General features: G+C 71.1%; 53 protein-coding genes and 1 tRNA gene (2 of these 54 only partly in view). 40 read left to right on the plus strand and 14 right to left on the minus strand.

The features are described 5' to 3' along the window. The 12 genes from ACZ61C_RS26520 to ACZ61C_RS26575 all read left to right on the plus strand — a co-directional run. A protein-coding gene (locus ACZ61C_RS26520) for a carbohydrate ABC transporter permease (RefSeq protein WP_465310520.1) crosses the window boundary here: on the plus strand, nt 1-256 show its 3' portion. It extends 701 nt beyond the left edge of the window; only the last 256 of its 957 coding nucleotides appear in the window; its start codon lies beyond the left edge, outside the window; the stop codon is at nt 254-256. Beyond that, on the plus strand, nt 256-1095 hold the full coding sequence (locus ACZ61C_RS26525; RefSeq protein ID WP_465310521.1) for a carbohydrate ABC transporter permease: 840 nt from the start codon (nt 256-258) through the stop codon (nt 1093-1095). The genes ACZ61C_RS26520 and ACZ61C_RS26525 overlap by 1 nt, the downstream gene beginning before the upstream one ends. A gap of 30 nt (nt 1096-1125) precedes the next feature. Then, on the plus strand, nt 1126-2442 hold the full coding sequence (locus ACZ61C_RS26530) for a glycoside hydrolase family 27 protein (protein ID WP_465310522.1): 1317 nt from the start codon (nt 1126-1128) through the stop codon (nt 2440-2442). A 166-nt stretch (nt 2443-2608) separates the two neighbouring features. Next, nucleotides 2609-3418, plus strand: a complete 810-nt coding sequence (locus tag ACZ61C_RS26535) for a CoA transferase subunit A (protein ID WP_465310523.1) — start codon at nt 2609-2611, stop codon at nt 3416-3418. 502 nt (nt 3419-3920) lie between these two features. Next, on the plus strand, nt 3921-4673 hold the full coding sequence (locus ACZ61C_RS26540) for a CoA-transferase subunit beta (RefSeq protein WP_465310524.1): 753 nt from the start codon (nt 3921-3923) through the stop codon (nt 4671-4673). Next, a complete protein-coding gene (locus ACZ61C_RS26545; RefSeq protein ID WP_465310525.1) occupies nt 4670-5851 on the plus strand; it encodes a thiolase family protein in 1182 nt (393 codons plus the stop codon). Before ACZ61C_RS26540 ends, ACZ61C_RS26545 begins: the two co-directional genes overlap by 4 nt. Nucleotides 5852-5861: 10 nt before the next feature. Beyond that, complete coding sequence (pcaH, locus tag ACZ61C_RS26550; RefSeq protein WP_465310526.1) at nt 5862-6599, plus strand: protocatechuate 3,4-dioxygenase subunit beta; 738 nt, start codon at nt 5862-5864, stop codon at nt 6597-6599. After that, nucleotides 6599-7153: a protocatechuate 3,4-dioxygenase subunit alpha gene (pcaG, locus tag ACZ61C_RS26555; RefSeq protein ID WP_465310527.1), complete on the plus strand. Its 555-nt coding sequence runs from the start codon at nt 6599-6601 to the stop codon at nt 7151-7153. The genes pcaH and pcaG overlap by 1 nt, the downstream gene beginning before the upstream one ends. Before the next feature lie 23 nt (nt 7154-7176). Continuing rightward, nucleotides 7177-7953 (plus strand): 3-oxoadipate enol-lactonase, encoded by a 777-nt coding sequence (gene pcaD, locus ACZ61C_RS26560; protein ID WP_465310528.1) that lies wholly within the window; start codon nt 7177-7179, stop codon nt 7951-7953. Then, nucleotides 7950-8354: a 4-carboxymuconolactone decarboxylase gene (pcaC, locus tag ACZ61C_RS26565; protein WP_465310529.1), complete on the plus strand. Its 405-nt coding sequence runs from the start codon at nt 7950-7952 to the stop codon at nt 8352-8354. Before pcaD ends, pcaC begins: the two co-directional genes overlap by 4 nt. Before the next feature lie 10 nt (nt 8355-8364). Then, nucleotides 8365-9195 (plus strand): IclR family transcriptional regulator domain-containing protein, encoded by an 831-nt coding sequence (locus ACZ61C_RS26570; protein ID WP_465310530.1) that lies wholly within the window; start codon nt 8365-8367, stop codon nt 9193-9195. 87 nt (nt 9196-9282) lie between these two features. Then, nucleotides 9283-9900: a nucleotidyltransferase family protein gene (locus ACZ61C_RS26575; RefSeq protein ID WP_465310531.1), complete on the plus strand. Its 618-nt coding sequence runs from the start codon at nt 9283-9285 to the stop codon at nt 9898-9900. A 67-nt stretch (nt 9901-9967) separates the two neighbouring features. On the opposite strand, the gene ACZ61C_RS26580 is transcribed toward ACZ61C_RS26575, so the two are convergent. Further along, nucleotides 9968-10192, minus strand: coding sequence for a hypothetical protein (locus ACZ61C_RS26580; RefSeq protein ID WP_465310532.1), 225 nt, complete (start codon nt 10190-10192; stop codon nt 9968-9970). Between the two features lie 62 nt (nt 10193-10254). On the opposite strand from ACZ61C_RS26580, the gene ACZ61C_RS26585 reads away from it, so the two are divergent. The 14 genes from ACZ61C_RS26585 to ACZ61C_RS26650 all read left to right on the plus strand — a co-directional run bounded on the left by ACZ61C_RS26585 (nt 10255) and on the right by ACZ61C_RS26650 (nt 27902). After that, the gene (locus tag ACZ61C_RS26585; protein WP_465310533.1) at nt 10255-11124 is read left to right on the plus strand and encodes an AAA family ATPase; all 870 of its coding nucleotides are present in this window, start codon (nt 10255-10257) and stop codon (nt 11122-11124) included. 66 nt (nt 11125-11190) lie between these two features. Further along, entirely contained in the window at nt 11191-12954 is a 1764-nt protein-coding gene (locus ACZ61C_RS26590; RefSeq protein ID WP_465310534.1) for a hypothetical protein, read from the plus strand. A 291-nt stretch (nt 12955-13245) separates the two neighbouring features. Further along, nucleotides 13246-13319, plus strand: a tRNA-Arg gene (locus tag ACZ61C_RS26595). A gap of 23 nt (nt 13320-13342) precedes the next feature. Beyond that, nucleotides 13343-14455 (plus strand): vWA domain-containing protein, encoded by a 1113-nt coding sequence (locus ACZ61C_RS26600; RefSeq protein WP_465310535.1) that lies wholly within the window; start codon nt 13343-13345, stop codon nt 14453-14455. Next, nucleotides 14448-15560 carry an XdhC family protein gene (locus ACZ61C_RS26605; RefSeq protein WP_465310536.1) on the plus strand — a complete coding sequence of 371 codons (1113 nt, stop codon included), beginning with the start codon at nt 14448-14450 and terminating at the stop codon, nt 15558-15560. Before ACZ61C_RS26600 ends, ACZ61C_RS26605 begins: the two co-directional genes overlap by 8 nt. Before the next feature lie 187 nt (nt 15561-15747). After that, nucleotides 15748-16272: a (2Fe-2S)-binding protein gene (locus ACZ61C_RS26610; protein WP_465310537.1), complete on the plus strand. Its 525-nt coding sequence runs from the start codon at nt 15748-15750 to the stop codon at nt 16270-16272. After that, on the plus strand, nt 16272-18713 hold the full coding sequence (locus ACZ61C_RS26615) for a xanthine dehydrogenase family protein molybdopterin-binding subunit (protein WP_465310538.1): 2442 nt from the start codon (nt 16272-16274) through the stop codon (nt 18711-18713). Before ACZ61C_RS26610 ends, ACZ61C_RS26615 begins: the two co-directional genes overlap by 1 nt. After that, nucleotides 18710-19564 carry an FAD binding domain-containing protein gene (locus ACZ61C_RS26620; protein WP_465310539.1) on the plus strand — a complete coding sequence of 285 codons (855 nt, stop codon included), beginning with the start codon at nt 18710-18712 and terminating at the stop codon, nt 19562-19564. The genes ACZ61C_RS26615 and ACZ61C_RS26620 overlap by 4 nt, the downstream gene beginning before the upstream one ends. An 84-nt stretch (nt 19565-19648) precedes the next feature. Then, complete coding sequence (locus tag ACZ61C_RS26625) at nt 19649-20464, plus strand: SRPBCC family protein (RefSeq protein ID WP_465310540.1); 816 nt, start codon at nt 19649-19651, stop codon at nt 20462-20464. 529 nt (nt 20465-20993) lie between these two features. Then, nucleotides 20994-22214, plus strand: coding sequence for a GGDEF domain-containing protein (locus ACZ61C_RS26630; RefSeq protein WP_465310736.1), 1221 nt, complete (start codon nt 20994-20996; stop codon nt 22212-22214). A 422-nt stretch (nt 22215-22636) separates the two neighbouring features. Beyond that, entirely contained in the window at nt 22637-23704 is a 1068-nt protein-coding gene (locus tag ACZ61C_RS26635) for an NAD(P)-binding domain-containing protein (protein WP_465310737.1), read from the plus strand. Between the two features lie 472 nt (nt 23705-24176). Further along, nucleotides 24177-25733: a discoidin domain-containing protein gene (locus ACZ61C_RS26640; RefSeq protein WP_465310738.1), complete on the plus strand. Its 1557-nt coding sequence runs from the start codon at nt 24177-24179 to the stop codon at nt 25731-25733. A gap of 10 nt (nt 25734-25743) precedes the next feature. Further along, nucleotides 25744-26973, plus strand: coding sequence for an MFS transporter (locus ACZ61C_RS26645; protein WP_465310541.1), 1230 nt, complete (start codon nt 25744-25746; stop codon nt 26971-26973). Then, nucleotides 26970-27902 (plus strand): TolB family protein, encoded by a 933-nt coding sequence (locus tag ACZ61C_RS26650; protein ID WP_465310542.1) that lies wholly within the window; start codon nt 26970-26972, stop codon nt 27900-27902. Before ACZ61C_RS26645 ends, ACZ61C_RS26650 begins: the two co-directional genes overlap by 4 nt. Here the strand turns inward: ACZ61C_RS26650 and ACZ61C_RS26655 are convergent. Then, entirely contained in the window at nt 27892-28464 is a 573-nt protein-coding gene (locus ACZ61C_RS26655) for a TetR/AcrR family transcriptional regulator (RefSeq protein ID WP_465310543.1), read from the minus strand. The genes ACZ61C_RS26650 and ACZ61C_RS26655 overlap by 11 nt on opposite strands. A gap of 78 nt (nt 28465-28542) precedes the next feature. Here ACZ61C_RS26655 and ACZ61C_RS26660 point away from each other — a divergent pair, with 78 nt between their 5' ends. Further along, complete coding sequence (locus tag ACZ61C_RS26660) at nt 28543-29937, plus strand: cytochrome P450 (protein WP_465310544.1); 1395 nt, start codon at nt 28543-28545, stop codon at nt 29935-29937. A 33-nt stretch (nt 29938-29970) separates the two neighbouring features. Here the strand turns inward: ACZ61C_RS26660 and iolD are convergent, their stop codons facing one another. Genes iolD through ACZ61C_RS26700 form a run of 8 tightly spaced genes read right to left on the minus strand, consistent with a single transcriptional unit; the run spans nt 29971 to nt 38207 of the window. After that, on the minus strand, nt 29971-31806 hold the full coding sequence (iolD, locus tag ACZ61C_RS26665) for a 3D-(3,5/4)-trihydroxycyclohexane-1,2-dione acylhydrolase (decyclizing) (protein WP_465310545.1): 1836 nt from the start codon (nt 31804-31806) through the stop codon (nt 29971-29973). Then, nucleotides 31803-32693, minus strand: a complete 891-nt coding sequence (gene iolB / locus ACZ61C_RS26670; protein ID WP_465310546.1) for a 5-deoxy-glucuronate isomerase — start codon at nt 32691-32693, stop codon at nt 31803-31805. Before iolB ends, iolD begins: the two co-directional genes overlap by 4 nt. After that, the gene (locus tag ACZ61C_RS26675; RefSeq protein WP_465310547.1) at nt 32690-33580 is read right to left on the minus strand and encodes a Cgl0159 family (beta/alpha)8-fold protein; all 891 of its coding nucleotides are present in this window, start codon (nt 33578-33580) and stop codon (nt 32690-32692) included. The genes iolB and ACZ61C_RS26675 overlap by 4 nt, the downstream gene beginning before the upstream one ends. Then, nucleotides 33577-34506, minus strand: a complete 930-nt coding sequence (gene iolC, locus ACZ61C_RS26680) for a 5-dehydro-2-deoxygluconokinase (protein ID WP_465310548.1) — start codon at nt 34504-34506, stop codon at nt 33577-33579. Before iolC ends, ACZ61C_RS26675 begins: the two co-directional genes overlap by 4 nt. Further along, nucleotides 34503-35273 carry an ATP-binding cassette domain-containing protein gene (locus tag ACZ61C_RS26685; protein ID WP_465310549.1) on the minus strand — a complete coding sequence of 257 codons (771 nt, stop codon included), beginning with the start codon at nt 35271-35273 and terminating at the stop codon, nt 34503-34505. The genes iolC and ACZ61C_RS26685 overlap by 4 nt, the downstream gene beginning before the upstream one ends. After that, a complete protein-coding gene (locus ACZ61C_RS26690) occupies nt 35270-36313 on the minus strand; it encodes an ABC transporter permease (protein WP_465310550.1) in 1044 nt (347 codons plus the stop codon). The genes ACZ61C_RS26685 and ACZ61C_RS26690 overlap by 4 nt, the downstream gene beginning before the upstream one ends. Further along, on the minus strand, nt 36313-37308 hold the full coding sequence (locus tag ACZ61C_RS26695) for a sugar ABC transporter substrate-binding protein (RefSeq protein ID WP_465310551.1): 996 nt from the start codon (nt 37306-37308) through the stop codon (nt 36313-36315). The genes ACZ61C_RS26690 and ACZ61C_RS26695 overlap by 1 nt, the downstream gene beginning before the upstream one ends. Nucleotides 37309-37328: 20 nt before the next feature. Beyond that, on the minus strand, nt 37329-38207 hold the full coding sequence (locus tag ACZ61C_RS26700) for a TIM barrel protein (RefSeq protein ID WP_465310552.1): 879 nt from the start codon (nt 38205-38207) through the stop codon (nt 37329-37331). A gap of 123 nt (nt 38208-38330) precedes the next feature. Between ACZ61C_RS26700 and ACZ61C_RS26705 the strand changes: the two genes are divergently transcribed. Continuing rightward, a complete protein-coding gene (locus ACZ61C_RS26705; RefSeq protein WP_465310553.1) occupies nt 38331-39347 on the plus strand; it encodes a LacI family DNA-binding transcriptional regulator in 1017 nt (338 codons plus the stop codon). Beyond that, nucleotides 39344-40342 (plus strand): Gfo/Idh/MocA family protein, encoded by a 999-nt coding sequence (locus ACZ61C_RS26710; RefSeq protein WP_465310554.1) that lies wholly within the window; start codon nt 39344-39346, stop codon nt 40340-40342. The genes ACZ61C_RS26705 and ACZ61C_RS26710 overlap by 4 nt, the downstream gene beginning before the upstream one ends. Nucleotides 40343-40435: 93 nt before the next feature. On the opposite strand, the gene ACZ61C_RS26715 is transcribed toward ACZ61C_RS26710, so the two are convergent. Beyond that, on the minus strand, nt 40436-41038 hold the full coding sequence (locus tag ACZ61C_RS26715) for a TetR/AcrR family transcriptional regulator (RefSeq protein WP_465310555.1): 603 nt from the start codon (nt 41036-41038) through the stop codon (nt 40436-40438). Between the two features lie 61 nt (nt 41039-41099). Between ACZ61C_RS26715 and ACZ61C_RS26720 the strand changes: the two genes are divergently transcribed. Both ACZ61C_RS26720 and ACZ61C_RS26725 read left to right on the plus strand, forming a co-directional pair. Then, a complete protein-coding gene (locus ACZ61C_RS26720; RefSeq protein WP_465310556.1) occupies nt 41100-41603 on the plus strand; it encodes an SRPBCC family protein in 504 nt (167 codons plus the stop codon). Beyond that, nucleotides 41600-42073 carry a GNAT family N-acetyltransferase gene (locus ACZ61C_RS26725; RefSeq protein WP_465310557.1) on the plus strand — a complete coding sequence of 158 codons (474 nt, stop codon included), beginning with the start codon at nt 41600-41602 and terminating at the stop codon, nt 42071-42073. The genes ACZ61C_RS26720 and ACZ61C_RS26725 overlap by 4 nt, the downstream gene beginning before the upstream one ends. 53 nt (nt 42074-42126) lie before the next feature. Here ACZ61C_RS26725 and ACZ61C_RS26730 read toward each other — a convergent pair whose 3' ends face one another. Together ACZ61C_RS26730 and asnB are read right to left on the minus strand one after the other, a co-directional pair. Continuing rightward, entirely contained in the window at nt 42127-42465 is a 339-nt protein-coding gene (locus ACZ61C_RS26730) for a hypothetical protein (protein WP_465310558.1), read from the minus strand. A 33-nt stretch (nt 42466-42498) separates the two neighbouring features. Further along, nucleotides 42499-44340, minus strand: coding sequence for an asparagine synthase (glutamine-hydrolyzing) (gene asnB, locus ACZ61C_RS26735; RefSeq protein ID WP_465310559.1), 1842 nt, complete (start codon nt 44338-44340; stop codon nt 42499-42501). A 403-nt stretch (nt 44341-44743) separates the two neighbouring features. Here asnB and kdpF point away from each other — a divergent pair, with 403 nt between their 5' ends. Genes kdpF through ACZ61C_RS26770 form a run of 7 tightly spaced genes read left to right on the plus strand, consistent with a single transcriptional unit; the run spans nt 44744 to nt 52625 of the window. Continuing rightward, nucleotides 44744-44845: a K(+)-transporting ATPase subunit F gene (gene kdpF, locus ACZ61C_RS26740; protein WP_364515690.1), complete on the plus strand. Its 102-nt coding sequence runs from the start codon at nt 44744-44746 to the stop codon at nt 44843-44845. After that, a complete protein-coding gene (gene kdpA, locus ACZ61C_RS26745; RefSeq protein ID WP_465310560.1) occupies nt 44845-46506 on the plus strand; it encodes a potassium-transporting ATPase subunit KdpA in 1662 nt (553 codons plus the stop codon). The genes kdpF and kdpA overlap by 1 nt, the downstream gene beginning before the upstream one ends. Further along, on the plus strand, nt 46503-48548 hold the full coding sequence (gene kdpB / locus ACZ61C_RS26750) for a potassium-transporting ATPase subunit KdpB (RefSeq protein WP_465310561.1): 2046 nt from the start codon (nt 46503-46505) through the stop codon (nt 48546-48548). Before kdpA ends, kdpB begins: the two co-directional genes overlap by 4 nt. Before the next feature lie 5 nt (nt 48549-48553). Further along, complete coding sequence (locus ACZ61C_RS26755; protein WP_465310562.1) at nt 48554-49144, plus strand: potassium-transporting ATPase subunit C; 591 nt, start codon at nt 48554-48556, stop codon at nt 49142-49144. Nucleotides 49145-49148: 4 nt separating this feature from the next. After that, on the plus strand, nt 49149-51677 hold the full coding sequence (locus ACZ61C_RS26760) for a sensor histidine kinase (protein WP_465310563.1): 2529 nt from the start codon (nt 49149-49151) through the stop codon (nt 51675-51677). Further along, nucleotides 51674-52372 carry a response regulator gene (locus ACZ61C_RS26765; protein WP_465310564.1) on the plus strand — a complete coding sequence of 233 codons (699 nt, stop codon included), beginning with the start codon at nt 51674-51676 and terminating at the stop codon, nt 52370-52372. Before ACZ61C_RS26760 ends, ACZ61C_RS26765 begins: the two co-directional genes overlap by 4 nt. A 22-nt stretch (nt 52373-52394) precedes the next feature. Next, nucleotides 52395-52625, plus strand: a complete 231-nt coding sequence (locus ACZ61C_RS26770; protein ID WP_465310565.1) for a hypothetical protein — start codon at nt 52395-52397, stop codon at nt 52623-52625. A gap of 117 nt (nt 52626-52742) precedes the next feature. Here the strand turns inward: ACZ61C_RS26770 and ACZ61C_RS26775 are convergent, their stop codons facing one another. Continuing rightward, complete coding sequence (locus ACZ61C_RS26775) at nt 52743-53345, minus strand: hypothetical protein (protein ID WP_465310566.1); 603 nt, start codon at nt 53343-53345, stop codon at nt 52743-52745. A gap of 186 nt (nt 53346-53531) precedes the next feature. On the opposite strand from ACZ61C_RS26775, the gene ACZ61C_RS26780 reads away from it, so the two are divergent. Together ACZ61C_RS26780 and smc are read left to right on the plus strand one after the other, a co-directional pair. Beyond that, entirely contained in the window at nt 53532-53819 is a 288-nt protein-coding gene (locus ACZ61C_RS26780) for an acylphosphatase (RefSeq protein ID WP_465310739.1), read from the plus strand. 169 nt (nt 53820-53988) lie between these two features. Further along, nucleotides 53989-57193, plus strand: the 5' portion of a protein-coding gene (smc, locus tag ACZ61C_RS26785; RefSeq protein WP_465310567.1) for a chromosome segregation protein SMC. It continues 398 nt past the right edge of the window; 3205 of the gene's 3603 nt are visible here — the first part of the coding sequence; its start codon is at nt 53989-53991; its stop codon lies off the right edge, out of view.

Raw genomic sequence — 57193 nt, forward strand, 5'->3', positions numbered from 1 at the left:
CACGTCGGTCGCGGTGCTGCTGCTGATCCTCATCGCCGCGTTCCAGGCGTTCGACGAGTTCTACAACCTGTTCGGCACCGGGCTTTCCGGCACCGCGACCGCGCCGGTGAAGCCGCCGCTCGTCTACCTGTACGACTCCGCGCTCGGCGACCAGAACTACGGCGTCGGCTCGGCGGGGGCGTTCCTGCTGACCGTGCTCATCGTGGTGATCACCCTGCTGCAGGGCCGGTTCGTCGGCTTCGGGAAGAAGGACTGATGGCCGTCCTCGCCGCCCCCCGCGTCCGGAAGGCGCCGAAGTACGTCCTGGCCACGGTGCTGTCGGTGATCTTCCTGCTGCCGTTCTACATCATGCTGCGCAACGCGCTCATGACACGCCAGCAGGTCAGCTCGCCGGACTGGTCGTGGCTGCCGGACCCGCTGTCGTGGGTGAACTTCGGCGAGCTGTTCGCCGACGCGTCGGTGCCGATGGCCCACTCGCTCTGGAACTCGTTCCTGGTCGCGGTCGTGACCGCGCCGGTCGGCACGCTGTTCGGGTCGATGGCGGGGTACGCGCTGGCCCGGATCACCGTCCCGGGACGCCGCGCGGTGTTCACGTACGTGCTGGTCACGCTGATGATCCCGCAGTCGGTGACGTTCGTGCCGACGTTCGTCGTCGTCGGCTCGATGGGCGGGGTCAACACGGAGTGGGGGATCATCGCGCCGAACCTCTTCAGCGCGTTCACCGTGATCCTCTTCCGCAACTTCTACCTGCGGTTCCCCGCCGAGATCGAGGAGGCCGGGCGGCTCGACGGCCTCGGCTACCTCGGCGTCTACCGGCGGCTGGTGCTGCCCAACTCGGGGAGCATGCTCGCGTCGCTCGGCGCGCTGATGTTCATCGAAAGCTGGAACGCGTTCCTGTGGCCGCTGGTGATCGGGCAGGACCCGTCGTCGTGGACCGCGCAGATCGCGCTTTCGACGTTCCTGACCGCGCAGTCGGTCAACCTGCCGGCGCTGTTCGCCGGTGCTCTGGTCACCATCGCGCCGCTGGTCGCGATGTTCCTGGTCGCCCAGCGGTTCATCGTCAGCGGGATCGCCGCGAGCGGGCTCAAGGAGTAGGTCCCCCTTCCCCCACCGAGGAGTGTCCCGATGAAGCGCGTCCTTTCCGTGTTTCTCGCTGTGCTCGGTTTTCTGTCCTTCCTGGTGCCCGCCGCCGACGCGCGGACGCCGTTCGTCAAGCCGTTCATGGGCTGGAGCAGCTGGAGCCTCGAGTCGTCGACCCGCGCGGGTTACGGCACTTCGTGGCTGAACGAGTCGCACGTCCGCGACGCGGCCGACGCGCTGGCGTCGAAGCTCAAGTCCGCTGGGTACGCCTACGTCAACATCGATTCGGGCTGGAACGCGGACCTGTCGTGGGTGTTCCACACCGACGTCAACGGCATCCCGGCGCCGGACCCGGGGCGGTTCCCGTCCGGGATTCCCGCGTTGGCTTCTTACGTGCATTCGCTCGGGCTGAAGCTGGGCCTGTATTCGGTGACGGGCCTCGAGAAGGAGGTCTACGACAAGAACGCGCCGATCCTCGGGACGTCGTGCCACGCGCAGGACATCGTGTACCGGCCGCTGACGCCGTCCAACGGCTGGGGCGGCAACTGGAAGGTCGACTTCTCGAAGCCGTGCGCGCAGAAGTACTACGACTCGATCGTGGCGCGGTTCGCGTCCTGGGGCGTCGACTTCGTCAAGGTCGACGGCACAACCGCGGACAACGTCGCCGACATCGCCGCCTGGTCGAAGGCCATCGACCACTCACGACGGCCGATGTGGCTGACGGCGAGCGCGTGGCCGGTGCCGCGGGCCGCCGGGCCCGCTCTCGCGCCCTACGCGAACGGCGTCCGCGTGAACACCGACGTCGAGTGTTACTGCGACACGGTGTCCACCTGGGACAGCTCGGTGAAGGCGCGGTGGGCGGACCTGCCCGGGTGGCAGGGGGTGTTCGGGCCGCGGTTCCGGCCGGACCTCGACTCGATGCCGATCAGCAACAACACCGGCAGCGGCATCCAGGACGGCATCTCCGACGTCGAGCGGCAGAGCGTGATGACGTTCTGGTCGATGGCCTCGTCGCCGCTGTACGTCGGGGGCGACATCTACTTCCTGGACGCGTCCGCGGTGTCGATCCTGACGAACCCCGAGGTCATCCGGGTCGACCAGGCCGGGTCGTACGCGAGCCAGGTGACCGGCGGGAACCTCCAGGTGTGGAAGAAGCGCGCCCCGGACGGCCGCTGGTACGCGGCGGTCTACAACCTGGGTCCGGCGCCCGCGGACATCACGGTGGACTTCTCGGCGTTGGGTGTCCGGGGCGCGCAGCCGGTGCGTGACCTGGTCGCACGGGCGGACCTCGGCCGGTCCCGGGGCTCCTGGACCGCTTCCGCCGTGCCCGCGCACGGCTCGCGGCTGGTCCGCATCGGCTGATCTTCCGGTCTCGAAGGGGACTTTCTTCGCGCGAACGGCGAAGAAAGTCCCCTTCGTCGTGCGTGCGTCATCCATTGGGCGGAAGACACCTGGTCCCCGCCCCGGCGACCGTGCTATGTTCGCTGGCAGAACGAGTGTGCGTGATGCGAACAGTGGGGAGCGTGTGATGGCGGAGCTGCTGTCGCTGGAGGAGGCCGTGGCCCGGCTGGTGCGTGACGGGGACACCGTCGCGCTCGAGGGCTTCACGCACCTCATCCCGGTCGCGGCGGGGCAGGAGATCATCCGGCAGCGGCGCCGGGATCTCACCTTGGTGCGGATGACGCCGGACATCGTGTACGACCAGCTGATCGGCGCGGGCTGCGCCCGCAAGCTGATCTTCTCGTGGGGCGGCAACCCCGGCGTCGGCTCGTTGCACCGGTTCCGCGACGCGGTCCAGCACGACTGGCCGGTGCCGCTGGAGATCGAGGAACACAGCCACGCGGGCATGGCGAACCGCTACGTGGCGGGCGCGTCCGGCCTGCCGTTCGCGGTGCTGCGCGGCTACACGGGCACGGACCTGCCGGCCCAGACGGAGACGATCAAGCCGATCACGTGCCCCTTCACCGGCGAGCGCCTGACGGCGGTCCCGGCCCTGAACCCGGACGTCACGATCGTCCACGCCCAACGCGCCGACCGCGAGGGCAACGTCCAGATGTGGGGCATCACGGGAGTCCAGAAGGAAGCGGTCCTGGCGGCCAAGCGTTCGATCATCACGGTCGAGGAGATCGTCGACGAGCTGGAGCCCCGCCCAGGCGCGGTGATCCTCCCGTCGTGGGTGGTATCAGCGGTGGCCGAGGTCCCGGGCGGCGCAAAGCCGTCGTACGCAGCGGGTTACTACGAGCGCGACAACGCGGCGTACCAGGCCTGGGACGAGATCGGCCGCGACCGCGAGGAGTTCACGAAGTGGCTGAGCGACCTGACGGGCGTGACGGCATGACCCAAGCCACCCAAGAACCCGGCTCCCCCCAAGGGCCGGTGGCCGCTGCCTCCTTCCCCGAGCCAGCGACCACCGGCCGGAGCACCCCCACCCCGGCCCGCATGGTTGCGGCCTCCGACCGTCGTGAGGCCTCGTCCGGCTTCACTTTGCGTCGGGCACGCCTGGTCCCCACCCGCGCTTCCGGGCGACCGGCCATCGCGCCCTCCCCCGAGGTGGCGCCCGCGCGCCCGACCCGCGCTGTCGCGGTCTCCAACCTCCGCGAGGCCACGCCCGGCTCCGCCTCACGCCTGGCAGCCCTCACCCCCGCCCGACCGGCCACCGCCTCTCGCCCCGAGGCGGTGCCCGCCGACTCGATCCGAATCGCTGCGGCCGGCAACAGCCGCAAAGCCTCGCCCGGCCCCGCCTCACCCCCGGCAGCCCCAGCCCTCACCCGGCCGGCGGCCCCCATCACCCCAAACCCCCACAGCACCGGCAAACCCCGCCACACCGCGGAGGCGAAGGCATGACCACCGACTACACGGCCGACGAGATGATGAGCGTCGCAGCGGCCCGCGCCCTCGGCGACGGCATGTCCTGCTTCGTCGGCATCGGCCTCCCGAGCAAGGCGGCCAACCTCGCCCGCCGCGCGCACGCCCCCAACCTCACGCTGATCTACGAGTCCGGCTGCCTGGGCGCGAAGCCGTCCCGCCTCCCGCTGTCCATCGGCGACGGCGAGCTGGCCGACACCGCCGACGCCGTGGTCAGCGTCCCCGAGGTGTTCAACTACTGGCTCCAGCCCGGCCGCATCGACGTCGGCTTCCTCGGCGCCGCCCAGCTGGACAAGTTCGGCAACATCAACACAACCGTGATCGGCTCGGACTACCACGACCCGAAGGTCCGCCTCCCCGGCGCGGGCGGCGCCCCCGAGATCGCGGCCTCCTGTGGTGAGGTCTTCATCGTCCTGCGCCAGAGCCCCCGCGCGTTCGTCGAAAAGGTCGACTTCGTGACGTCCTTCGGCCACGGAACGGGCAAGGGCGACCGCGAGAAGCTCGGCCTCCCCGGCCAAGGCCCGACGCTGGTCGTCACCGACCTCGGCCTGATGCGCCCCGACCCGGAGACCGCCGAGCTGACGCTGACCGAGCTCCACCCCGGCGTGGAGCTCGACCAGGCGATCAAGGCGACGGGGTGGAAACTGAAGGTGGCGGACGACCTCAAGACCACCCCGGCCCCCACCGACCAGGAGCTGACCCTGCTCCGAGACCTGGAGAAGGCATGACCGACGTTTACGTCCTCGACGCGATCCGCACCCCCTTCGGCCGCTACGGCGGCGCCCTCGCCGGCGTCCGCCCGGACGACCTGGCCGCGGGTGTCCTCAAAGCCCTCCAGCGGCGGCACGACCTCGATCCGTCCACAGTGGACGAGGTCACCCTCGGTGACGCGAACGGCGCCGGTGAGGACAACCGCAACGTCGCCCGCATGGCCGCCCTCCTCGCCGGCTGGCCCACCAGCGTCCCGGGCAACACCGTCAACCGCCTCTGCGGCTCCGGCCTCGACGCGGTGATGCAGGCCAGCCGCGCCATCCAGGTCGGCGACGCCTCGCTCGTCGTCGCCGGCGGGGTCGAGTCGATGACCCGCTCACCGCTGGTCATGCCGAAGCCGGAGAAGGCCTTCCCGGCCGGCAACCAGACCCTGTACAACACCGCGCTCGGCTGGCGCATGGTCAACCCGGCGATGCCGTCGCAGTGGACCGTCTCCCTCGGCGAGTCCACCGAGCAGCTCGCCGAGCGCTACGGCATCGGCCGTGACGAGCAGGACGCCTTCGCCGCGCGCAGCCACGTCAACGCGGCCAAGGCCTGGGACGAAGGCTTCTACGACGACATGGTCGTCCCCGTCGAGGGAGTCGAGCTGGCCCGCGACGAAGGCATCCGGCCCGACTCCAGTCCCGAAAAGCTGGCCAAGCTGAAGCCCGCCTTCCGCAAGGAGAACGGCACCGTCACCGCGGGCAACGCCTCCCCGCTGAACGACGGCGCCTCGGCCCTGCTCCTCGGCGACGAGGCCACCGCCGGCCGGCTCAACGCCACCCCGCTCGCCCGGATCGCCGGGCGCGGCGCCGCGGGTGTCGACCCGGACGTCTTCGGCATCGGACCGGTGCGCGCCGCGGAGATCGCGCTGGAGCGCGCAGGCATCGGCTGGGACGACCTGGCCGCCGTCGAGCTCAACGAAGCCTTCGCCGCCCAGTCACTGGCGTGCCTGCGCGACTGGAAGGACCTCGACACGGAGATCGTCAACACCCACGGCGGCGCGATCGCGATCGGCCACCCGCTCGGCGCGTCCGGCGGCCGGATCCTCGGCACGCTGGCGCACGACCTGCACCGCCGCGGCGGGGGCTGGGGACTCGCCGCCATCTGCATCGGCGTCGGCCAGGGCCTGGCCGTCGTCCTCGAAGGCCGCTGAGGGAGGCGCCGTGGCTACCCCGACCGAACTGAGGCTGCCCCGCTACGGGGAAGACCCCGAAGGCACCCACCCGCCCCTGGACTTCAGCGGCTACCGCTCCACGGCGTTGCGGCACCCGACGCAGGAGCTGGTGCTCCTCCCGCAGATGCTCACCGAGGTCACCGGCCCGCTGCTCGGCCCCGGCCGTCTCGGCGAGCTCGACAACGACCTCACCCGGCAGCACGCGGGGGAGCCGCAGGGCCAGCGGATCATCGTCACCGGCCGGCTGCTCGACGGCGACGGCCGCCCGGTGCGCGACTCGCTCGTCGAGATCTGGCAGGCGAACGCGGGCGGCCGCTACCGGCACACCGGCGACCGCTGGCCGTCCCCGCTCGACCCGAACTTCGACGGCCTCGGGCGCACGCTGACCGACAGCTACGGCCGCTACACCTTCACCACCATCAAGCCCGGCGCGTACCCGTGGAAGAACCACGACAACGCCTGGCGCCCCGCGCACATCCACTTCTCGGTGTTCGGCTCGGCGTTCACCCAGCGGCTGGTCACCCAGATGTACTTCCCGGACGACCCGCTGTTCTCCCAGGACCCGATCTTCAACTCCATCCCGGACGAGAAGGCCCGGCAGCGGATGGTCTCGCGTTACGACCACGGGATCACGCAGTCCGAATGGGCGCTGGGGTTCGAGTTCGACATCGTCCTGCGCGGGCGCGAGGCGTCGGTGTTCGAAGAGGAAGAGGAGGACGACGACTGATGCCCAAGCTGCTGCCCACCCCTTCGCAGACCGTCGGCCCGTACCTGTCGATCGGCCTGCCCTGGCCCGACGGCCCGTACGTCGTGCCCGAGGGCACCCCCGGCGCGTTCTGGATCCGCGGCATCGTGCGCGACGGCAACGGCGACCCGATCCCGGACGCCATGATCGAGACCTGGCAGGCCGACCCGGACGGCGGCTTCCGCCACCCGGACGACCCGCGCGGCGAGGCGTCCGGCGAGTTCCGCGGCTTCGGCCGCTGCCCGACGACCACCGACGGCACGTACGGGATCCTCACGCTGCTGCCGGGCGCGCTGCCCGGCGGGGGCGGCACCAGGCAGGCCCGGCACATCGACGTGTCGGTGTTCGCGCGCGGCCTGCTCAACCGGGTCGTCACGCGGATCTACTTCGAAGACCAGGACAACTCCGAAGACCCGGTGCTGGCGACCGTCCCGGCGGAGCGCCGAGCCACGCTGATCGCGGCGAAGACCGACGACGGTTACCGCTTCGACGTGCGGCTCCAGGGTGACGGTGAAACCGTGTTCTTCCGGGTATGACAAGCGCGAACGGAGGCGAGGGCGTGGCTGCCGTGCAGGTGCACCGGGTTGTCGAAGGGCCCGAAGACGGGCCGGTGGTGGTCCTGGGCGGGTCGCTCGGCAGCGACGTCCGGATGTGGGAGCCGCAGGTGGTCCCGCTGCTGGAGCGGGGTTTCCGGGTGGTGCGGTACGACACCCGCGGGCACGGCGCCTCGCCGGTGCCGCCGGCGCCCTACGACCTCGAAGACCTGGGCGCCGACGTCCTGGCGATGCTCGACGAGCTCGAGGTCACGCAGGCACACCTCGTGGGCCTGTCGCTCGGCGCGATGACGGGGATGTGGCTCGGCGTCCACGCGCCGGACCGGGTCGCGAGCTTGGTGCTCTGCTGCACATCGGCGAAGCTCGGTCCGCCGCAGATGTGGGTCGACCGGGCCCGCACGGTCCGCGAGAACGGCACCGGCGCGGTGGCCGCGGCCGGCGTCGGCCGCTGGCTGACCCCGGGCTACGCCGAGCGGCACCCGGACCGCGCCGCGTACCTGCGCTCGATGATCACCGCCGTCCCGCCCGAGGGCTACGCGGCCTGCTGCGGCGCGATCGAGCGGATGGACCTGCTCGACGTGCTGCCGAAGATCACCGCGCCCACCCTGGTCATCGCGGGGGCCGACGACCCGGTCACCCCGCCGGAGGGCCACGCCGACCTGATCGCGGCGGGCATCCCGGGCGCGCGGCTGGAGGTCGTCCCGGACGCCGCGCACCTGGGCAACTACGAGCGGCCCGAAGAGTTCACCAGGCTAATCCTCGGGCATCTGGAGACGCTGTGAGCGAAGACCGGCACGAACAGGGCATGAAGGTCCGGCGCGAGGTGCTCGGCGACGAGCACGTCGACCGCGCTGTCGCGGGCACCACGGACTTCAGCCGCCCGTTCCAGGACTACATCACCGAAGGCGCGTGGGGTTCGGTGTGGTCCCGCGACGGCCTGGACCGGCGCACGCGCAGCTGCGTCACACTGGCGGCGCTGACCGCGCTGCAGGCGCACAACGAGCTGGCGATGCACGTCCGCGCGGCGGTCCGCAACGGCCTCACGGCGGCGGAGATCGGCGAGGTCCTCCTGCACACGGCGGTCTACGCGGGCGCGCCGGCGGCGAACGCGGCGTTCGCCATCGCGCAGCGCACCCTGGCCGAGCTCGGCGAGCCGACCGCCCTGCCGGCCGACGCCGGATAGGGTGCCGGGAATGGACACGGGGAGGCGCATCGAAGCCGAGCTGAACAGCGAGCCGGCGCACCGAGGCGCCCACCACGTGCAGTCGCTGGAGCGCGGTCTGGCCGTGATCAAGGCGTTCCACGCGGGCGCGGCAGAGCTGACCCTGAGCGACGTAGCCCGCGCAACGGGCCTCACCCGAGCGGCGGCGCGCCGCTTCCTGCTGACGCTGGCGGATCTGGGGTACGTCCGCACGGACGGCAAGTACTTCTCGCTCACGGCAAGGGTGCTGGAGCTGGGGTACGCGTACTTGTCGAGCATGACGCTGCCCGAGGTGGCGCAGCCGCACCTGGAGCACCTGTCCGCGGACGTCCACGAGTCGAGCTCGGTCTCGGTCCTGGAGGGAACGGACATCGTCTACGTGGCGCGCGTGGCGGTCTCCCGAATCATGACGGTGAGCATCAACGTGGGCACCCGCTTCCCGGCGTACGCGACATCGATGGGTCACGTGCTGCTGGCCGGGCTGAGCAAGGCAGAGCTGGAGGCGTACCTGGTGGTGGCAAGGCTCGACCGCCTGACCGACCGCACGGTCACGTCCCCGGACGGCCTCCGAACGGAACTGGCAACAGTGACCGGCCAGGGCTGGGCCATGGTCGACCAGGAGCTGGAGGAAGGTCTCCGTTCGGTGGCAGCCCCGATCCACGACCGCAAGGGCCGGGTAGTGGCGGCGGTGAACTTGTCCACGCACGCCAGCCGCACAACGGCGGACTCGGTAAGGGAGGACCTGGTCCCACCCCTGCTGGAGACGGCCCGTGCGATCGAGGCAGACCTGGCCGTAGGCGCCCCGAGCCGAGCCCATGGCTGAGCCGGCGAGGGGCGAAGCCCCGCACCCCGCCTCAGTGCGATTCCGGCGAGCGGAGCCCGCACTCTCCCCGGCGGCGCAGGTGCGCCCATGACTCGGCCCACTCGTCGCCCAGTCGCCGGTCTCCTCCTGGCCGCCGGAGCCGGCCGTCGCTTCGGTGGTCCCAAGGCGCTCGCCGAACTCGACGGTGAACCGCTCGTGCTCCGAGCCCTCCGAACCCTCACCGCCGCAGGCTGCGACCCGATCCGGGTCGTCCTCGGCGCGGCCGCCGACGAAGTCCGGGCACTCCTGCCCGACCCCGCCCAAGCAGTGGAAGCCGAGGACTGGGCGAGCGGCATGGGCGCCTCCCTCAAAACAGGCCTGGCCGCCCTCACCGAAACCGACGGCCCGGAAGCGGCCCTGGTCCACTTGGTCGACCTGCCCTGGGTCGGCCCGGAGATCCTGACCCGGGTCGCCGCCGACGCGACCACCAAAACCGTCGCCCGAGCGGCCTACGAGGGCGTACCCGGCCACCCGGTGCTGCTCGGCCGCCACTGGTGGCAGGAGATCGCCGAATCCGCCCAAGGCGACCGCGGCGCCCGCGACTGGCTGGCCGCCCGCACCGACCTCACCCTCATCGAGTGCGCCGACCTGGGCAGCGGCCGCGACGTCGACCGCCGCGCCGACCTCCCGGCCTCAACACCACCCACCCCGCCACCGACCACCTGACTACCGGCTCCGTCGCCGCCCACCTCGGCCGCTCACCACCGGCCGCTCCATCACCGGCCGCCGCGCCTCAGCCACCAGGCTCAGCCAACTGGCCACGGACAGTTCGCCGCCGAGCGCCGTCGCGCAGGGTGCTCACCGCCGCCGGCCGTCGCGCCTCAGCCACTGCGCCGTCGGCCAGCTGGCCGACGGTCAGCCCGGCGCCGGCCGCCCGCGTGCCGAGCGGGGCCCGGCCACCGCGCCGCCCGCCACCGGGCCGCCAGCCGCCCACCTCACCACCTCCCACCTTCACCACCCGCCCCAACTCCCTCAACCACACCCCGGCAACGACCGCACCCTCCGCCTACGATCGACTCCGTGACCGACTCGCCTGAAGAACTCGCCGCTGCCCTCGACGCGACCGGCTATCTCGCCGATGACGGGCTTGCGACCGCCGGGTTCCTCGCTCTGCGGATGGGGCGTCCGCTCTTCTGCGAAGGCGAACCCGGCACCGGCAAGACCTCGCTCGCCCTGGCGCTCGCCACCGCTCTCGACCGGCCGCTCATCCGGCTCCAGTGCCACGAGGGCATCGACGCCGCCCAAGCGCTCTACGAATGGGACTTCCCTCGGCAGCTGCTGCACCTGCGGGCCCTCGAGGCAGCCAACGACGGTGTCGTCGACGTCGAGGCCGCCGAACGGTCGCTCTACACCGAGCGGTTCCTGCTGGCCCGGCCGCTGCTGCAGGCCCTCATCACCACGCCGTGCGTGCTGCTCGTCGACGAGATCGACCGGGCCGACGACGAGTTCGAGGCCTTCCTGCTGCAGCTGCTCGACGAGCACGCCGTCACCATCCCCGAGTACGGCGAGGTCCGCGCCGAAGTGCCGCCGCTGGTGGTGTTGACCTCCAACCGGACCCGCGAGGTGCACGACGCGCTCAAGCGCCGCTGTCTCTACCACTGGCTGGAACACCCGGACCTGGTTCGGGAGGTCACGATCCTGCGCCGTAGGATCCCGCGAATAGGTGAACTCCTTGCTCGGCAGGTGGCTGAAGCGGTGCAACGGCTCCGCCAAATGGACCTGCTGAAGCCACCGGGAGTAGCGGAGTCACTCGATTGGGCGAAGGCCCTGATGGCTCTACAGCGAGACGAGCTGGACGCGGCATCGGCGGCGCGGACGCTCGGCGCGGTGCTGAAGTACAGCGAAGACCTCGACCGGGTCCGGGCGAAACTCGACGCCTTGTTCGCGTGAGCGTGACGTGAGCGCGCGTGACCGGCCGGTCCGGGGAACCACCGAAGGCGGGGGAGGACCTGCGGAATGAGCGTGGCGGAAACGACCGAGGCCAGGCCACTGGCCGAGCCGGCCCCGGATGAGGGCCGACCGGCTCCGGTGGCGACCCGGCCGGGGTGGCGCGGCAAGCTCGCCGCCGTGGCCGCGGTCCTCGGGGGCACCGCGCTGATCGCCGTACACGCCTCGCTCTACGGCAACTGGCTGATCGACGACGCGGCCATCACCTTCGCCTACTCGCGCAACGTCGCCGACGGCTTCGGCCCGGTGCTGCAGCCCGGCGCCTCGCCGGTCGAGGGGTACTCCAACCCCACCTGGATGATCCTGCTGGCGCTGGGCAAGCTGGTCGGCCTGTTCGACCACGGCACGCTGTTCGGCATCTCCGACCAGATCCTCTTCCCGAAAGCGCTTGCCCTCGCCTGCTGCCTCGGCGTGCTCGTCTTCTTCTACTTCGGCGCGAAGACGCTCAGCCGCCGCCCGGCGCTGATCACCTTCCTCGCCGGCGCCACGCTCGCCGCGATCCCGTCGTTCGTGATCTGGTGCTTCTCCGGGCTGGAGAACTCGTTCTACGCGCTGACCGTCGCCGCGCTCGCCGTCGTGACCCTGCGGGCGGTGCAGAGCGGCCGGCTGCTGAGCTACCAGGTCGCCGCCGGCACCGGCCTGATCGCCATGCTGGCCGCGCTGACCCGGCCGGACGGGATCATCTACGCCGGCGCGTACCCGATCACCGTCCTGCTGTTCCTCAAGCGGGACGTGCTCGGCCGCAGCGTCCGCGCCGTGCTCACCTCCGTCGCCGGGTTCGCCGTGCCGTACGGCGCTTACGTCGTCTTCCGCTGGTTCGAGTTCGGCCGGCTGGTGCCCAACACCGCCGTCGCGAAGGGGCAGGAGCCGCCGACTCTCGACGACCTCGCCGCGCCCGGGCAGATCGTCGACTACGTGGGCTGGCTGGTCGTCGCGGTCGCCGTCGCGTGCCTGGTGCTGCTGCTGGTCCGCCCGTCGGGGCTGCGCACGGGGCTGATCGCGCTGCTCGTGCCGTTCGGGCTCACCGTCGTCGCGTTCGTCGTGCTCGAGTACGACTGGATGGGGCAGCTGCGGTTCGCCACCCCGGTGTGGACGCTCGGCGCGTTCGGCGGCGCGGTGGTCGTCGTCGAGGCGCTCGCCGCGACCCGGCTCCGCGGCCGGATCGTGCTGGCCTGCCTGCTCGTGGTCGGGCTGGTCAGCTCGCTGAACGGGCTCTACCAGCAGGGCACGCAGTACCGCGCCAACGTCAAGACCGCGATGTGCATCGTCGCCGAGCGGGACGCGCGGACCATCAACGGTTTCGCGGACATCCTGAAGCTGCCCGACACCGCGCAGGTCGGGCTCATCGACCTCGGCGGCACGTCGCTGGGCAGCCGCATCCGCGTGCTCGACCTGGCCGGGCTCGGGGACAAGCCGATCGCCGACTACCTGCACGAAGCCGACATGGCCGGCCTGCGCGACTACGTGTTCACCCAGGCCAAGCCGGAGCTGATCACGTTCATCGGCTCGTGGATCACGACGCTGCAGTTCGACCAGGACCCGCGCTTCACCAGCGACTACGAAACGATCTTCGTGAACCAGCCGACCGGCGACCAGACCGTCGACTCGCGCAACTGGGTCAGTTTCCACGTCCGCCGCGACCACGCCGACGCCGCGAAACTCGCGGAACTGCAGGCTTACGCGCAGAAAACGCTGCCGCCGGTGCTGGAGCTCAACAAAACGGCGGGCCTGCGCGGCTGCGCGCCGATCACCCCCGGCATCAAGGCCTCCTGAACCACGACCGCACACCGCCCCGGTAGTCCACAAAGGACTGTCGGGGCGGCGTGCGTTAAATGCGTTGCCGCGCCGCGCCCGGTCCGGCATTCTTCTTTCACCACCGAACAGCCGGACCGAAAGGAGGAGATCGTGACCGAACGCCGGAAGTGCCGTGGCACGATCTCCCGTGCCCTTCGCTGAATTCTTTCCGAAGGCTCTTCGCGCCCACCCCTCGCTACCTCGGGTCGGTCGCCGCGAAGAGCGCGGTCTGCGCCTGCCCGGGGAGGGGCGTGTGCGCAGACCGCCCCCGTCCCGGTAGCTCAGCTGGACAGAGCGCGGCACTACGAATGCCGAGGTCCGAGGTTCGACTCCTCGCCGGGACACCGAGAAGGCGCACAATGGGAAGATGACCACCGCCGCCGATCCCGTCGCCGGGTACGCCGGGTTCGCCGCCGCCTTGCGCGAAGCCGGTGTCGCCTGCGACGCGCACCGCGTGCAGGCCTACCTGACGGCCGTCGGCGAAATCGACGTCTCCGAGCCCACGCAGCTCTACTGGGCCGGACGGCTGACCCTGTGTTCGAGCCCTGACGACCTCCCGTGTTACGAAGAGGCGTTCAGCCGGTGGTTTTCGATCGAAACGTCCACGCCGCAGCGGGCCAAGGCCGCCGCGCCGAAGCAGGCGCGGATCGCGCCGCTCGTCGACGCCGACGGGGGTGACGCCGAGGGTGGCGAAGGTCGTGACCAGCTGAAAGTCGCCGCGAGCGCCCAGGAGGTGCTGCGCCACCGCGACCTCGCCGAGCTGACCACCGCCGAACGCGAACACCTCCGCGAGCTGCTCGCGACCCTGCGCCCGGCACCCCCGAGACGCCCGGCTTCGCGCAAGACCCCGTCAAGGCGCGGCCGCCTGGACCCCTCCCGGACCTTGCGCGCGATGCTCGCCAGCGGCGGCGAACCCCTGAAGCTCGCGTACGTCCGCCGGGGCCGCCGGCCGCGGCGAGTGGTGCTGCTCATCGACGTCTCCGGTTCGATGAGCCCGTACGCCGACGCCCTGCTGCGGTTCGCCCACGTCCTGACGCGGTCCGCGCCCCAGTCCGTCGAGGTGTTCACGCTGGGCACGCGGCTGACGCGGGTGTCGCGCCAGCTGCGTCAGCGCGACCCCGAACACGCGATGCTCGCGGCGGGTTCGGCGGTGCCGGACTTCGCCGGCGGCACCCGGCTCGGCGAGACGCTGCAAGCCTTCCTGAACCGCTGGGGACGGCGCGGGGTGGCCCGCGGCGCGGTCGTCACGGTGTTCTCCGACGGCTGGGAACGCGGCGACACCAGCCTGCTCGGCGAGCAGCTCGCCCACCTGCGCCGGCTCGCGCACGCCGTATTCTGGGTGAATCCGCACGCCGGGCGTGCGGGGTACGCTCCGGTCCAGTCGGGCATCGTGGCCGCACTGCCCCACATCGACCGGCTGCTGGCCGGGCACACCCTGGCCACCTTGGAACGACTGCTCCGGGAGATTTCCGATGCGTGACGTACTGGACGACGTGTTCCGCCGCTGGTCGGCGGGCGAAACCGTCGGGCTCGGCACTGTGGTCGCCACCTTCTCGTCGGCGCCGCGCGCGCCCGGCGCGGCCATGGTCGTCGCCGCCGACGGCACCGTCGCCGGCAGCGTGTCCGGTGGCTGCGTCGAAGGCGCGGTCTACGAGCTCGCGCAGGAGGTCGTCGCCGAGCGCAAGCCGGTGCTGCAGCGGTACGGCGTCACCGACGACGACGCGTTCGCGGTGGGCCTGACCTGCGGCGGGATCATCGACATCTACGTCGAGCACGTCGACAGGGAGTCGATGCCGGAGCTCGGCGACGTGGTCGCGTCCGTGCGCGGCGGTGAGCCGGTCGCGGTCGTCACGGTCATCGAACACGAGCACGAGGGCCTGGTCGGCGAGCACATGATCGTCTGGCCGGACCGCACCGAAGGCTCGCTGGGCTCCTCGCGGATGGACGACGCGGTGGCCGACGACGCGCGTGGCCTGCTGGCCAGCGGCCGCACCGGCACCCTGCACTACGGCCCGGACGGGCAGCGCCGTGGCGAGGGGATGGCGGTGTTCGTCAACTCCTTCGAGCCGCCGCCCCGCCTGCTGGTGTTCGGCGCGATCGACTTCGCCGCCGCGATGGCGCGCATGGGCGCCTACCTCGGTTACCAGGTCACGGTGTGCGACGCGCGGCCGGTGTTCGCCACCAGCAGCCGCTTCCCGGACGCGCACGAGGTCGTCGTCGACTGGCCGCACCGCTACCTGACCGCCGAGGCCGACGCGGGCCGGATCGACCAGCGCACGGCGATCGCGGTGCTGACCCACGACCCCAAGTTCGACGTCCCGCTGCTGGAGGTCGCGCTGCGCCTGGAGGTCGGTTACGTCGGCGCGATGGGCTCCCGCAAGACGCACGACGACCGGTTCTCCCGCCTGCGCGAGGCCGGGATCACCGAGGGGGAGCTGGAGCGGCTGTCGTCGCCGATCGGCCTCGACCTCGGCGCCCGCACGCCCGAGGAGACGGCGGTGTCGATCGCGGCCGAGATCATCGCGCTGCGGTGGGGCGGCGGCGGCCAGCGGCTCGCGGAACTCACCGGGCGCATCCACGGCTGAAAAGTTCACCCGGACGGCGCTTCCGCGGATGCGGATATTCCACTGTGGATTCACCCGCACCTGCGGAAGCGGCACCCGAACCTGTGACACCAGGACTTGTCCGCGCCAAGAACGCGTAGCACGCTCGGGTCTGTGAGCCCGATCACGGTCGGGTCTGGCCGTTCCCGAACCGGTTCTTGGAGGCCTGATGCGCATCACCGTCACTGTCGACGGGACGAAGTACACCGACGAGGTCGAGCCCCGCACCTTGCTGGTCCACCACCTGCGCGAAAAGCTCGGCAAAGTCGGCACCGTCGTGGGCTGCGACACCAGCAACTGCGGCGCCTGCACCGTCCACCTGGACGGGCACAGCGTGAAATCCTGCTCCGTCCTGGCCGTGCAGGCCGACGGCTGCGAGGTCACCACGATCGAGGGCCTCGCCCGCGACGGGCAGTTGCACCCGGTGCAGAAAGCGTTCCACGACAACCACGCCCTGCAGTGCGGGTTCTGCACACCTGGGATGATCATGCAGTCGATCGACCTGCTGGCCGACAACCCGGACCCGGACGAACAGGCCGTCCGCGAAGGACTCGAAGGCAACCTGTGCCGCTGCACCGGTTACCAGAACATCGTCCGCGCGGTCCGCGACGCCGCGCAGCACATGAGCCCCGGCGCCGGCCCCGAAGCCGAGCGGATCACCGAGACCAAGCACGTCGGCGTGGGTGGTGACTGATGACCGCCACGATCGAACCGGAGGTCGGAAAGTCCCGGCGCCGCAAGGAAGACGAGCGGCTGATCACCGGCCGCACCCGCTGGACCGACAACATCACGCTGCCGGGCATGCTGCACATGGCGATCCTGCGCAGCCCGTTCGCGCACGCCAAGATCGTCTCGATCGACACGTCGGCGGCGAAGGGCGCATCCGGCGTCGTCGCCGTCTACACCGCGAAGGACCTCGACCCGGACAGCTCGATCGGCATGCCCTGCGCGTGGCCGATCACACCGGACATGAAGGCGCCACGCCGTCCGGTGCTCGCGTCCGACCAGGTCAACTTCGCCGGTGAAGGGGTCGCGGTCGTCGTCGCGCGGTCGTCCGCCGAAGCGCACGACGCGCTCGAGGAGATCGACGTCGAGTACGACGAGCTGCCGGTCGTCCTCGACATGGAAGCCGCGATCGCCGAGGGTGCTCCGCTGGTCCACGAAGACCAGGGCAGCAACACGAGCGCCGTCTGGAAGTTCGACTCCGGCGAGGCCGGCACCGGTGGCAACGTCGAGGACGCGATCGGCTCCGCGGAGGTGGTCGTCAAGCGCCGCTTCCGCCAGCAGCGCCTCGTCCCGGGCTTCATGGAGCCGCGGGCCTGCGTCGTCGACCCGACCGGCACGCAGATCACCATGTGGTCGGCCACGCAGGTCCCGCACATCCTGCGGGTGATGTCGGCGCTGACGCTCGGCATCCCCGAGCACAAGCTGCGCGTGATCGCCCCGGACGTCGGCGGCGGCTTCGGCGGCAAGATCGGCGTCCTGCCGGAAGAGATGATGTCCCTGCTCGTCGCGCAGAAGCTCGGCAAACCGGTCAAGTGGAACGAGTCGCGCTCGGAGACGATGCTCGCCGCGCACCACGGCCGCGACCAGATCCAGGACATCACCATCTCGTCGACGCGCGACGGCCAGGTCACCGGCCTGAAGGTCGAGCTGCTCGCCAACCTCGGCGCGTACAACGGGCTCGTCGGAACCGGCGTGCCCATCCTCGGCGCGTTCATGTTCAACGCGATCTACAAGATCCCGGCGTACCACTTCGCGTGCACCAACGTGTACACGACCACCACGCTGACCGACGCCTACCGCGGCGCCGGCCGGCCGGAGGCGACGTTCGCGATCGAACGGATCATGGACGAGCTCGCCGTCGAGCTCGGCATGGACCCCATGGCGCTGCGTGAGAAGAACTGGATCAAGCACGAGGAGTTCCCGTTCACCACGGTGGCCGGGCTGACCTACGACTCCGGCAACTACGAGGCCGCGACGGCCAAGGCCAAGGAGCTCTTCGACTACGACGGCCTGCGCGCCGAGCAGGACAAGCGCCGCGCGTCCGGCGACAAGGTCCAGCTCGGCATCGGCATCTCGACGTTCACCGAGATGTGCGGGCTCGCGCCGTCGCGGGTGCTCGGCTCGCTGGACTACGGCGCCGGTGGCTGGGAGCACGCGGCGATCCGGATGCTGCCCACCGGCAAGGTCGAGGTCATCACCGGCGCGTCGGCGCACGGCCAGGGGCACGAGACGGCGTGGAGCCAGATCGTCGCCGACCAGCTGGGTGTCGCGTTCGAGGACGTCGAGGTCATCCACGGCGACACGCAGTCGTCGCACAAGGGCATGGACACCTACGGCTCGCGGTCGCTGGTCGTCGGCGGGATCGCGATCGTCAAGGCCGCGGAGAAGGTCGTCGCGAAGGCCAAGCCGATCGCGGCGCACCTGCTCGAATGCGCCGAGGACGACCTCGAGTTCGCGAACGGCAAGTTCACCGTGAAGGGCACGGAGACGTCCACCAGCATGGGCGACGTCGCGCTCGCGGTGTTCGCGGCGCACAACCTGCCCGACGGGGTCGAGCCGTCCCTCGACTCGGACGCGACGTTCGACCCGGACAACTTCTCCTACCCGCACGGCACACACCTGTGCGCGGCCGAGGTGGACACCGAGACGGGCCGGATCAAGCTGCGCTCGTACGTCTGCGTCGACGACGTCGGGGTCGCGGTGAACCCGCTGATCGTCGAGGGCCAGGTGCACGGCGGGCTCGCGCAGGGCATCGCGCAGGCGCTGTTCGAAGGCACCGAACACGACGAAAGCGGCACGCTCACCACCGGCACGTTCGCCGACTACCTGCTGCCGTCGGCGGCCGACCTGCCCTCGTTCACCACCGAGCGCACGGAAACCCCGTCGACGACGAACCCGCTCGGCGCCAAGGGTGTCGGGGAGGCGGGGACGATCGCGTCCACGCCGGCGGTGGTCAACGCGGTGATCGACGCGGTGCGCCACTTCGGGGTGAACGACATCGAGATGCCGTTGACGCCGATGCGGGTGTGGCACGCGATGCGCCACGGCACGACCGACGCCGGCGGCCCCGGCCGCGACGAGGCCGGCGGCGGCCTCGGTTCGATCGACGCCACCGGAGGTGCGCAGTGATCCCGGCTTCCTTCGACTACGTCCGCCCGTCCACAGTGGACGAAGCGGTGCAGGCGCTGGCGTCGGCGGGTGAGGACGCCAAGGTGCTGGCCGGCGGGCAGAGCCTGCTGCCGGTGCTGCGGATGCGGCTGGCCACACCGACGACGTTGATCGACCTCGGGCGCGTAGCGGAGCTGCGCGGCGTGCGCGAGGACGGCGACACGCTGGTGATCGGCGCGATGACCACGCACTACGACGTCCAGCGCGACTCGCTGATCGCCTCGCACGCGGCTCTGTTGAAAGAGGCGACGGACACGGTCGCCGACCCGCAGATCCGCCACCGCGGGACTTTGGGCGGCGCGATTTCGCACGCCGACCCGGCCGGGGACCTCCTCGCGCCGGTGCTGGCGCTCGACGCGTCGCTGGTCGTGGCCGGGCCTTCGGGACGCCGGACGGTGCCGGCGGCGGAGTTCTTCCAGGACCTGTTCACCACGGCGCTGGCGCCGGACGAGCTGCTGGTCGAGGTCCGCGTGCCCAAGCACACCGGGTGGCGGGCGCACTACGAGAAGTTCAACCGGGTCGCCCAGGCGTGGTCGATGGTCGCGGTCGCGGTCACCGTCCGCACCGAGGCGGGTGTCATCGAGGAAGCCCGGGTCGCGCTGACGAACATGGGTTCGACTCCGGTGCGGGCGTCTGGTGTCGAAGCGGCGCTGGTCGGCGTCCAGGCCTCGGCGGATTCCATCGCCGCGGCGGCTTCACATGCGGCGGAAGGCACAAATCCGCCGGTCGACAGCAACGCCGACGTCGAATACCGCCGTCACCTGGCCCAGGTCTTGACGGGCCGGGCCATCACGGCGGCGGCCGGAGCCTGACGCACCCCTTCACAGCCCTGGCCGCCGCTCCGGCGGCGGCTAGGGTGGGGTGCGCAAGCTCGTCTCGAGGAAGGAGGTCGGCCCGTGCGGCTCGACCACGAATTCACCGTCCCGGCTCCGATCGGCGAGGTCTGGCAGGCGGTCGTCGACCCCGAGCGGGTGGCCCCCTGCATGCCGGGCGCCACGCTGACCAAGGTCGAAGGGGACAAGTTCAGCGGGACGGTGAAGGTCAAGCTCGGGCCGATTTCCCTGCTGTATAAGGGGAACGGCGAGTTCCTGGAGAAGGACGAGGCGGAGCACAAGGTCACGATCAAGGCATCGGGCAAGGATTCACGAGGCGCAGGCACAGCGGCGGCGACGGTGACATTGACGCTGACGGAGGCCGAGGGCGGCACGCACGGAACGGTCGCGACGGACCTGGCGATCACGGGCAAGCCGGCCCAGTTCGGCCGCGGCCTGATCAGCGAGGTCGGGGGGAAGATCCTCGACACGTTCGCGGGGTGCCTGTCGGGGAAGTTGGCTCCGGTGGAGTCGGCGGAGCCGGTTGCGGAGCCGGCCCCGAAGCCGGTTGCGGCGGCCCCGGCGCCGGCCTCGGCGCCGGCCTCGGCCTCAGCCTCGGCCTCGGCTGACCCGGTGGCGACTCCCGAGCCGGTGGCCAAGCCGGAACCGGCGGTGAAGCCGGCCCCGACCACGGCGGAGATCAACACGGAGCCTCGCGCGGCGGCTTCGGCGCCCGCTGGCCGGCCGCCGCTTCGCAGCGTTCCGGCGGCCCCGGAGACGGAAGCGATCGACTTGCTCGACTACGCGGGCCAGTCGGTGCTGAAGAGGTTGGCGCCGGTGTTGCTCGGGATCGCGGCGGTGGTCGGCCTGGTGGCGATCGTCCGCGCGTTGCGCAAGTAGCCGGGAGAGTCGCATTTGCGCAGGTGCCGACAGGTGAGGCTGTCGGCCGGCTGAACCTTGCTCGGTGGCCTTGGCTTTGGTTGCGGTCGGTCGGCTGATCTTCGCGCGGTGACCGTGGCTCTGCTTGCGCTCGGCTGGCGGAACTTTGCATAGTGACGGGCTAGGCGTGCTGCCGACTGGCGGAACTCGGCCCGGTTAGTCGCGATCGGCGGGCCGGGCGCTCGCTCGCATCCACCTCCTCCTGGCGACCCCTGGCTCTGTCGACTCCGGGATCGCGGCGGTGGGATTCCCACTTCCGCGTTCCCGCCCCGCCGTTCCCGGCGCGACAGGCGCGTTGCCCACAATTCCCCCGGACCGGCGACGCGCGTCGCCGGAACGGCTACGCTGGGCGACCTGGTCGGCCGAACTTCGCGCAAGGGGTACGTCAGATGCCGGTCCGTCAGTCCGCTGGCTTCGGTTCTTGAGAGCCCAGGCCGACGTGCGCCGGGAAGCCCTTTCCGCCTGGCCGGGCTGGCCCACGCGCTGGGAAATGTGGGCCGGGGCGAAGGTCCGTTGGATCGCCTACGCGCTCTGTTGTGAGCTGGTCGCCGTCGCGGCGACCGTAGCGGCGCTGGTCACCGGGTTCGGTGGGCCGGTGCGGCCGGTCTGGTTCGCGGTGCTGGTCGCGCTCGGCGTCGCGCAGGCCGAGATGTCCCGGCGCATCGAGCGGCTGCGGCGGTGGATGAGCGGGCAGACGCACATCAACGTCACGTCGGTCTGGTACCTCGCCGGTGTGGTCCTGCTCCCGCCGGCGTGGGTGGCGCTGCTGGCCCTCGTGCTCTACACGCACCTGTGGGTGCGCGTGTGGCGCCAGGTTCGGACGCGGCCCGCGCACCGCTTCGTCGCGAGCACGGCGTGGGCGATGCTCTCGTGCTTCGCGGCTTCGTCCGTTCTCGCGGTGTCCGGGCTGCACGGGACGCCGTTGCAGACGCCGCGCGGGCTCTTCGCGCTGTGCCTGGCCGCGGTGGTGTTCGAGCTGGTGAACATGGGCCTGGTCGCGGCGGGCATCTACCTGTACACGAGCCAGCGCTCGGCGGCGGACCTGATCGGCACGTGGGAGGACAACGCGTTCGAGGTGGCGACGCTCTGCCTGGGCGGGCTGGCGGCGCTGGCGCTGGTCGAGCAGCCGGTGCTGGTGGTGTTCGTCGTCGCGCCGTTGTTGTTGCTGCACAGGTACCTGCTGCTGAAACAGCAACTGCAGGTGGCCGCGGTCACGGACGAGAAGACGGGCCTGCTGAACACGGCCGGCTGGCACGATTCGGCGGTCCGCGAGCACGCCCGCGCGCTGCGGCGCGGCACGATCGGCTTCGCGGTGCTGATGATCGACCTCGACCACTTCAAACGGATCAACGACACATACGGCCACCTGACCGGCGACGACGTGCTGGCCGCGGTGGCGGTGGCGATCTCCGGATCGGTCCGCCAGGGCGACACGGTCGGTCGTTTCGGTGGCGAGGAGTTCGTGGTGCTGCTGCCGGGCATCGGCCGCGCCGACGTGCTCGGCATCGCCGAACGGGTGCGGGTGGCGGTGGGGGAGCTGAACGTGGTGATCTCCACGGGTGGCGGGACGGTCCGGGTCAGTGGTCTGTCGGTGTCGATCGGAGTGGCTCGCCATCCCGACGCGGGCCCGACGCTCGACGACGTGCTCCGCTCGGCTGATGCCGCGCTGTATCGGGCGAAGGAGGCCGGTCGCAACCAGGTCGCGGTGTGACCGCGGTGCGGGTGGGTTCTGCCGGGGTGCTTGGAACCGTTCGGGTGGCGCGCCGCAGTTGCCGGCGGAGTGGCTCAGCTTGTGCCGTGAGGTTGCTGCCGGATGTGAGCCGGGCGGTTCGGTTGGTGCCGCGGGGGTTGTTGCCGGAGTGGCTCGGTTGGCGCGGTGAGGCTGTTGCCGGGTGGGAGCCGGGCCGATCCGGCTGGCGCCGCGGGGTTGCTGTGGTGCGAGCCGGGATGGTTCGGCCGCAGTGTGGACGCGAGCGAAGTGAGCCGGGACCGCGGCTTGGCAGTGGTCGGCCTGACCCCGCGTGAGGTGCGCAGTCAGCGCACCGAGGCGTCGGTAGGAGCGCGGCTAGGGCCACCGGCACTGATGTGACCTACGGCGCGAAATACCTCGACCCGGGCGTCGTTGAAAACCACATGAGCGGCGCTGATCACGAGACGGACGTGGTGGTGGTCGGGGCCGGGCAGGCGGGGCTTTCCGCGGCCTATCACCTGCGCCGGGCCGGGTTTGCCAATGGCTCTGGCTTTGTTGTGCTCGACCACGGGAAGCGGGCTGGGGGTGCGTGGCAGTACCGGTGGCCGTCGCTGGTTCTGGGGAAGGTTCATGGCATCTATGACCTTCCGGGCATGGCTTTCGGGAATCCCGACGTGAGCCGTCCGGCTTCTGAGGTGGTTTCGGAGTACTTTGCGCGCTTTGAGAGCGTGTATGACCTTCCTGTCTTCAGGCCCGTTGACGTCCAGTCCGTGACGCGGGCGGGGGAGCGGCTCGTGGTGACGAGCCCGGCCGAGTCGTGGGCCGCTCGGGCCGTGATCAGTGCGACCGGCACCTGGGACCGGCCCTTCTGGCCGCACTACCCCGGCCAAGAGACCTTCGCCGGCAGGCAGGTGCACACCGCCGACTACACCGGGCCGGAAGAGTTCCGTGGCCGGCGGGTCGTGGTGGTCGGGGGTGGGGCTTCGGCCGTTCAGCTGCTCATGGAGTTCGCCCCGCTGACCCGGGCGACGGCTTGGGTGACGCGGCGTCCGCCCGTCTGGCGTGACGAACCCTTCAGCGAGGACTGGGGACGCAACGCCGTTGCGAAGGTCGACGAACGAGTCCGCGCCGGGTTGGCGCCCGAGAGCGTTGTGAGCGTCACCGATCTTGCCGTGACGCCCGAAGTGCGGGCCGCGCGCGCGGCCGGGATCCTCAAGCGGCGGCCGATGTTCGACCGGATCACGCCGGACGGTGTCGTGTGGGCGGACGGCTCTCGCTTCGACGCCGACGTCATCCTCTGGGCGACCGGCTTCCGCGCGGCGATCGACCACCTCGCGCCCTTGCGCGTGCGGGAACCCGGGGGCGGGATCCGGATGGACGGCACGCGCGTGGTGCGTGAGCCGCGCTTGCACCTGGTCGGCTACGGGCCTTCGGCGAGCACGGTCGGGGCGAACCGGGCGGGGCGCGCCGCGGTCGGTGAGATCAAGAAGCTGCTGAGTTCGGACGACTGAGGTCATGCATCCGAAGTTACCCGAACACCTGTGCGATGGTCATCGCTGAACCGGGTGAAGATCGGCCACGTGACGCGACTAGTTTTTTGGCTTAAAATAAGGGAAACGAGCGCGGGGAGATGGGCGCTGTCCCCGGTTCCCACGCTACCCGCGACCACCGACAAAATCGGCGGCGAAGCGGGAAAGGTCGGGGCTCTACGGCGCTCATCCCGCCTCGCGGGGCAGTGTGCCGCTTATCGGAAACCGCGCTGACCAGCGAAAATCCGCCCAAACTCACCCTCTTGACCGATTCAACGACAAGACACGTCTTGTCAGCCGAAAGCGATCATCGCTAAAGTTGCTTTAGTTAGGAAACTTTCTTAACAGTTCATCTCGAGTTCACCCGACGCCGCAGCCCACCAGCCACCGCCAGGCCCAGAAGGAGCGCGACGTGCCGTCGACCCGCCTACGCACATTCACCCGCCTCACACCCGTGGTCGCCGCGATCACGCTGCTGCCCGGAGCGATCGCCGCGGCCGGTACTCCGCAGGCCGATGTCCTGCTCTCCCAAGGAAAGCCGGTCGCGACGTCCACCGTCGAGAGCTCGGCCTACGCCGGGGCGAAGGCCGTCGACGGCAGCACCACCACCCGGTGGGCCAGCGTCGAAGGCGCCGATCCGCAGTGGCTGCGGATCGACCTCGGCCAGTCCGCCGCGATCCACCGCGTCGTCCTGAACTGGGAAGCCGCCTACGCCAAGAAGTACCGCATCGAGGTCTCCGACGACGGCACGACGTTCACCACCGCCGCCACCAACAACACCGGTGACGGCAAGACCGACGAGCTGACCCTCGCCGCCCACGGCCGCTACGTGCGCCTCGTCGGCCTCGCCCGCGCCACGAGCTACGGCTACTCCCTCTGGGAGATGCAGGTCTTCGGCTCCACGGACTCCTCCGGTGACACCCAGGCCCCGACCACCCCGGCCGGCCTCAGCGCGGGCACGACCACCGCGACCAGCACCGTCCTGACCTGGAACGCCGCCACGGACAACGTCGGTGTCGCCGGCTACGACGTCCTCCGCAACGGAACCGTCGTCGCCACCAGCACAACGCCGTCCTACACCGACACCGGCCTCACACCCGACACCAGCTACTCCTACGCGGTCCGGGCCCGCGACGCCGCGGGGAACACCTCGCCGTCGAGCGCCCCGGTCACCGTGAAGACCCAGGCGGGCAACGGAAGCGGCTTCGTGCTCGCCGCCGCCGGTGACATCGCCGAACGCTGCACCGCGAGCAGTTCGAGCTGTGCCCACGTGAAGACGGCGAAACTCGTCGAGCAGATGAACCCGGCCGCCGTGATCACCATGGGGGACAACCAGTACGACGACGCCCACCTCTCGGACTTCAAGGCCTACTACGACAAGACCTGGGGCAAGTTCAAGAACATCACGCACCCCATCCCGGGCAACCACGAGTCCTACGACGAGCCGAAGTTCAAGGGGTACGAGGACTACTTCGGCGCCATCGCGAAGCCCCGGGGTCAGCGCTACTACAGCTGGGAAATGGGCAACTGGCACTTCATCGCCCTCGACTCCAACGACTTCGTCACCCACGACGAGTTCGCCGAGCCGCCCCAGATCACCTGGCTCAAGCAGGACCTCGCCAAGAACACCAAGGGCTGCGTCGCGGCGTACTACCACCACCCGCGCTGGAGCTCCGGTGACCACGGGGACAACAAGGACAGCGTCGAGCTCTGGAACATCATGACCGCCAACAAGGTCGACCTCGTCCTCAACGGCCACGACCACGACTACGAGCGGTTCGTGCCGCAGAACGCCGAGGGCAAGGCGGATGCGAACGGTCCCGTCGAGATCGTCGGGGGTTCGGGCGGCGCCAACCTCTACGACCTCAGCCCCGCGCACGCGACGACAGCCAAGCTGCTGAAGACCTTCGGCGTCCTGAAGCTGTCGATGACGGACACCTCGTTCCAGACGCAGCTGATCGGCGTCGACAACAAGGTCCTCGACAGCAGCCCGACCTACACCTGCCACTAGGGGGACCGGCATGTACATCGCGGCAAGCCGGACCTCGGACCTGGCGGCCGGCACCGACCGGAAACCCGCGCTGAAACGGGTGTCGGCCAACGTCGTCGCCCTCGGGATGGTCAGCCTGGTCACCGACGTCTCGTCGGAGATGGTCACCGCCGTCCTCCCGCTCTACCTGGTGCTCGGCCTCGGCCTGAACCCGCTGCAGTTCGGGCTGCTCGACGGGCTCTACGCCGGCGCCACCGCCCTCGTGCGGGTGCTCGGCGGCCACCTCGCCGACCGGTGGCGGCGGCTCAAGGCGGTCGCCGGGTTCGGGTACGGCTTGTCCGCGGTGTGCAAGCTCGGCCTGGTCGCGGCCGGCTCCTCGGTCGCGGCGATCGGGGTGGTGCTCGCCGCCGACCGCACCGGCAAGGGGGTGCGCACCGCGCCCCGCGACGCACTGATCTCGCTCAGCAGCGAGCCCGGCGCGCTCGGCCGGTCGTTCGGGGTGCACCGCGCCCTCGACACCGTCGGCGCGTTCCTCGGCCCGCTGGTCGCGATGGCGGTTCTGGCGCTGAGCCTCGGCAGCTACACCAGCGTGTTCTTCACCAGCTTCTGCGTCGCGGCGATCGCCGTGCTGCTCCTCGTCCTGTTCGTCAAGGACCACCCCGGCGGCGTCGACCGGGCCGCCGTGTCGCTGCGAACGGCGGCAGGCCTGCTCAAGCAGAGCGACTTCCGGCGCGTCACGCTCTGGGCCGCATTGCTCGGCCTGGTGACGGTCGGCGACTCCTTCGTCTACCTCGTCCTGCAGCGGAAGTGGGAGATCGCCGCGACGTTCTTCCCGTTGCTGCCGCTGGGCACCGCCGGGGTCTACCTGGTGCTCGCGGTGCCGCTGGGCAAGCTCGCCGACCGCGTCGGCCGCTGGCCGGTGTTCCTCGGCGGCCACGGCGCGCTCTGCCTGGCCCTCGTGCTGCTCTGCGGCCCGGCCTACGCGGCGCTGCCCGTTGTCGCGCTCGGCCTGCACGGGGTGTTCTACGCAGCCACCGACGGGGTGCTCATGGCCGCCGCCGGCCCGCTCGTGCCGCCCGACCTGCGGGCCACCGGCCTCGCCGTCGTGCAGACGGGACAGGCGGTGGCGCGCATGGTCTCGTCCGTCCTCTTCGGACTGGCCTGGACGCTCTGGGACCTGGGGCCCGCGGTGCTCGTCGCCGCGGCCTGCCTGGCCGCCGTCGCCCTCGCCGCCGCCCTCGTGAAACCGGTGCGCCCGTGAAGAAACTCGTCCTCGCCCTCATCGGCACGGCGCTCTTGATCGCCGCGGCCGTCGTCTACACCGTCAGCGCCCGCCATGACACCGCGGACGCCGAACCGGCCGCGCAGCTCACGTTGAGCCCCGGCCAGCTGCTGTTCCGCGACACCGCCACCGGCCGCGTCGGCACCCTTAGTCAGGAGAAACGGCAGCTCAGCGGCTTGAAGTGCGACCGGTTCGCGGTGGCGAAGCGGACCGCGGTGTGTCTCGCCGTCCGGCCCGGCACGCTCCCGGCGAAGACCGACGTCCTCGTGCTCGACGACCACTTGGCCGTTCGCCACACCGAAACCCTCCCGGGCACGCCGAGCCGCGCCCGGGTGTCCCCGGACGGCAAGCGCGTCTACTGGACGCTGTTCGTCACCGGCGACTCTTACGCCGAAACGGGTTTCTCGACGCGCGCCGGGATCTACGACGTCGACGACGGACAGCTCGTCAAGACGATCGAAGAGCTCCCGGTGTTCGTCGACGGTGAGCGTTACTTCGCCGCCGACGCCAACTACTGGGGCATCACGTTCGCCCCCGACGGCAACCGCTTCTACGCGACGCTCGGCAGCAAGGGCAAGACCTACCTCGTCGAAGGCGACTACGCGCGCTACCGCGGCAAAGCGCTACGCGAGAACGTCGAATGCCCGTCGCTGTCCCCGGACGCCACCCGGATCGCCTTCAAGAAGAAGGTGGGTGAAGGCGTCTGGCGGCTTTCGATCCTCGACTTGAAGACGATGAGGGAGACCGAGCCGGCGGAACGGCGCAGCGTCGACGACCAGGCGCTGTGGCAGGACGACCACACCGTGCTCTACGGCCTGGACAACGCCGTCTGGGCGGTCCCGGCGGACGGTTCCGGCGCGCCGCGGAAGCTGGTCGACGGCGCCGCGTCGCCCGCCGTCACGGGGTGACGCCGACCGCGGCGAACAGCGTGCGGACGCAGAGGTCGCGCAGCTCCTCCTGGGTGACCTTCGGCCGGTCGAGCCAGTCGAGGATCATCGCCGCCACGAACGCGAGCCAGCCGCGCACGGCCAGCCGCGTCACCTCGGTGACCGGGGTCAGCAGGCTCACCGCGTCCAGGATGCGCGACGCGTTCGCGGCCATCCCGGCCTCGCGGATCTCCTGGATCTCGCGGTCGGCGCCGCTCGCGGCCCGGTGCACGATCCGGTAGCCGTCCGGGTGCGTGCGCGCGAACTCGAGGTACACGTCGAGCCCGGCCCGCAGCTGCTCGGCCACGGGCAGCGCCGGGTCGGGCTCGCTCATCGCCAGCAGCTGGTCGCGCTGCGCGCGGACGATCGAGGCGAAGAAGTCCTTCTTGGTGGGGAAGTAGTGGTACAGCAGGCCGCGGGAGACCTGCGCGATCTCGGCGACCTCTTCGATCCACACCTCGTCGTACGGCCGCTTCGCGAACAACCCGGCGCCGATCGCGAGGAGCTGCTCGCGCCGTTGCTCGGTGCTCAGCCTCGTCCGCATCCCCGAACCTTACTTGACACGGGTTCAGTAGCGGGGGATCGTGACGTTATTGGATCCGGGTTCAATAGGGGGTACGCCGTGGACACCACCGGGATTCCGCACCGGCCGGGCCGGCTGCCGGTGATCGGCGACCTGATCGGCGCGAACCCGCGCACGCCGTTGCAGGACACGCTGCGGATCGGAAAGCGCCTCGGCCCGATCTTCACGCGCAAGATCTTCGGTTTCGAGATCGTCTTCGTCGGCGGGGTCGACCTGGTCACGCAGCTGAACGACGAGACGAAGTTCGGCAAGCACGTCGGCATGGGCATCGAGAACCTGCGCGCGGTGGCCGGTGACGGGCTGTTCACCGCGCACACGCACGAGCCGAACTGGCGGCTGGCCCACGACATCCTGCAGCCGGCGTTCTCGGCCGAGGCGATGCGCCGCTACCACCCGCTCATGCTCGAGGTCGCGCACGAGCTGACCGCGGCCTGGGACGCGGCGAGCGGCCCGGTCGACGTCTCCGCCGACATGACCCGGCTGACCCTGGAGACGATCGGGCGGGCCGGGTTCGGGTACCGCTTCGGCTCGTTCGAGCGCACCGAACCGCACCCGTTCGTGACGGCGATGATCCGCTCGCTGCGGTACGCGCAGCTGCAGAACGTCAAGCTGCCGTTCGTCCGGCGCGCGTTCGCCGGGACGCCCGAGCAGAACCAGGCTGATATCGCGACCATGACGAACCTCGTCGACGAGGTCATCGAGGAACGGCGGCGCAGCGGCGAAGAGAGCCGTGACCTGCTGGGCCTGATGCTCACCGAAGGCCACCCGACGACGGGGGAGCGCCTGGACCCGGTGAACATCCGCAACCAGGCGATCACGTTTGTCGTCGCCGGCCACGAGACGACGTCGGGCGCGCTCTCGTTCGCGTTGTACTACCTGACGCGCCACCCCGAGCTGCTGGCGAAGGCGCGCGCCGAGGTCGACGCGGTGTGGGGTGACCGCGAGCCCGCGTTCGGCGACGTCGCGAAGCTGCGTTACGTGCGTCGTGTCCTCGACGAGGCGATGCGGCTCTGGCCGACCGCGCCCGGCTACTCGCGCGAAGCACACGAAGACGTCGTGCTCGGCGGGAAGCACCGGATGCGCAAGGGGGACTGGGTGATCGTGCCGCTCCCGCTGGTGCACCGCGACCCGGCGGCGTGGGGGCCGGACCCGGAGAAGTTCGACCCGGACCGGTTCGAGCCCGCGGCGGTGAAGAAGCGGCCGGCGCAGGCGTACAAGCCGTTCGGGACGGGCGAGCGTGCTTGTATCGGCCGTCAGTTCGCGCTGCACGAAGCCGTGCTGGCGCTGGGAATGGTGTTGCAGCGCTATGACTTCGAGGCTGATCCGGCGTATGAGCTGAAGATCGTCGAGTCGTTGACGCTCAAGCCGAGCGGGTTCACGCTGCGGCCGCGGGTCCGGGCCGCAGCCGCCGGAAATGTCGGTGCCCTCCGGTAAAGTGGAAAACGGGGGGCGCCCCCGCGGCGCCGGTCAGGACCCGAGATAACGCACCTGATCGCCTTTCCCGCGCTCGTAGTCCCCTCGTCCGGCGAGGTGCTCCGGCACCCCGACCTCCCACCAGGCCCCGGCTTCGGTCCACGCCGACGGCTGCGTCTTCACCACAACGACGGCCGGCCGCTGCTCGGCCACTGCGGCCTCGCGAGCGCGCGCGTACGCCACCCGCAGGTCCTCGACCGAACTGGCCGGGAAAACCGTGCAGCCCAACGACTCCGCGTGCCGGGCGAAGTCGACTCGCGGCGGTGAAGCGTGCGAAGTCGTGCAGTCGGCGTAGAAGTTGTTGAACGGCTTCCCGCCCTGACCCTCCTGGAGCCGTGCGATCACCGCGTACCCGTCGTTGTCGCAGACGACCGCGACGAACGGATGTCCCGCGAAAGCGGCCGAGAACAGCTCCGAGTTCAGCATCAGGTACGAGCCGTCGCCGAGCAGGGTGGTCACCAGGCCCGGGTGGGCGATCGCCGCGCCCCAGGCGCCGGACAGTTCGTAGCCCATGCAGGAAAACCCGTACTCGACGTCCATCGAGACCGAACCGGACCCGCGCCAGCCGCCGATCAGCTCGCCCGGCATCCCGCCGGACGCCGTCATCACGTAGTCGTCCGCTTCGGAAAGGTCGTTCACCACTCCGACGACCTGGGCGTACGACGGCACTTCGAAGGCCGCGGTCCGCAGCGAGTCGACGTGCGTGTCCCACTTCGCGCGTTCCGCCGTGGCGCGGGCGGTCCACGACGGGTCGACCCGCCAGCTCTCCAGCTGCGCGCCGAGGTCCGCCAAGCCGGCGTCGGCGTCCCCGACCACTGCGAGCGCGCCGTGCTTCACCGCGTCGAAGCGGGCCGCGTTGAGCGTGAGCAGGCGGACGTCGGGGGCGAAGACCGTCCACGACGCCGTGGTGAAGTCCTGCAGCCGGGTGCCGACCGCGAGCACGACGTCGGCCGAAGCCGCCAGGACGTTCGCCGACGTCGAGCCGGTGATCCCGAGCGGTCCGGCGTTCAGCGGGTGCTCGTGCGGCACCAGCGTGCGGCCCGCGGTCGTCTCGGTGACGGGGATCCCGTGCCGCTCGGCGAAGTCGAGGGCGCGCCGCCCGGCGCCGGAGTAGCGGACACCGCCGCCCAGCACCAGCAGCGGCCGCCGGGACGACCGCAGGACCCCTGCCGCCTCGGTGACCGCGCGGCGGTCCGGGCGCGGGCGCAGGAGGCGGTGGGTCACCGGGGCGAAGAGCGACTCAGGGAAGTCGAACGTCTCCGCCTGGACGTCCTGCGGCAGCGCCAGGGTCACCGGGCCGGTGTCGGCGGGGTCCGTGAGCACCCGCGCGACCTGCGGCAACGTCGAGAGCAGCTGCTCGGGCCGGGTGATCCGGTCGAAGTAGCGCGAGACCGCGCGGAAGGCGTCGTTGACCGTCGCGGTCGCGTCGCCGAAGTTCTCCACCTGCTGCAGCACCGGGTCCGGCGCGCGGCCGGCGAACGTGTCGCCCGGCAGCAGCAGCACCGGCAGCCGGTTCGCGTGCGCGACCCCGGCCGCGGTGACCATGTTGAGCGCGCCCGGCCCGATCGACGACGTCACGACGCCGACCTGCCGCCGGTGCGTCGCCTTCGCGTAGCCGACCGCCGCGAGGGCCATGCCCTGCTCGGTGTGCCCGCGCCAGACGGGGATCTCGCCGCGGTGCTCTTCCAGCGCCGTCCCGAGACCGAGCACGTTGCCGTGCCCGAAGATCGCGAAGACGCCGGGGAACAGCGGGACCTCCTGGCCGTCGAGCGTTTCCGAACGCTGCGCGAGGAGCCAGCGGACCAGCGCCTGAGCCGTGGTCAGCTTCATCGGACCCGCCCTTCGTGGCTGGTCACCGGGCATCGCGGGTCGAGGTCCTGCGTCTCCCAGGTGTCCCGGACCCAGCCGTGCGCCGGGTCGTCGCAGAACGCCATGGACCGCTCGTCCGCCGGTCCGGCCAGGACGTTCAGGTAGTACATCGGGTACCCCGGCGCCGACACGCACGGCCCGTGGTAACCCCGCGGGATGAGGAAGACGTCGTGGTCGCGCACGGCGACGTCCTCGTCGAGGTCACCGTCCGCGGTGTAGGTCCGGTGCAGGCCGAAGCCTTCGCGCGACGGCGTCACGCCGTCCCGGCCCGCGATCCGGAAGTAGTAGATCTCCTCGTTGACGACCTCGCACTCGCTCGCCTCGTCGTGCTTGTGCGGCGGGTAGGACGACCAGTTGCCGCCCGGCGTGATCAGCTCGCACGCGTTGAGCTTGTCGGCGTGGTCCCACACCCCGGGAACCCCGAAGTTGGTCACCTGCCGGGTCGCCTGCCCGGCGCCGCGCACCTCGACCGGCACGTCCTCGGCCGGGCCGTACTTCGGTGCCAGCCGGCGGGTGCAGCGAGCCATCGGCAGCGCCGCCTGCGCGCCGGTCTCGGAAGTCAGCTCGACCTCGGCGTCGCGGGGGACGTAGACGAAGTCCGTGACCCGGGTGAACACCGACTCACGCCCTTCCAGCTCGAACTCCTCGCCGTCGACGCGGACCGTGAGCGAGCCGGACAGCGGGAGCACGAACGCCTCGAACTCGCCGGTCACGACCGTGCGCGGGAGCCGGGTGCCGATCCGGAGCACCCGCAGGCCCGTGTACGTCCAGCCCGCCGAGTCCGGGGTCAGGCGGACCGGGTCGGCGTCGTCGGAAAGTGTCCCGAGTGGACGGTGCAGATGGCTCACTTCGCGGCCTCCAGAACCTTCGCGGCGGCGTCGACCGCCGCACCGACGTCACCGCCGGGCGGGTAGAGCAGCGTGCGGCCGACCACCAGGCCGCGCACGACGTCGTGGCGCAGCGTCCGGCCCCAGGAGGCCAGGTCGGCGGCCGGGTCGCCGGAGGGCACCCCGCCGAGCACGACCACCGGCAGGGTCGTCGCGCCGAGCACCGCGGCCGAGTCGGTCGGGGGCAGCTTCAGCCAGGTGTGCGCCGACGTCGTGCCGAGGCCGGAAGCCACCGTGACCGCCCGCGCCAGGGACGCGGGATCCGTCTGCAGGACCAGCTTCCCGGCTTCACGTGTGTACGGCAGGGGTTCCACCATCGCCACCAGCCCGTACGCGGCCAGCTCGGTGACGGCGTCGGCGCAGGCCTGCAGCGTCGGGACGGTGCCCGGGTCGGAGTCGACGAGCCGCAGCAGCATCTTGCCGCCGTCGAGCCCGCCGTCGACCAGGGTGCGCGCGTCGTAGCCGGTGAACCGGTCGTCGATCTCCCAGTCCGCGCCGGCCAGGCCGCCGCGGTTCATCGAGCCGAACACGACCTTGTCGTGCAGCGCGCCGAGCAGCAGCAGCTCCTCGACGACGTCGGGGGTGCCGAGCAGGCCGTCGACCGCCGGGTTGGCCAGCGCGACGAGCAGCCGTTCGAGCAGGGTCCGCCGGTCGGCCATGGCGAGGGGGTCCTCGCCGACACCCAGCGCCCCTCGTGCCGGGTGGTCGGCCGCGACCAGGAACAGGGTCCCGTGGTCGGACAGCAGCTTCGAACGGCGCCTGCGGGTCGCGTACGCCTGGCGGATCGCGCCGGGGTCGGTGGCCCGGGTGCGCAGGAGTTCTTTCCAGCGCTCGTCGGTGAGGATCACAGCAGCTCCTCGATCTCGGCGGCGGTCGGCATGGCGTCGGCGCAGGCGAGCCGGGACGCCACCAGCGCGCCCGCCGCGTTGGCGTACTCCGCGAGGCGGACCGGGTCCCAGCCGGACAGCAGGCCGTGGACCAGCGCCCCGCCGAAGCCGTCGCCGGCGCCGAGGCCGCAGACGACTTCGACGCGTTGGGGCGGGACGGTCCAGCGGCCGTCCGCGGTGGCCACGAGGACGCCGTCGGCGCCCTTCTTGATCACGGCCAGCCGGAGCCCGCGTTCGAGCATCCGGTCGGCCGCGGTGTCCGGGTCGGCGGTGCCGACGGCGACCTCGGCTTCGGTGCGGTTGCCGACCGCGACGGTGACGTGGTCGAGCAGCGCGCCGATCTCCTCCCGCGCTTCCCCGGCCGACGACCAGAACATCGGCCGGTAGTCGAGGTCCAGCACGGTGTGCTCGCGGCGGCCCCGGGTTTCGAGGATCTTCCGCTGGGTCGTCCGCGCCGGCTCGACGGACACCCCGGTGCCGGTGACCCACAGCAGCGGCACGGACTCGACGACGTCCCACGGCACGTCCTCGTCGGTGAGCGTGAGGTCCGGGGCGATGGGGGAGCGGTAGAACAGCAGCGGCGGGTCCGCGGGCGGGTTGAGCTCGCAGAACACCACCGGCGTCTGCAGGTCCGGCGACGTGCCCACGTGGGCCGAGGACACGCCGAAGCCTTCGAGCGCTTGCCGCACGTAGTCGCCGAAGCCGTCCGGACCGACCTTGGTCAGCACCGCCGTGGACCGGCCGAGCCGCGCGGCGGCGACCGCGACGTTGGTCGCGGTCCCGCCGAGCGACTTGGCGAACGTGCTGACGCCGGCCAGCGGCACACCGCTCTGTTCCGGATAGAGGTCGACGCCCACCCGGCCGATCGTCAGCGCCTCGAGACTCACGCCTTCTCCACCTGCCGCAGTTCGTGTTCGAGGGCTTCCAGCTCCGCACCGCCCGCCATCTGCCGGGTCAGCTCGTTGATGTCGATGTCCTTCTTCTCGTACGACCCGAGCGGCGCACCCCGCTTGAGCAGCAGGAACCGGTCGGCGACCGGGAAGGCGTGGTGCGGGTTGTGCGTGATCAGCACGACGCCCAGCCCGCGGTCCCGCGCCTGCGCGACGTACTTGAGCACGACACCGGCCTGCTTGACACCGAGAGCGGCGGTCGGTTCGTCGAGGATCAGCACCTTCGCGCCGAAGTACACCGCCCGCGCGATGGCGACGCACTGGCGTTCACCGCCCGAGAGCGTCCCGACCGGCTGCTCGACGTCCCGCAGGTCGATGCCCATGTCGGACAGCGCCTGCTTGGTCGTCTCGCGGCCCTTGCGCCGGTCCAGCATCCCGAACCTGTTCGTCGGCTCGGAGCCGAGGAAGAAGTTCCGCCAGACGCTCATCAGCGGCACCACGGCGAGGTCCTGGTAGACGGTCGCGATGCCGTGGTCGAGCGCCTCGCGCGGCGAGGTGAGCCGCACCGGCTGCCCGTCGATGAGGAACTCGCCGCGGTCGTGCTGGTGCACGCCGGCCAGGATCTTGATCAGCGTGGACTTCCCGGCGCCGTTGTCGCCGAGCACGCAGGTCACCTCGCCCGCGTTGACCACAGTGGACACGTCGCGCAGCGCGATCACGCTGCCGTAGGTCTTCCCGATGTCGCGGACTTCGATGAGGCTCATCGGCGTACCCTTTCCGCGCGGCGCCGGAAGGCGTTGTTCACCAGGACCGCGGCCAGCAGCATGATGCCGAGGAACAGCATGAACCAGTCGCTGTTCCACTGCGCGAACACGATGCCCTGGCGCGCCATGCCGAAGATCAGCGCGCCGATCGCCGCGCCCACCGCCGAGCCGAACCCGCCGGTGAGCAGGCAGCCGCCGATCACCGCGGCGATGATGTACTGGAACTCCAGCCCGATGCCCTGGTTCGCCTGCACACTGGCGAAGCGCAGGATGTTGATCGAGCCGACCAGCCACGCGCCCAGCGCGGTGCCCATGAACAGCAGGATCTTCGTGCGCACCACCGGCACGCCGACCGAGCGGGCCGACACCTGCGACCCGCCTACCGCGAAGATCCAGTTGCCGAACCGGGTCCGCACCAGCAGCCACGCGGCGATCGCCGTCACGACGATCCACCACACGATCGACGACTGGAACTCCGTGCCGCCGATGTCGAACGTCGACGCGAACAGCCCGCCGGCCGACTCGTAGCCGCTCGCCGAGCGCATCCCCGACACCTGGACGGTGTCGGTGACCAGCCGCGTCACGCCGAGGTTCAGCCCCTGCAGGGCCAGGAACGACCCCAGCGTGACGATGAAGCTGGGCAGCCCGGTCTTCATCACCAGCCAGCCGTTGAACGCCCCGACACCGAGGGCGAAGGCGAGCGAGAACAGCAGCGCGAGCCAGACGTTCCAGCCCGCCTGCGTCGCCAGGATCGCCGTGACGAGCGACGTCGACGCCGTCATCACGCCCGCGGACAGGTCGAACTCGCCGCCGACCATGAGCAGCGCGACCACGACGGCCATGATGCCCAGCGTCGAGGAGTCGTCGAGCCAGGTCGCCACGCCCAGCGGGCTGAGGAACTGGCCGGTGACGACGGAGAAGAACACGAACACGAGCACGGCGCCGAGCAGCGCGCCGATCTCGGGCCGCACGACCAGCCGGTCGGTGACGCTCTTCTTCGCGACGCGTTCGTCGGGTTCGGTCTGGATCGCCGCCGTCATCAGCGGGTGCCGCGCTGCGCGTACGGGGCCACGGTGTCGATGTTGGTCTTGTCGACGAAGCCCGGGCCGGTCTGCACCGGCTTGCCGCCGCCGATGGTGTTGCCGTTCTCCTTGTACAGCTTGAGGAAGACGATCGGCAGGTAGCCCTGCTCGTACTGCTGCTGGTCGACGGCGAAGAGGATCGTGCCGGCCTTGATGGCCGCGACGACGTCGGCGTTCAGGTCGAACGTCGCCACCTGCGCCTTCGAGCTCGCCTCCTTCGCCGCGTCGACCGCGCGGGCCGCGACCTGCGAGTTCAGCGCCAGCACCGCGTCGATCGACGGGTCGGACTGCAGCGCGCCGCGGATCCGGGCCTGCGCGTCGGTCGGGTTGGAGATGTCGACCTGCAGTGTCGAGACGGTGCCGAAGGTCTGCTTCGCGCCGTCACAGCGCTGGTTCTGGCCGATGTTGCCGGCCTCGTGGATGACGCACAGCAGCTTCGTCTTGCCCGCCGCCTTGAGCCGCTGGCCGGCGCCCTGGCCGGCGAGGCCCTCGCTCTGGCCGACGTGCGCGATCGCGCCGAACTGCGCGCTGGAGTCCTCGCCGGAGTTGATCGTGACGACCGGGATGCCGGCCTTGACCGCGTTCTGGATCGACGTCTGCAGGGCCTGCGGGTTCGCCATCGACACGACCAGGCCGCCGACCTTCTGCGCGACGGCGTTGTCGATCAGCCGGGCCTGGGCGCCGGGGTCGCCGTCGGCGAAGTAGTCGACGCCGATGTTCAGGTCCTTGCCCGCCTGCTCGGCGCCGTTCTTCACGACGTTCCAGAAGGCGTCACCGGCGGTGCCGTGCGTGACGACGGCGACCTTGAACGGGCCGCCGGTGCTCGGCGCGGCGGCGGCCGACGAGCCGGTGCTGCCGGCCGAGTTGTCGGCGCTCGGGCCGCTGCAGGCGGACAGGACCAGCCCGGCGGCGGCGATCGCCGCCACGCCGGCCAGCTTCTTGAGAGAGAACACAGTCACTCCTTTGGGACCGATTAGAGGGAGTCGATGATCTTCGCGAGGTGGGCCAGGCTGCGCTCGGTGTCCCGCCGCGGCAGGTCGTCGGGGCTCGAGCCGCCGAGGGCGGTGTCCTGTTCGAGGACGTACCAGCCGTCGTAGCCGGCCGCCTGGACGGAGCGCACCATCGACGCCACGTCCACGTCGCCTTCGCCGAGCGGGGTGTAGATGCCCCGCCCGACCGCGTCGGTGTAGGCCAGCCGCCCGCCGCGGACCTCGGCGGCCAGGTCCTCTCGGACGTCCTTCAGATGCACGTGCCCCACCCGTTCGGGAAAGCGCTTCGCGAGCTCGACCGGATCCGTCCCGCCGATCATCAGGTGCCCGGTGTCGAGGCACAACCCGAGATCGGAGCCGGCGAGGAAGCGCTCGACCTCCGCCTGCTGCTCCACGTGCGTCCCGACGTGGGGGTGCAGCACCGTGCGCAGGCCATGGCCGGCTGCGATGTCGCGGATCTTCCCGGCGGTGTCGACGAGCGTCGCCCACTCGGCGTCGGTGAGCTTCGGGCGTTCGTCGTACCCCTCGAGCCCGGTCGCGGCGGCGAGCACGAGGACGTCACCCCCGCACGCGGCGAACAGCGCGGCGGACTCCTCAGCCTCCTTCAGCGCCTCCGCCTGGTTTTCGTGCAGGACGACGGCGAGGAAGCCGCCGACGAGCGTCAGGCCGTGCTGCCCGAGCAGCTCCCGCAGCTCCGCCGGCTCGCGGGGGAGGTACCCGGGCGGGCCCAGCTCCGTCGCCTGGACGCCCAGCGCGGCCATCTCGCCGAGCACGGTCGCCGCGTCGAGCACCCGACCCCATCCGGGGACTTCGCAGACGCCCCAGGAGATCGGGGCGGCGGCGACACGGATCTTCACTGTCATAGGGACGACTCCGTTGCTCTGATCGGGTGCGTTGGAGCGCTCTATTGATTAGAGCGCTCTAATCTTGTAGCGTCCGTCACACCAAGTCAAGGACGAGTTTTCGGTGATCAGGGGAGGTGCCGCATGCGTCCGACCATGGAGGACGTCGCCGCGAAGGCGGGGGTTTCGCGCGCGCTGGTCTCCCTGGTGATGCGGAATTCACCGAAGGTCTCCGCCGCCCGCCGCGCCGCCGTCCTGCGCGCGGCGGAGGAGCTCGGCTACCAGCCGCACGTGATGGCGCGGTCGCTGGCGAGCCGCACGTCCACCGTGCTCGGCGTGATGGTCAACGACCTGCGAAACGCCTTCTTCGCCGACATCGTCGAGGAGCTGGACAGCGCCGCGCAGGCCGCGGGCTTCGACCTCGTCCTCAACACCGGCGGCCGCAGTCCCACGCGCGAATGGAACGCCCTGCACAACCTCCTTTCCTTCCGTCCGGCGGGGATCATCCTGCTGTCGCCGGTCGTGCCGGCCTCGGCGATCCAGGTCGCGGCCCGGCAGTGCCCGGTCGTGCTGGTCTCGCGGACGACCCGGTCGTCCACAGTGGACACCGTGAACGACGACGGCGAGGCGGGCTCCGCGCTGGCCGTCGAGCACCTGGTCGGCCTCGGCCACCGGCGCATCGCGCACCTCGACGGCGGCGGCGCGGCGGGGGCGGCGCAGCGGCGTCGCGGCTTCGAGTCGGCCATGCGGGGGCACGGGCTGGAGCCGATCGTCGTGCGCAGCGAGCACACCGACGTCGGGGGTGAGAACGCCGTGCGGGAGCTGCTCGCCGCGTACTCGCGCGCCGACCTGCCGACAGGGCTGGTCTCCGGCAACGACTTCAACGCCGTGGGCGCGATCTCGGCGCTGGAGGAAGCCGGGCTGCGCGTGCCGGAGGACGTGTCGGTCGTCGGGTACGACAACACCTCGCTCGCCGCGCTGCGGCACCTTTCCCTGACCACGGTGGACCAGCCGCGCAAGGACATGGCGCGGCTGGCGTTCGCCGCGCTGATCGAACGGGTCCGCGGGGAGCGCACGGAGCCGGTCCGGCATCTGCTGCACCCGTCGCTGGTGGTCCGGGCGACCACCACCGGAGTTTCGTCTACAGGAGGGTCACGATGAGGTTGGGACTGGCGGGCACCGGCCGGATCGGCACCGCGCACGCGGAGACGCTGAGGGGCTTCGAGGAGGTCGAGTCGGTCGTGGTGGCCGACGTCGACACCGCGCGCGCGGCCTCGGCCGCGGCGAAGCTCGGGGTCGAAGCCACCTCCCTCGACGAGCTGTTCACGTCGGGGCTCGACGGCCTGGTCGTCACGGCTGCGACCGACGCGCACCCGGGCCTGATCATCGCGGCGGTCGACGCCGGGCTGCCGGTGTTCTGCGAGAAGCCGGTCGCCGCGGACATCCCCGGCACCCTGGCGGTGATCGACCGCATCGGCGCGTCCGACGTCCAGGTCCAGATCGGCTTCCAGCGCCGCTTCGACGCGGGGTACGCGGCGGCGCGGGCGGCGGTCGCGTCCGGCGAGCTGGGCTGGCTGCACACGCTGCGCGCGACGACGTTCGACCCGGCGCCCCCGCCGGCGGAGTACGTGGCGCACTCGGGCGGGCTCTTCCGCGACTGCGGGGTCCACGACTTCGACGTCATCCGCTGGGTCAGCGGCCGCGAGGTCGAGGAGGTCTACGCGATCGGCGCCAACCGCGGCGAGGCGTTCTTCGCCGACGCGGGCGACGTCGACACGGCGGCGGCGACCCTGACCCTCGACGACGGCACCTTGGCGACGGTGTCCCTGACCCGCTACAACGGCGCAGGGTACGACGTCCGGCTGGAGGCGCTCGGGTCGCTCACGGGGGTGGTGGTCGGCCTGGACGACCGTGCGCCGCTGCGGTCGGTCGAGCCGGGGGTGCCGCCGCTGCCGGGACCGCCGTACCCGGGGTTCATGGAGCGCTTCCGTCCGGCGTACACCACGGAGCTGCGAGCGTTCCTCGACGTCGTCGCCGGTCGGGCGCCTTCGCCGTGCGTTGCCGCGGATGCGCTCGAAGCGTTTTACATCGCCGAAGCGTGCGAGGTGTCCCGTCGTGAACGGCGTCCGGTGAAACTGGCGGAAGTCAGGCGCTGACCCGCGTGACTGAAGCCGGATCTCGCGTGATCAGAGCCGGAACTCGCGTGATGGGAGCCGTTACGTCCCCCATCACGCGAGTTACGGCCTCAATCACGCGAGATCCGGTTTCAGCCACGGGCCGAGGAGCTTGCGGACGCTTCGTTCGACCAGCGTGACGGCCTTCGGCGGGGGAGTGCGGCCGTCGGTGAGGTAGCGGTGGACCACCGCGCGGGGGACCTCGACCAGGGCGAGCACCACGTCCTCGTCGGTGCAGCCGGTGAGGGGCGGCAGGGTCCGGGTCGCCTGCTTGAGTGCCGCGCGCAGCTCTTCCTCGTCCTTGGCCACCGCCTTCGCGGCCTCCGGTGACCAGTCGGCGGGGCCGAAGGCCTGCTTGCCGGCGTCGCAGACGCGGGCGCCTTCGGGGTGTTTGCGGGACCAGTGGACAACGCTGGTCGCGGCCGCCACCGCCGCGTCGACCGTCGCCGCGTCGCCGAGCGCGTCGGTGAACGTGTCCTGGAAGTCGCGGACCGTGCGGCGCCAGAGCTCCGCCAGCAGCGCGGGCCGGTCCGGGAAGCGGTGGTAGATCGAGCCGTTCGGCGCGCCCGCCGCCTTCGCGGTGGCGGCCATGGTGACGGCGCGGGCGCCGCCGGCGGCGAAGAGCGCGGTGGCGGCGTCGAGGAACTGCGCTGTGGTGTGCGTCGCGGGGCGGCCCATGTTGTAGAGACTATGCTCTAATAGGTTATGGAGGACAGTCTCTAGAATCGAGGGTTCGGCCATGGTCCGCAACGTCCACACCCGGCGGTTTCCGGTCTCGGAAGACCGGCTGGTTTCCCTGCTCGACACACTCGGCACCCCGCACGACCGGCTCTGGCCGGTGGCGGACTGGCCGCCGACCCGCCTCGACGGCCCCCGCGTCCCGGGCACGACGGCGGGCCACGGCCCGGTCCGCTACGTCGTGGAGGAGACCTCGCCCACGCGGCTGCGGTGCCGGTTCACAGCTCCGCGAGGCGTAACGGGCCACCACGAGTTCACGATCACCGGCGGTCATTTGACGCACGTCCTCGAAGCGTCCCTGCACGGCCCGGCCCGGCTGACCTGGCCGGTGTTGTTCCGCCCGCTGCACGACGTGCTGCTGGAAGGCCTGCTGGACCGGGCGGAGCAGGAGCTGACCGGGCGGGTCGACCGGCCGGTGCGGTGGTCGGCCTACGTCCGCTTCCTGCGGGCGCTGGGCAAAATCGGGTCGCGGGTCCGGCCGCCGGCGGCGAAACTCCGAGCATGACTCTGCTGACCCCGCTCGACGAACCCGCCTTGGCGCGGCTGCTCGAAGCCGCCGTGGCCGGAGCGGATCCCCTCGAGGTGATGCCGCCGGTCGACGGCCCGCCCGGCTGGACCGACGCCCGCCGCACGGCCTTCCTGGCGTTCCACCGCCGCCGGTCCCTGGACCCGGCTACGGCGGTGGAGCGCACGTGGGTGGTCGAGGTCGACGGCGCGGCGGCCGGCGCCGCGCGGCTGCAGCGCCACGGGGACGCGGTGGAAGCGGGCCTCTGGCTGAGCCGCGAGTGCCGGGGCCGGGGCGTCGGCCGCGAAGTGCTGACGCTGCTCCTGGCCGAAGCCCGCTCGACGGACGCGGCGAGGTTCGTGGCCTCGACCACGACGGACAACCATGGAGCCCGGGCGTTGCTGGGTGCGCTCGGCGCGAAGCTCACGACCGCCGGGGGCGAGGTGGCCGCGGACTTGTGGCTGGGCTGAGCCGGGCTATCGCCGTGGGCGAGGCTGCGGACCTGCGGCTGGCCTGACCCGGACTACGGCCGGGGACGAGGCCGCGAACCTTCGGCTGGCCTGACCCGGGCCGGCCGCAGCCGCGGCAGGATCTCGGTGCGCACGTACTCGTGGGCGTCGCGGGTCGGCAGGATGTGCGGCCCCTGGACCCACACGACCCCGTGCCGCACCGCCGCGGCCGTCAGGCGTTCCCGCAGCGGACCCACCACACCCGCGCCCAGCACCAGCGCGTCGACCACGCCGAGCCGGGCCAACGCCGCTTCTTCCGAAACGACGCCGTCCGCGGCAAGACCTGCCGCGGACAGCGCCGTCGTCACCCTCGAGACCGTGGCCGGGTTGCGGCCGAACAGGAGCACCTTCATGCCCCCAGGCTCACACCTCGAGGGCGGTTGAGGTCAAGACAGTTCGAGCGTGGGCTGGTACATCTCGATCCAGTGGTACAGGTCGAGCACCCGGTCCAGGCCGATGCGCATGGCCGGGTCCATGGTCGCCGAGTCCACTTCGGACGCGCGGTGCGCCCAGCCGCGGTCGACCAGGCCGAACACCTCGTGCTTCGGCTCGGCCAGCACCTCCTTGACCTGCTGCTGCAACGCCGCCGCGTAGCCCGGGTCCTGCGTCGACGGGTACGGGCTCTTCACCCGCTGGGCCACCGACTCCGGCAGGACGTGCTTGGTCGCGTGCCGCAGGAGGCTCTTCTCGCGGCCGTCGAACGTCTTCAGCGACCACGGCGTGTTGTACACGTACTCGACCAGCCGGTGGTCGCAGAACGGCACGCGGACCTCCAGGCCCACCGCCATCGACGCGCGGTCCTTGCGGTCGAGCAGCATCCGCACGAACCGGGTCAGGTGCAGGTTGCAGATCGTCCGCATCCGCGCCTCGAGCGCGGACTCGCCGTCGAGGTGCTCCACCGAAGCGACCGCGGAGGAGTACTGGTCCGCGACGTAGGCCTCGACGTCGAGGTTCTTCACCAGCTCCGGCGTGTACAGCGACGCCCGCTCGTTCATCATCGAGTTGCGGAACGCCAGCCACGGGAACGTGTCGGCGTTGACGGCCTTCTCGTCGTGGAACCAGCGGTAACCGCCGAACACCTCGTCGGCCGACTCGCCGGACAGGGCCACCGTCGACTGGCCGCGGATCGCCTTGAACAGCAGGTACAGCGAGGTGTCCATGTCGCCGAGGCCGGCCGGGATGTCGCGGGCCCGCAGCACCGCGTGCCGGACCTCGGGGTCGGTCAGGTCACCCGGGTTGAGCATGACGTCTTCGTGCGCCGAGTTGACCAAAGACGCGACGTCCCGCACGAACGGCGAGTCCGCCGTGTCGCGCATCTCGTCGGGCTTGAAGTTCTCCTCCTGGCCGAAGAAGTCGACGGAGAACGTCCGCAGCTGCTCGCCCTGCTCGGCAAGCCGCGCGGCCGCGAGCCCGGTGACGGCGCTGGAGTCGAGGCCGCCGGAAAGCAGCACGCACCGCGGGACGTCGGCGACGAGCTGGCGGTTGACGATGTCGGTCATCAGCTCGCGGACGCGGCCGACCGTCGTCTCCTGGTCGTCGGTGTGCTTCTTCGCGTCCAGCTTCCAGTAGGTGCGGGTCTTGATGCCCTCACGCGACACGGTGACGATCGTGCCCGGCTGGACCTCTTCCATGTCCTTCCACAGCGACCAGCCCGGCCGCTTGGTGAAGCCGGCCAGCTCGCGGAAGCCGTCGAGGTCGACGACCTTCTTCGCCAGCGGGTTCGCCAGGATGGCCTTCGGCTCGGAGCCGAACAGCACGCCGTCGCGCGTCGGGTAGTAGTAGAACGGCTTGATGCCCATCCGGTCGCGGATCATCACGAGCCGGTCGTCGCGCTCGTCCCAGATCGCGAACGCGTACATGCCGTTGAGGTGGTCGACGACCGCGTCGCCCCACTGCAGGTAGCCGTGCAGCACCACTTCGGTGTCGCTGTCGGTCTCCCACTTGTGACCGAGCTTGGTCAGCTCTTCCTTCAGCTCGGTGAAGTTGTAGGCCTCACCGCTGTAGACCATCGCGACGTCGCCGTTCGGCGTGTGCACGGACATCGGCTGACGGCCACCGGGCAGGTCGATGATCGCGAGCCGCCGGTGCCCCAGCGCGACGTTCCGGCGGACCCAGGTGCCCTCGTCGTCCGGGCCGCGGCAGGACATGGTCGCGGTCATCGCGTCGACCACGTCCTGGCGGCGGGTGAGGTCGGCGTCGTAGGAAACCCAGCCGGCGATACCGCACATAGGTGATCCCCTCTCCCAAATATTGCTTAGCCGATACAACTATCGGTAACACAGGTGTAACACGGGTCGAAGATCTTGTCTGCCCGAATTGCACGTTCCGCACTTGTTCGGTCACACGGTGTGTCGTGAGTCACTGACCAACTGCATACAGTGATTAATCGGCAAACGTTTGCGTGACCGGCGCCACCGGCCATAAAGACGGCGTAAATGGGTGTCAGGAACGCATCAAGAGGCCGTCAGCCGCAGGTCGGGACGGGGTCTCGGAGCCGCACAGTGAACGCGTCCGGTCACCGAACCCGGTGACCCGTCTTGAGAGGTGTCCTGTGGCCGACTTGCTCTACGCCGTCCTGCTGATCGGCGTGTTCGTGGTGCTCGCACTGGCGCTGCGCGGGCTGGAGAAGCTGTGAGCGGCGCCGGGACTCCTGCCAACGTCGTCGGCGGGCTGCTGGCGCTGGGCCTGCTCGTGTACCTGTTCGTCGCCTTGATCAGGCCGGAGAAGTTCTGATGTCCGACACGACGGCCGGGCTGATCCAGCTCGGCCTCCTCCTCGCCGCCCTCGCCGTGGTCTACAAGCCCCTCGGCGACTACCTGGCGCGCGTCTTCTCGACCGAGAAGCACCTGAAGCTCGAGAAGGGCCTGTACAAGCTCTTCCGCGTCAACCCGGACTCCGAACAGCGGTGGCCGACCTACGCCGCGGGGGTGCTGGGCTTCTCGTTCGTCTCAGTTGTCCTGCTCTACCTGCTGCAGCGCTTGCAGCCGATCCTGCCGTGGAACCTGGGCCGCGGCTCGGTGAGCCCGGGCGTCGCGTTCAACACGGCGGTTTCCTTCGTCACCAACACGAACTGGCAGTCCTACGTCCCCGAGACGACGATGGGCCACTTCGTGCAGATGGCCGGTCTGACCGTGCAGAACTTCCTGTCCGCCGGTGTCGGCCTGGCCGTGGCGATCGCGGTGACGCGCGGGTTCATCCGCGCGAAGACCGACCGGCTCGGCAACTTCTGGGTGGACCTCACGCGCGGCACGGTCCGCGTCCTGCTGCCGATGGCGTTCGTGTTCGCGATCGTGCTGGTCGCGCTCGGCGTGGTGCAGAGCCTCAAGGCCGGCGTCGCCGTCACCAACCCGGACGGCAGCTCCAGCACCATCGCGCTCGCCCCGGCGGCGAGCCAGGAGACGATCAAGGAGCTCGGCACCAACGGCGGCGGCATCCTCAACGCCAACTCCGCGCACCCGTTCGAGAACCCCAACGCGTGGACGAACCTCATCGAGCTGTTCCTGATCCTGGTGATCCCGGTCAGCCTGACCCGCGCGTTCGGCAAGCTCGTCGGCAAGCCGAAGCAAGGGTACGTCCTGCTCGGCGTGATGAGCCTGCTCTGGGCCGCGTCGCTGGCGATCATCTGGTTCTCCGAGGCCAACGCGAACAACCCGGCGGCGCTGGCCGCGGGCGCGAGCATGGAAGGCAAGGAGCAGCGCTTCGGCATCGGCCTGACGTCGATCTTCGCCGACACCACGACCGGCACGTCGACCGGCGCGGTCAACGGCGCCCACGACAGCCTGTCCGGCCTCGGCGGCGGGGGACCGCTGCTGAACATGCTCTACGGCGAGATCTCGCCCGGCGGCGTCGGCACCGGCCTCTACGGGATCCTCGTCATGGCCATCATCGCGATGTTCCTGGCCGGCCTGATGGTCGGGCGCACCCCGGAGTACCTGGGCAAGAAGCTCGGCAAGCGCGAGGTCACGGCCGCGGCGATCGCCATGCTGGCGATGCCGACCGTGGTGCTCCTCGGCTCGGGGATCGCCCTGCTGCTGCCGGGCACGGCGGGCGCGCTGGGCAACAGCGGCGCGCACGGCCTGTCCGAAATCCTCTACGGCTACGCGTCCACCGGCAACAACAACGGCAGCGCGTTCGGCGGCCTGACCGCGACGAGCGACTGGTTCCAGTCCTCGTTCGGCGTCGCGATGCTGATCGGCCGGTTCGTGCCGATCCTCGCCGTGCTCTGCCTGGCCGGTTCGCTGGCCGCGCAGCGCAAGGTGCCCGAAACCGCGGGCACCTTGCCCACCACCGGGCCGCTGTTCGCCACCATGCTCACCGGCACGGTGGTGCTCGTCGCGGCCCTCACCTTCATCCCGGCGCTCGCGCTCGGGCCCATCGCGGAGGCACTCGCATGACCGTCACCGAAGAACGACCTCAGGTGACTCCGGCCGAAACCACGAGCAAGGTCGGCGCGGGAGTGTTCAGCCCGCGCCAGCTCTGGACGTCCCTGCCGGACGCGTTCCGGAAGCTCAACCCGAAGCACCAGCTCGGCAACCCGGTGATGTTCGTGGTGTGGGTGGGTTCCGCGCTCACCACGGTCTTCGCGGTCACCGACCCGAGCGTGTTCACCATCCTGATCGCCGTGTGGCTGTGGTTCACGGTCCTCTTCGCGAACCTCGCCGAGGCCGTCGCCGAAGGGCGCGGCAAGGCACAGGCGGAATCCTTGCGGCGGTCGAAGAAGGAGACCGTCGCGCGCCGGCTCACCGACACCGGCGAGGAGCAGGTGCCCGGGGTCGACCTGAAGATCGGCGACCTGGTCGTCGTCGAGGCGGGCCAGGTGATCCCGGGCGACGGCGACGTCGTCGAGGGCATCGCGACCGTCGACGAGTCGGCCATCACCGGCGAGTCCGCGCCGGTCATCCGCGAGTCCGGCGGCGACCGCAGCGCCGTCACCGGCGGCACGACCGTGCTGAGCGACCGGGTCGTCGTGAAGATCACGACCAAGCCCGGCGAGTCCTTTGTGGACCGCATGATCGCTTTGGTGGAAGGCGCTTCCCGGCAGAAAACGCCGAACGAGATCGCGCTGACGATCCTGCTCTCGACGCTGACGATCATCTTCCTGCTCGCCGTCGTGGCGCTCCAGCCGATGGCGCGCTACTCCGGGTCCGAGCAGTCCGTGATCGTGCTGACCGCGTTGCTCGTCTGCCTGATCCCGACGACGATCGGCGCGCTGCTGAGCGCCATCGGCATCGCCGGGATGGATCGCCTGGTGCAGCGCAACGTCCTCGCGACCAGCGGCCGCGCGGTCGAAGCCGCGGGTGACGTCTCGACGTTGCTGCTCGACAAGACCGGCACCATCACCTTCGGCAACCGCCGCGCCACTGAGCTGATCCCCGTGGGCACGTCCACGATGGACGAACTCGCGCGCGCGGCCCGGCTGGCGAGCCTCGCCGACGAAACCCCCGAGGGCCGCAGCGTCGTCGAGCTGACCGACGCCTACGCGAGCCAGGACGTGCCGGGCGAGTTCGTCCCGTTCACCGCCCAGACCCGGATGAGCGGGCTCGACGCCGGCACCCGGCGGATCCGCAAGGGCGCGGCGAGTGCCGTGCGCGCCTGGGTCCGGGACAACGGCGGGCAGTTCCCCGACGAGACCGAGCGTGTGGTCGACGAGATCAGCGCCCAGGGCGGCACGCCGCTGGTCGTCGCCGAGGACACGGTGGTGCGCGGTGTGATCCGGCTGTCCGACGTCGTCAAGCCGGGCATGAAGGAGCGCTTCGAGGAACTGCGGGCGATGGGCATCAAGACGGTGATGATCACCGGTGACAACCCGCTCACCGCCAAGGCCATCGCCGCGGACGCCGGTGTCGACGACTACCTCGCCGAGGCCAAGCCCGAGGACAAGATGGCGCTCATCAAGCAGGAGCAGGAGGGCGGCCGCCTGGTCGCGATGACCGGCGACGGCACGAACGACGCGCCCGCGCTCGCGCAGTCCGACGTCGGCGTCGCGATGAACACCGGCACGTCGGCCGCGAAGGAGGCCGGCAACATGGTCGACCTCGACAGCGACCCGACGAAGCTGATCGAGATCGTCGAGATCGGCAAGCAGCTGCTCATCACCCGCGGCGCGCTGACGACGTTCAGTGTCGCCAACGACCTGGCGAAGTACTTCGCGATCCTGCCGGCGATGTTCACCGGCATCTTCGCCCAGCTCGGCGCGCTGAACATCATGCACCTGGCCACACCGAAGTCGGCGATCCTCTCCGCGGTCATCTTCAACGCGCTGATCATCGTCGTGCTGATCCCGCTGGCCCTACGCGGCGTGCGGTACAAGCCGTCGTCGGCCTCGGCCCTGCTGCGCCGCAACCTGCTCGTCTACGGCCTCGGCGGCATCGTCAGCCCCTTCCTCGGGATCTGGCTGATCGACCTGCTGGTGCGCCTCATCCCTGGAATCGGGTGAACGTCGTGAACACTCTGCTCAAGCAGACCTGGGCCGGGCTGCGCGTCCTCGTCGTGATGACCGTCCTGCTCGGGATCCTCTACCCCCTCGCCGTCTGGGCGGTCGCCCGCATCCCCGGCCTGGAGGGCAACGCGGAAGGCTCGGTCGTCACGCAGAACGGCCAGGCGGTCGGGTCGTCGCTGATCGGCGTCGACCCGGTGCCCGCCGACCCGGCGCGCGACCCGTGGTTCCACACCCGGCCCTCGGCGGTGACGCCCGAGATGCCGTCGGGCGCGTCCAACAAGGGCCCGTACAACGAAGACCTGGTGAAGGCGATCCAGGAGCGACGCGCGGCCATCGCCCAGCGCGAAGGCGTGTCACCCGGTCAGGTGCCGCCGGACGCCGTGACCGCGTCAGGTTCCGGCCTCGACCCGGCGATCAGCGTCGCCTACGCGGACCTGCAGGCACAGCGCGTCGCGCGGAACACGGGGCTGCCGCTCGACCGGGTGAAGCAGCTGATCGAGCAGCACACTTCGGGCGCGGGCATCGGCGTCCCGGGTGTGAATGTGCTCCCGCTCAACTTGGCCGTGCAAGCCGCGGCCGGAGGGGCACACTGACAGCGTGACCAGTGCAAAGAAGCCGCGCCGGGGGGAGCTGAGGATCTACCTCGGCGCGGCTCCGGGCGTCGGCAAGACCTTCGCCATGCTCGGCGAGGCGCGGCGGCGCCTGGACCGCGGCACCGACGTCGTGGTCGGGCTGGTGGAGACGCACGGCCGCGAGAAGACCGCGAAGCTGCTGGAAGGCCTGGAAACCGTGCTGCGGCGGCACGCCGAGCACCGCGGCCGCGAGTTCGACGAGATGGACGTCGAAGCCATCCTCAAGCGGGCCCCGGAAGTCGCCGTCGTCGACGAACTGGCGCACACCAACGTGCCGGGCTCGCGCAACGCCAAGCGCTGGCAGGACGTCGAAGAGCTCCTCGAAGCCGGGATCGACGTGCTGTCGACGGTCAACGTCCAGCACCTGCAGAGCCTCAACGACGTCGTCGAGCGGATCACCGGCGTCACCCAGCAGGAGACCGTGCCGGACGAGGTCGTCCGCCGCGCCGAACAGCTCGAGCTGGTCGACATCACGCCCGAGGCGCTGCGGCGGCGGCTCGCGCACGGCAACGTCTACCCGGCCGAGCGGATCGACGCCGCCCTCGGCAACTACTTCCGGCCGGGCAACCTGACGGCGTTGCGCGAGCTCGCCCTGCTCTGGGTGGCCGACCAGGTCGACGTCGCGCTCCAGCGCTACCGCGCCGAGCAGCGGATCACCGACACGTGGGAGGCGCGCGAACGCGTCGTCGTCTCCATCACCGGAGGCCCGGAGAGCGAGACGCTCATCCGCCGCGCCAGCCGGATCGCCACCCGCGCCGGCGCCGAGCTGCAGGTGGTGCACATCCTGCGTGGCGACGGCCTGTCCGGGCTCGGGCCCACCGCGATCGCCCGCTGCCGGACGCTGGCCGAAGAGGTCGGCGCGACCTTCCACACCGTCGTGGGCGACGACGTCCCGACCGCGCTGCTGGACTTCGCCCGCGGGGTCAACGCGACACAACTGGTGATCGGCACCTCCCGGCGCTCCCGCGTGGCGCGGCTGTTCGACGAGGGCATCGGCGCCGGGGTGGTCCGGCAGTCGGGCCCGATCGACGTCCACATGGTCACCCACGCCGAGGCCGGCGGCCGGCTGCGCGCCCGGCTCGGCGCGAGCCCGCTCGGGTTCTCGCGGCTGGTCGCGGGCTGGGTGCTCAGCGTCGTCCTGCCGGTGCTGGTCACCGTGGTCGGCTTCTTCATCCCGGCCGGGCTGGACTTCGCCACCGACGTCATCTCCTACGTGCTGGCCACCGTGGTCGTGGCGCTCGTCGGTGGCCTCGGCCCGGCGCTGGTCGCGGCCGTGCTCGGGGCCGGGCTGCTCAACTTCTTCTTCACCCCGCCGCTCTACACGCTGACCGTGCACACCCCGCAGAACCTCGTGACGCTGATCGCGATGGTCGTGGTCGCGGTGCTCGTCGCGCTGGTCGTCGACCAGGCGGCGCGCCGGGCCACGCAGGCGGCGCGGGCGCGGACCGAGGCGGCGCTGCTCGCGTCGTACGCGCGGACCGTGCTGACCCACACGAACCCGATCGAGCGACTGCTGGAGAAGGTGCGGGAGAACTTCGCGCTGACGTCGGTGACGCTGCTGGAGAAGCAGGAAGGGCAGTGGCAGTGCGTGGCGACGGCGGGGGAACACCCGTGCGTCGACCCCGATGAGGCTGACGTCGACATCGCCGTCACCGCCGACGTGCACCTGACCCTGCGCGGGCGGGCGCTCCCGGCGGCGGACCGGCGGGTGCTGGAAGCCGTGGCCGGGCAGGCGTTGCTGGCCCTGCGCCAGCAGCGGGCGGCCGCCGCCGCGGCCCGCGCCGAGCGCAAGGCGGAGGCGACCGAGCTGCGCACGACGTTGCTTTCGGCTGTCGGGCACGACCTGCGCACGCCGCTGACGTCGATCAAGGCGTCGATCGGCAGCCTGCGGGCGCCCGACCTCCGGCTGTCCGAAGAGGACACCGCGGAGCTGATGGAGGCCATCGAGCTGTCGGCCGACCGGCTGGCCGGGCTGATCGACAACCTGCTGGACTCCTCGCGGCTGGCCACCGGCGCGGTGAAGCCGCTGCTGCGTCCGGTGGGCTACGACGAGGTCGTCGCGCACGCTCTGTCCACTGTAGACTCATCGGAGGCGGTCGAGGTCGCGGTCGACGACCGGCTGCCGCCGGTGCTGGCCGATCCGGGTCTGCTGGAACGGGTGGTGGCGAACGTGCTGGACAACGCGCTCCGCCACGGCGGGGGCCGGGTGTCGGCGCGGGCGTCCACCCACTCCGGGCAGGTCGAGCTGCGGATCGTCGACCACGGCCGCGGCCTGCGCAAGGGCGCCGCGGACTCGGCGTTCGCGCCGTTCCAGCGGCTCGGCGGCGACCGGGACACCACGCCGGGCGTCGGGCTGGGGCTGTCGGTGGCGAAGGGGTTCACCGAGGCGATGGGCGGCACGATCCGCGCCGAGGACACCCCGGGCGGCGGGCTCACGATCGTGGTCTCGCTGCCGGCTTTCAGCGTCGAGTTCGAAGAAGAGGGGGTGCGATGAGCGACCCGGGTGCCACCGTGCTGGTGGTGGACGACGAGCCGCAGATCGTGCGGGCGCTGCGGATCAACCTGAACGCCCGCGGCTACAAGGTGATCACCGCGCACGACGGCACGGCGGCGCTGAAGGCGGTCGCCGAGACCAAGCCGGACGTGGTCGTGCTGGACCTCGGCCTGCCCGACCTGGACGGCACGGAGGTGATCGCGGGCCTGCGCGGCTGGACGACGGTCCCGATCATCGTCCTGTCGGCCCGCGGCGACTCGGCCGACAAGGTCCAGGCCCTCGACGCGGGCGCGGACGACTACGTGACCAAGCCGTTCGGCATGGACGAGCTCCTGGCCCGGCTGCGCGCGGCGGTCCGCCGTTCGGCGGTGGCCGGCGCCGACGGGGTCGAAGCGGTGGTCGACACGGAGTCGTTCAGCGTCGACCTGGCGGCCAAGCGCGTCCGCCTCCGCGACGGCGCGGAGGTCCACCTGACGAAGACGGAGTGGGGCGTGCTGGAGCTGCTGGTCCGCAACCGCGGCCGGCTGGTGGCGCAGAAGCAGCTGCTGCACGAGGTGTGGGGCCCGTCGTACGAGACGGAGTCGCACTACCTGCGGGTCTACCTGGCCCAGCTGCGGCGCAAGCTGGAACCGGAGCCTTCGCGGCCGCGGCACCTGCTGACCGAGCCGGGTATGGGGTACCGCTTCGAGGCATGAACCACTGGGTACTCCCAGGGGCATGGACGCGACGAAGACGTGGCTGCGCGGCGGTGACCGCATCCCCCCGGTGATCGTGCTGACGCTGGCGGTGGGCGCCACGTTCGGCGCGCTCGGCTGGCTGTTCACGGCCTTCGGCGCGGACGCCGTCGGCTGGGCACGATGGCTTCGCGTTGCCGCCGCGAGTGGCGGGGCGCTGCTGACGGTCTACCTGTGGACGCTTTTCGCGCACCGCTTGCGCCGGGACAGCTAGGTCTCGTCGGGCAGCTTGCCAGCGCCCCAATGTGGCCTTCGGTGCGTCAGACGCACCGAATGTGGCCTTGGGGGCGTTCAACGCACCCAAGGCCACATTGGGGCGTTCGCGACCTGCTTACTGGGCGTGCGTCGGGCTTCCGGTCGAACCCGAGGTGGCGCCGCTCGACGGGGCCGTCGGCGCGCCGCCCGTGCTGGTTCCGCCGCCCGAGGTGGGCGTCGACGGCTCCGTGGTCGGAGTGGTCGGCGTTGTGGTCGGGGTCGGCGTCGTCTTGGTCGTCGTCGGGGGCTTCGGGGTTGTCGGTGTCGTCTGGGGCGGCGGGTTGTCGCCCGTGTCGTTGCGCGGCGGGGGCGGCGCCTGGGTGACGACCGTGGTCGTGGTCTTGCCGTCCGGGCTCACCGACACCACCGTGCTCGGCGCGGTCGACGGCGCGGTGGACGACTCCGTCGTCGGCACACCGCCGACGGTCGACGGGCCGCTGACCGGTGTGCTCGGCACCGTCTGCAGGCCGGCCTGCGACGTGCCCTGGCCGCCGGTGCCCCCGGTGCCGCCCGCGGTGCCGGCGGGGTCGGGGCCGGCGAGCTCGGCGACGGCGGCGAACGCGGTCGCGACGACCAGCCCGGCCACCCCGAGCACGACGTATCCGGTGCGGTTGGGTTTGCTGCTCTTGGGCGGCGCGGTGTCGACCCTGGTCACGTGCGGCCCGTCGGGGCGGGACATTGCAGGCTCCTCGGGGGTTCGGGAGAGGCGCGGGCGAGGCCGTGAATCGATCACTGCCTCCCCGGGCGGGGGAACCCGGGAGGGCGACCTCGGCGGCGAGGCTATCACCGTCGGTGCCGTATTCGCCCAGGTAGTAGGGCCGCGTGATCACTGTGCGCAGTCGAAGTGTCCGGAAAGGATGAAAGCGTGAGTGAGGGACAAACGAACACGCGGTTGACCGCGTGGGTGCGCGGTCGCGTCCAAGGTGTCGGTTTCCGCTGGTGGACTCGGAGCCGGGCGCTCGAACTGGGGCTGGTGGGCAGTGCCCGCAACATGCCCGACGGGCGTGTTGAGGTCATAGCGGAGGGTGATCGAGACCACTGTGAGCGGTTGCTCGACGCTCTTCGGTCCGGGGAATCACCCGGAAGTGTGGAGACGGTCGTCGAGCGCTGGTCTGACCCGAAAGGGGGACTCGACGGCTTCCGGGAACGCTGATCCGGGGCTTGGTACTTCCGGGGCGGGTGTGACGCAGGAGGTTGCTGAGCACGCGCACGCTGTGCTAAGGCGCGCCGATGAGGGGGCGCGTCCGGCGGTGCCGGGAGGCCCCCAGGTAGCCTGGGACGATTGAAACGCCAGTACCGGCAGCCAGAGGGGTCAGCACGCAGTGCACCTGAAAAGCTTGACGCTGAAGGGCTTCAAGTCCTTCGCCTCGGCCACCACGCTGCGCTTCGAACCGGGCATCACCTGCGTGGTCGGCCCGAACGGCTCCGGCAAGTCCAACGTGCTGGACGCGCTGCGCTGGGTCATGGGCACCCAGGGCGCGAAGGACCTGCGCGGCGGCAAGATGGAGGACGTCATCTTCGCCGGCACGGCGGGCCGCGCCCCGCTCGGCCGCGCCGAGGTCACCCTCACCATCGACAACGCCGACGGCGCGCTCCCCATCGAGTACGCCGAGGTGTCGATCACCCGCCGGATGTTCCGCGACGGCGCGAGCGAGTACGAGATCAACGGCGACCGCTGCCGCCTGATGGACGTCCAGGAGCTGCTCTCGGACTCCGGCATCGGCCGCGAGATGCACGTCATCGTCGGGCAGGGCCAGCTCTCGGCGATCCTCGAGTCCAAGCCCGAAGAGCGCCGCGCCTTCATCGAAGAGGCCGCCGGCGTCCTCAAGCACCGCAAGCGCAAGGAACAGACCCTGCGCAAGCTGGCCAACATGCAGGGCAACCTCGACCGCCTCGGCGACCTCACCACCGAGCTGCGCCGCCAGCTCAAGCCGCTGGGCAAGCAGGCCGAGATCGCCCGCAAGGCCCAGTCCGTGCAGTCCGAGCTGCGCGACTCCCGCCTGCGTCTGCTCGCCGACGACCTCGTCACCCAGCGGGACACGATCGCGCGCGACGAGGCCGACGAGAAGACCGCCCGTCAGCGCCGCGGCGAGGTCGAGCAGCACCTCGAGCTCGTCTCCGCCGAGGAAGCCGAGCTGGAGGCCTCGCTCGCCGAGGACGCTCCGCTGCTCCAGACCGCCCAGGAGACCTGGTACAAGCTGTCCGCGCTGGCCGAGCGCCTGCGCGGCACCGTCCGCCTCGCGATCGAGCGGCAGCGGCACCTCTCCGCCGACGTCGCCGGGCACACCGGTGGCCGTGACCCCGAAGAGCTGCTCGAAGAGGCCGAGCGCGTCGCCGAGCAGGAGGAAGAGCTCAACGAGGCCGTCATGGAGGCCCGGGAGCTGCTCGCGCAGACCGTGCTGCGGCGCGAGGACCTCGAACAGCGGGTCCAGGCCGCCGAGCGCGCGCACTGGGCCGCCGTCCGCGCGATCGCCGACCGCCGCGAGGGCATGGCCAAGCTGACCGGCCAGGTCGAGGCCCTGCGCAGCAAGAACGGCGCCACCACCGACGAGATCGACCGGCTCAGCGTCTCCATCGAAGAGTCCGCCGAGCGCGCCGAGATCGCCGTCGAAGAAATGGAAATGGCCAAGGCCGAAGGCGGCGCGGAGGAGTCCGACGACTCCGGGCTGATGGCCCACCACGACCGCGCGGTCGAGGCCAACAACGCGGCCAAGGCGCGCGTCGAAGAGCTGGTCAAGGCCGAACGCGCCGCCGAGCGCGAGATCGCGTCCGAGAAGGCGCGCGTCGAGGCGCTGTCGATGGGGCTGCGGCGCAAGGACGGCGCGGGCGCGCTGCTCGGCGCGTCCCACGAGCTGCCGGGCCTGCTCGGCTCGGTCGCGGCGCTGCTGACCGTCGAGCCCGGTTACGAGGTCGCGCTGGCCGCGGCGCTCGGCCCGGTGGCCGACGCGATCGCCGTCTCGGGCGGCGAAGACGCCCTTCGTGCGCTGAGGTACCTGAAGGAAACGGACTCCGGCCGTGCGGGCATCCTGCTCGGCGGACCTGAGTCCACTGTGGACACCTACTCGTGGCCGTCCCTGCCGGAAGGCGCGCGCTGGGCGCGTGAGGTCGTCACGGCGCCCGCGCAGCTGCGGCCCGCCGTCGAGCAGGCCCTCGACAAGCTGGCCCTGGTGCGCGACCTCGACGCGGCGCGGCAGCTCGTCGCGGTGCACCAGGACGTCCGCGCGGTCACCGCCGAGGGTGACGTCTTCGGCGCCCGCTGGGCGATCGGCGGCTCCGGCAAGCGCGAGAGCGTGATCGAGGTCCAGGCGGCCGTCGACGAGGCGGGCGACCGGCTCCGCACGGCCGAGCGTTCGCTGGAGCGGTACGCGGCCGAGCTGGAAGGCGCCCGCGCCGAGCAGCAGGCGCGTCGCGAAGAGGTTTCCCAGGCCAAGGACGCGCTCGGCGACGCCAAGGTCCGCAAGGCCCGCTCGTCGGAGCGGCTCAGCCGGCTGCAGCAGGCGGCCCGCCAGGCGCAGGCCGAGGTCGAGCGGCTCACCGGGCAGCGCGCGAAGGTCGAGCAGAGCCGCGTGCAGGCCCTGGCCCAGCTCGCGGAGCTGGAGGAACGGCTCGCCGCCGTCGCCGAGCAGCCGGTCGAAGACGACCCGGACACCGCGGAGCGCGATGCGGCCGCCGAGGAGCTGGCCGTCGTCCGGCAGGAGGAGATGGAGGCGCGGCTCGCGCAGCGCACGGCCGAGGAGCGGGCGCGCAGCATCGCCGGCAAGGCCGAAGGCCTCCGCCGCGCCGCGCACGCCGAGCAGCAGGCCCGCGAACGCGCCGAGCGGGCCGCCGCGAACCGCAAGCGCGGCGCCGAGATCGCCAACGCCGTGGTCAACGGCGGTGAGCTCGCGCTGGAGCGCATCGAGCAGTCGGTGCAGCGCGCGGCCGCCGAGCGCGACCAGGTCCAGTCCCGCCGCCAGAGCCGTGAATCCGCGCTGACCGGCGTCCGCGCCAAGGTCCGCGAGCTGACCGGCGAGCTGGAGAAGCTGACCGACGCCGTCCACCGCGACGAGGTGCTGCGCGCCGAGCAGCGGCTGCGGCTGGAGACCCTGGAAGCGAAGATCGCCGAGGACTTCGGCATCGGCCTCACCGATCTCGTCCAGGAGTACGGCCCGGACGTCCCGGTCCCGCCGAGCGCGGGCGAGATGGCCGAGTACGAGGCGGCGAAGGACCGCGGCGAGGACGTCACCCCGCCGCCGCCCATGCCCTACGACCGCGACACCCAGGCCCGCCGCGCCAAGCGCGCGGAGAAGGACTTGTCGTTGCTGGGCAAGGTGAACCCGCTCGCGCTCGAGGAGTTCGCGGCGCTGGAGGAGCGGTACAAGTTCCTGTCCACGCAGCTGGAAGACCTCAAGGACACCCGCAAGGACCTCGAAGCCGTCATCAAGCAGGTCGACGAGAAGATCCTCGAGGTCTTCGCCGGCGCGTACGCGGATGTGGCGCGCGAGTTCGAGACGGTGTTCAGCGTGCTCTTCCCGGGTGGTGAAGGCC

This window comes from Amycolatopsis sp. NPDC104587, from assembly GCF_055583645.1.

Bases quoted from the DNA above. Each gene is read 5' to 3' on its own strand.
- iolD (WP_465310545.1), bottom strand. From the start codon at position 31,806: ATGAAGCTGACCACGGCTCAGGCGCTGGTCCGCTGGCTCCTCGCGCAG.
- ACZ61C_RS26685 (WP_465310549.1), bottom strand. From the start codon at position 35,273: ATGAGCCTCATCGAAGTCCGCGACATCGGGAAGACCTACGGCAGCGTG.
- ACZ61C_RS26775 (WP_465310566.1), bottom strand. From the start codon at position 53,345: ATGTCCCGCCCCGACGGGCCGCACGTGACCAGGGTCGACACCGCGCCG.
- ACZ61C_RS26770 (WP_465310565.1), top strand. From the start codon at position 52,395: ATGGACGCGACGAAGACGTGGCTGCGCGGCGGTGACCGCATCCCCCCG.
- ACZ61C_RS26765 (WP_465310564.1), top strand. From the start codon at position 51,674: ATGAGCGACCCGGGTGCCACCGTGCTGGTGGTGGACGACGAGCCGCAG.
- ACZ61C_RS26575 (WP_465310531.1), top strand. From the start codon at position 9,283: ATGACTCGGCCCACTCGTCGCCCAGTCGCCGGTCTCCTCCTGGCCGCC.
- ACZ61C_RS26530 (WP_465310522.1), top strand. From the start codon at position 1,126: ATGAAGCGCGTCCTTTCCGTGTTTCTCGCTGTGCTCGGTTTTCTGTCC.
- ACZ61C_RS26590 (WP_465310534.1), top strand. From the start codon at position 11,191: ATGAGCGTGGCGGAAACGACCGAGGCCAGGCCACTGGCCGAGCCGGCC.
- ACZ61C_RS26540 (WP_465310524.1), top strand. From the start codon at position 3,921: ATGACCACCGACTACACGGCCGACGAGATGATGAGCGTCGCAGCGGCC.
- ACZ61C_RS26570 (WP_465310530.1), top strand. From the start codon at position 8,365: ATGGACACGGGGAGGCGCATCGAAGCCGAGCTGAACAGCGAGCCGGCG.
- ACZ61C_RS26615 (WP_465310538.1), top strand. From the start codon at position 16,272: ATGACCGCCACGATCGAACCGGAGGTCGGAAAGTCCCGGCGCCGCAAG.
- ACZ61C_RS26730 (WP_465310558.1), bottom strand. From the start codon at position 42,465: ATGAAGGTGCTCCTGTTCGGCCGCAACCCGGCCACGGTCTCGAGGGTG.
- ACZ61C_RS26700 (WP_465310552.1), bottom strand. From the start codon at position 38,207: ATGACAGTGAAGATCCGTGTCGCCGCCGCCCCGATCTCCTGGGGCGTC.
- ACZ61C_RS26525 (WP_465310521.1), top strand. From the start codon at position 256: ATGGCCGTCCTCGCCGCCCCCCGCGTCCGGAAGGCGCCGAAGTACGTC.
- pcaG (WP_465310527.1), top strand. From the start codon at position 6,599: ATGCCCAAGCTGCTGCCCACCCCTTCGCAGACCGTCGGCCCGTACCTG.
- kdpA (WP_465310560.1), top strand. From the start codon at position 44,845: ATGTCCGACACGACGGCCGGGCTGATCCAGCTCGGCCTCCTCCTCGCC.
- ACZ61C_RS26535 (WP_465310523.1), top strand. From the start codon at position 2,609: ATGGCGGAGCTGCTGTCGCTGGAGGAGGCCGTGGCCCGGCTGGTGCGT.
- ACZ61C_RS26705 (WP_465310553.1), top strand. From the start codon at position 38,331: ATGCGTCCGACCATGGAGGACGTCGCCGCGAAGGCGGGGGTTTCGCGC.
- ACZ61C_RS26690 (WP_465310550.1), bottom strand. From the start codon at position 36,313: ATGACGGCGGCGATCCAGACCGAACCCGACGAACGCGTCGCGAAGAAG.
- ACZ61C_RS26600 (WP_465310535.1), top strand. From the start codon at position 13,343: ATGACCACCGCCGCCGATCCCGTCGCCGGGTACGCCGGGTTCGCCGCC.
- ACZ61C_RS26710 (WP_465310554.1), top strand. From the start codon at position 39,344: ATGAGGTTGGGACTGGCGGGCACCGGCCGGATCGGCACCGCGCACGCG.
- ACZ61C_RS26630 (WP_465310736.1), top strand. From the start codon at position 20,994: ATGTGGGCCGGGGCGAAGGTCCGTTGGATCGCCTACGCGCTCTGTTGT.
- ACZ61C_RS26655 (WP_465310543.1), bottom strand. From the start codon at position 28,464: ATGCGGACGAGGCTGAGCACCGAGCAACGGCGCGAGCAGCTCCTCGCG.
- ACZ61C_RS26635 (WP_465310737.1), top strand. From the start codon at position 22,637: ATGAGCGGCGCTGATCACGAGACGGACGTGGTGGTGGTCGGGGCCGGG.
- ACZ61C_RS26605 (WP_465310536.1), top strand. From the start codon at position 14,448: ATGCGTGACGTACTGGACGACGTGTTCCGCCGCTGGTCGGCGGGCGAA.
- ACZ61C_RS26720 (WP_465310556.1), top strand. From the start codon at position 41,100: ATGGTCCGCAACGTCCACACCCGGCGGTTTCCGGTCTCGGAAGACCGG.
- ACZ61C_RS26645 (WP_465310541.1), top strand. From the start codon at position 25,744: ATGTACATCGCGGCAAGCCGGACCTCGGACCTGGCGGCCGGCACCGAC.
- ACZ61C_RS26715 (WP_465310555.1), bottom strand. From the start codon at position 41,038: ATGGGCCGCCCCGCGACGCACACCACAGCGCAGTTCCTCGACGCCGCC.
- asnB (WP_465310559.1), bottom strand. From the start codon at position 44,340: ATGTGCGGTATCGCCGGCTGGGTTTCCTACGACGCCGACCTCACCCGC.
- kdpB (WP_465310561.1), top strand. From the start codon at position 46,503: ATGACCGTCACCGAAGAACGACCTCAGGTGACTCCGGCCGAAACCACG.
- ACZ61C_RS26725 (WP_465310557.1), top strand. From the start codon at position 41,600: ATGACTCTGCTGACCCCGCTCGACGAACCCGCCTTGGCGCGGCTGCTC.
- ACZ61C_RS26610 (WP_465310537.1), top strand. From the start codon at position 15,748: ATGCGCATCACCGTCACTGTCGACGGGACGAAGTACACCGACGAGGTC.
- ACZ61C_RS26545 (WP_465310525.1), top strand. From the start codon at position 4,670: ATGACCGACGTTTACGTCCTCGACGCGATCCGCACCCCCTTCGGCCGC.